Source organism: Pseudoalteromonas sp. APC 3358, from assembly GCF_030408075.1.
GTDB classification, from domain to species: domain Bacteria; phylum Pseudomonadota; class Gammaproteobacteria; order Enterobacterales; family Alteromonadaceae; genus Pseudoalteromonas; species Pseudoalteromonas arctica.
The window spans coordinates 461,371-519,041 of sequence record NZ_JASDCE010000002.1; the positions used below are offsets into that span (position 1 = coordinate 461,371).

General features: G+C 39.5%; 60 protein-coding genes (2 of these 60 only partly in view). 50 read left to right on the forward strand and 10 right to left on the reverse strand.

Annotated elements, in window-relative coordinates; genetic code table 11:
- From QL995_RS04670 to fliD, 3 genes are all read left to right on the forward strand, one after another.
- Window positions 1-657, forward strand: partial view of a flagellin gene (locus tag QL995_RS04670; protein WP_356947982.1) — the end only. 813 nt of this gene lie to the left of the window's left edge; the window shows 657 of its 1,470 coding nt (coding positions 814-1,470); its start codon lies beyond the left edge, outside the window; it ends in the stop codon at window positions 655-657.
- Window positions 658-813: 156 nt separating this feature from the next.
- Window positions 814-1,239 carry a flagellar protein FlaG gene (locus QL995_RS04675; protein WP_182695483.1) on the forward strand — a complete coding sequence of 142 codons (426 nt, stop codon included), beginning with the start codon at window positions 814-816 and terminating at the stop codon, window positions 1,237-1,239.
- A gap of 60 nt (window positions 1,240-1,299) precedes the next feature.
- Window positions 1,300-2,733, forward strand: coding sequence for a flagellar filament capping protein FliD (gene fliD, locus QL995_RS04680; RefSeq protein WP_290293292.1), 1,434 nt, complete (start codon window positions 1,300-1,302; stop codon window positions 2,731-2,733).
- Between the two features lie 144 nt (window positions 2,734-2,877).
- On the opposite strand, the gene QL995_RS04685 is transcribed toward fliD, so the two are convergent.
- Entirely contained in the window at window positions 2,878-3,189 is a 312-nt protein-coding gene (locus tag QL995_RS04685; RefSeq protein WP_290293294.1) for a hypothetical protein, read from the reverse strand.
- Window positions 3,190-3,197: 8 nt separating this feature from the next.
- Window positions 3,198-3,599: a flagellar export chaperone FliS gene (gene fliS, locus QL995_RS04690; RefSeq protein WP_024608173.1), complete on the reverse strand. Its 402-nt coding sequence runs from the start codon at window positions 3,597-3,599 to the stop codon at window positions 3,198-3,200.
- 432 nt (window positions 3,600-4,031) lie between these two features.
- Here fliS and QL995_RS04695 point away from each other — a divergent pair, with 432 nt between their 5' ends.
- Complete coding sequence (locus tag QL995_RS04695; RefSeq protein WP_007581875.1) at window positions 4,032-5,468, forward strand: sigma-54-dependent Fis family transcriptional regulator; 1,437 nt, start codon at window positions 4,032-4,034, stop codon at window positions 5,466-5,468.
- Between the two features lie 333 nt (window positions 5,469-5,801).
- Here QL995_RS04695 and QL995_RS04700 read toward each other — a convergent pair whose 3' ends face one another.
- On the reverse strand, window positions 5,802-6,398 hold the full coding sequence (locus QL995_RS04700) for a DNA-3-methyladenine glycosylase I (RefSeq protein WP_290293304.1): 597 nt from the start codon (window positions 6,396-6,398) through the stop codon (window positions 5,802-5,804).
- 132 nt (window positions 6,399-6,530) lie between these two features.
- Between QL995_RS04700 and QL995_RS04705 the strand changes: the two genes are divergently transcribed.
- From QL995_RS04705 to QL995_RS04855, 31 genes are all read left to right on the forward strand, one after another.
- Window positions 6,531-7,643, forward strand: coding sequence for an ATP-binding protein (locus QL995_RS04705; protein ID WP_290293306.1), 1,113 nt, complete (start codon window positions 6,531-6,533; stop codon window positions 7,641-7,643).
- Window positions 7,640-9,106 carry a sigma-54 dependent transcriptional regulator gene (locus tag QL995_RS04710; RefSeq protein ID WP_290293308.1) on the forward strand — a complete coding sequence of 489 codons (1,467 nt, stop codon included), beginning with the start codon at window positions 7,640-7,642 and terminating at the stop codon, window positions 9,104-9,106. Before QL995_RS04705 ends, QL995_RS04710 begins: the two co-directional genes overlap by 4 nt.
- A 156-nt stretch (window positions 9,107-9,262) precedes the next feature.
- Window positions 9,263-9,595: a flagellar hook-basal body complex protein FliE gene (fliE, locus tag QL995_RS04715; protein ID WP_007581879.1), complete on the forward strand. Its 333-nt coding sequence runs from the start codon at window positions 9,263-9,265 to the stop codon at window positions 9,593-9,595.
- 20 nt (window positions 9,596-9,615) lie between these two features.
- A complete protein-coding gene (fliF, locus tag QL995_RS04720; RefSeq protein ID WP_290293311.1) occupies window positions 9,616-11,331 on the forward strand; it encodes a flagellar basal-body MS-ring/collar protein FliF in 1,716 nt (571 codons plus the stop codon).
- Window positions 11,324-12,364: a flagellar motor switch protein FliG gene (gene fliG / locus QL995_RS04725; protein WP_007581881.1), complete on the forward strand. Its 1,041-nt coding sequence runs from the start codon at window positions 11,324-11,326 to the stop codon at window positions 12,362-12,364. Before fliF ends, fliG begins: the two co-directional genes overlap by 8 nt.
- A 3-nt stretch (window positions 12,365-12,367) precedes the next feature.
- On the forward strand, window positions 12,368-13,174 hold the full coding sequence (gene fliH / locus QL995_RS04730; RefSeq protein ID WP_024589950.1) for a flagellar assembly protein FliH: 807 nt from the start codon (window positions 12,368-12,370) through the stop codon (window positions 13,172-13,174).
- Between the two features lie 18 nt (window positions 13,175-13,192).
- Complete coding sequence (gene fliI / locus QL995_RS04735) at window positions 13,193-14,527, forward strand: flagellar protein export ATPase FliI (RefSeq protein WP_002959338.1); 1,335 nt, start codon at window positions 13,193-13,195, stop codon at window positions 14,525-14,527.
- Window positions 14,527-14,973 (forward strand): flagellar export protein FliJ, encoded by a 447-nt coding sequence (gene fliJ / locus QL995_RS04740; protein ID WP_290293317.1) that lies wholly within the window; start codon window positions 14,527-14,529, stop codon window positions 14,971-14,973. The genes fliI and fliJ overlap by 1 nt, the downstream gene beginning before the upstream one ends.
- 89 nt (window positions 14,974-15,062) lie before the next feature.
- Window positions 15,063-17,159: a flagellar hook-length control protein FliK gene (locus tag QL995_RS04745; protein ID WP_290293321.1), complete on the forward strand. Its 2,097-nt coding sequence runs from the start codon at window positions 15,063-15,065 to the stop codon at window positions 17,157-17,159.
- A 57-nt stretch (window positions 17,160-17,216) separates the two neighbouring features.
- Window positions 17,217-17,747: a flagellar basal body-associated protein FliL gene (gene fliL / locus QL995_RS04750; RefSeq protein WP_007585800.1), complete on the forward strand. Its 531-nt coding sequence runs from the start codon at window positions 17,217-17,219 to the stop codon at window positions 17,745-17,747.
- A gap of 9 nt (window positions 17,748-17,756) precedes the next feature.
- Window positions 17,757-18,848: a flagellar motor switch protein FliM gene (gene fliM / locus QL995_RS04755; RefSeq protein WP_024608166.1), complete on the forward strand. Its 1,092-nt coding sequence runs from the start codon at window positions 17,757-17,759 to the stop codon at window positions 18,846-18,848.
- Between the two features lie 20 nt (window positions 18,849-18,868).
- Window positions 18,869-19,267, forward strand: coding sequence for a flagellar motor switch protein FliN (fliN, locus tag QL995_RS04760; protein WP_007585803.1), 399 nt, complete (start codon window positions 18,869-18,871; stop codon window positions 19,265-19,267).
- Window positions 19,264-19,647, forward strand: a complete 384-nt coding sequence (gene fliO / locus QL995_RS04765; RefSeq protein ID WP_007377952.1) for a flagellar biosynthetic protein FliO — start codon at window positions 19,264-19,266, stop codon at window positions 19,645-19,647. The genes fliN and fliO overlap by 4 nt, the downstream gene beginning before the upstream one ends.
- Before the next feature lie 4 nt (window positions 19,648-19,651).
- On the forward strand, window positions 19,652-20,392 hold the full coding sequence (gene fliP / locus QL995_RS04770; protein ID WP_007585804.1) for a flagellar type III secretion system pore protein FliP: 741 nt from the start codon (window positions 19,652-19,654) through the stop codon (window positions 20,390-20,392).
- 40 nt (window positions 20,393-20,432) lie between these two features.
- Window positions 20,433-20,702, forward strand: coding sequence for a flagellar biosynthesis protein FliQ (fliQ, locus tag QL995_RS04775; RefSeq protein WP_002959325.1), 270 nt, complete (start codon window positions 20,433-20,435; stop codon window positions 20,700-20,702).
- Window positions 20,703-20,704: 2 nt separating this feature from the next.
- On the forward strand, window positions 20,705-21,484 hold the full coding sequence (fliR, locus tag QL995_RS04780; protein ID WP_007585805.1) for a flagellar biosynthetic protein FliR: 780 nt from the start codon (window positions 20,705-20,707) through the stop codon (window positions 21,482-21,484).
- Window positions 21,485-21,493: 9 nt separating this feature from the next.
- The gene (flhB, locus tag QL995_RS04785) at window positions 21,494-22,624 is read left to right on the forward strand and encodes a flagellar biosynthesis protein FlhB (RefSeq protein WP_007585806.1); all 1,131 of its coding nucleotides are present in this window, start codon (window positions 21,494-21,496) and stop codon (window positions 22,622-22,624) included.
- Window positions 22,625-22,696: 72 nt separating this feature from the next.
- Window positions 22,697-24,808: a flagellar biosynthesis protein FlhA gene (gene flhA / locus QL995_RS04790; protein ID WP_010553901.1), complete on the forward strand. Its 2,112-nt coding sequence runs from the start codon at window positions 22,697-22,699 to the stop codon at window positions 24,806-24,808.
- 21 nt (window positions 24,809-24,829) lie between these two features.
- Window positions 24,830-26,311: a flagellar biosynthesis protein FlhF gene (flhF, locus tag QL995_RS04795; protein WP_007585808.1), complete on the forward strand. Its 1,482-nt coding sequence runs from the start codon at window positions 24,830-24,832 to the stop codon at window positions 26,309-26,311.
- Window positions 26,304-27,164 carry a MinD/ParA family protein gene (locus tag QL995_RS04800; RefSeq protein WP_007585809.1) on the forward strand — a complete coding sequence of 287 codons (861 nt, stop codon included), beginning with the start codon at window positions 26,304-26,306 and terminating at the stop codon, window positions 27,162-27,164. The genes flhF and QL995_RS04800 overlap by 8 nt, the downstream gene beginning before the upstream one ends.
- Window positions 27,165-27,190: 26 nt before the next feature.
- Window positions 27,191-27,901: an RNA polymerase sigma factor FliA gene (locus QL995_RS04805; RefSeq protein WP_007585810.1), complete on the forward strand. Its 711-nt coding sequence runs from the start codon at window positions 27,191-27,193 to the stop codon at window positions 27,899-27,901.
- Window positions 27,902-27,941: 40 nt separating this feature from the next.
- A complete protein-coding gene (gene cheY, locus QL995_RS04810; protein ID WP_008132609.1) occupies window positions 27,942-28,325 on the forward strand; it encodes a chemotaxis response regulator CheY in 384 nt (127 codons plus the stop codon).
- 17 nt (window positions 28,326-28,342) lie between these two features.
- On the forward strand, window positions 28,343-29,116 hold the full coding sequence (locus tag QL995_RS04815; RefSeq protein ID WP_290293338.1) for a protein phosphatase CheZ: 774 nt from the start codon (window positions 28,343-28,345) through the stop codon (window positions 29,114-29,116).
- Between the two features lie 15 nt (window positions 29,117-29,131).
- Window positions 29,132-31,339, forward strand: coding sequence for a chemotaxis protein CheA (locus tag QL995_RS04820; RefSeq protein WP_165721591.1), 2,208 nt, complete (start codon window positions 29,132-29,134; stop codon window positions 31,337-31,339).
- A 58-nt stretch (window positions 31,340-31,397) separates the two neighbouring features.
- Window positions 31,398-32,564, forward strand: coding sequence for a chemotaxis response regulator protein-glutamate methylesterase (locus QL995_RS04825; RefSeq protein ID WP_290293341.1), 1,167 nt, complete (start codon window positions 31,398-31,400; stop codon window positions 32,562-32,564).
- Complete coding sequence (locus QL995_RS04830; RefSeq protein WP_007585825.1) at window positions 32,557-33,321, forward strand: flagellar motor protein; 765 nt, start codon at window positions 32,557-32,559, stop codon at window positions 33,319-33,321. Before QL995_RS04825 ends, QL995_RS04830 begins: the two co-directional genes overlap by 8 nt.
- 1 nt (window position 33,322) lies before the next feature.
- Window positions 33,323-34,282, forward strand: a complete 960-nt coding sequence (locus QL995_RS04835) for a flagellar motor protein MotB (protein WP_007585826.1) — start codon at window positions 33,323-33,325, stop codon at window positions 34,280-34,282.
- A 12-nt stretch (window positions 34,283-34,294) separates the two neighbouring features.
- Window positions 34,295-35,065, forward strand: a complete 771-nt coding sequence (locus QL995_RS04840; RefSeq protein ID WP_007585827.1) for a ParA family protein — start codon at window positions 34,295-34,297, stop codon at window positions 35,063-35,065.
- 3 nt (window positions 35,066-35,068) lie between these two features.
- Window positions 35,069-35,863 (forward strand): chemotaxis protein CheW, encoded by a 795-nt coding sequence (locus QL995_RS04845; RefSeq protein ID WP_290293348.1) that lies wholly within the window; start codon window positions 35,069-35,071, stop codon window positions 35,861-35,863.
- Window positions 35,864-35,887: 24 nt separating this feature from the next.
- The gene (locus QL995_RS04850; protein ID WP_002959294.1) at window positions 35,888-36,385 is read left to right on the forward strand and encodes a chemotaxis protein CheW; all 498 of its coding nucleotides are present in this window, start codon (window positions 35,888-35,890) and stop codon (window positions 36,383-36,385) included.
- 17 nt (window positions 36,386-36,402) lie between these two features.
- On the forward strand, window positions 36,403-36,804 hold the full coding sequence (locus tag QL995_RS04855) for a DUF2802 domain-containing protein (protein WP_007585829.1): 402 nt from the start codon (window positions 36,403-36,405) through the stop codon (window positions 36,802-36,804).
- 31 nt (window positions 36,805-36,835) lie between these two features.
- Here QL995_RS04855 and QL995_RS04860 read toward each other — a convergent pair whose 3' ends face one another.
- Both QL995_RS04860 and QL995_RS04865 read right to left on the reverse strand, forming a co-directional pair.
- Window positions 36,836-37,144 (reverse strand): EscU/YscU/HrcU family type III secretion system export apparatus switch protein, encoded by a 309-nt coding sequence (locus QL995_RS04860; protein ID WP_024589934.1) that lies wholly within the window; start codon window positions 37,142-37,144, stop codon window positions 36,836-36,838.
- 2 nt (window positions 37,145-37,146) lie between these two features.
- Window positions 37,147-39,600 (reverse strand): flagellar hook-length control protein FliK, encoded by a 2,454-nt coding sequence (locus tag QL995_RS04865; RefSeq protein WP_290293354.1) that lies wholly within the window; start codon window positions 39,598-39,600, stop codon window positions 37,147-37,149.
- Window positions 39,601-39,713: 113 nt separating this feature from the next.
- Between QL995_RS04865 and ccmA the strand changes: the two genes are divergently transcribed.
- Genes ccmA through QL995_RS04915 form a run of 10 tightly spaced genes read left to right on the forward strand, consistent with a single transcriptional unit; the run spans window position 39,714 to window position 47,431 of the window.
- A complete protein-coding gene (gene ccmA, locus QL995_RS04870; protein ID WP_096058052.1) occupies window positions 39,714-40,334 on the forward strand; it encodes a cytochrome c biogenesis heme-transporting ATPase CcmA in 621 nt (206 codons plus the stop codon).
- A complete protein-coding gene (gene ccmB / locus QL995_RS04875; RefSeq protein ID WP_002959286.1) occupies window positions 40,334-41,020 on the forward strand; it encodes a heme exporter protein CcmB in 687 nt (228 codons plus the stop codon). The genes ccmA and ccmB overlap by 1 nt, the downstream gene beginning before the upstream one ends.
- Window positions 41,020-41,757, forward strand: coding sequence for a heme ABC transporter permease (locus tag QL995_RS04880; protein WP_007585844.1), 738 nt, complete (start codon window positions 41,020-41,022; stop codon window positions 41,755-41,757). Before ccmB ends, QL995_RS04880 begins: the two co-directional genes overlap by 1 nt.
- A gap of 2 nt (window positions 41,758-41,759) precedes the next feature.
- The gene (gene ccmD / locus QL995_RS04885) at window positions 41,760-41,963 is read left to right on the forward strand and encodes a heme exporter protein CcmD (protein ID WP_007585846.1); all 204 of its coding nucleotides are present in this window, start codon (window positions 41,760-41,762) and stop codon (window positions 41,961-41,963) included.
- Window positions 41,960-42,439, forward strand: a complete 480-nt coding sequence (gene ccmE / locus QL995_RS04890) for a cytochrome c maturation protein CcmE (protein WP_007585848.1) — start codon at window positions 41,960-41,962, stop codon at window positions 42,437-42,439. Before ccmD ends, ccmE begins: the two co-directional genes overlap by 4 nt.
- Window positions 42,440-42,441: 2 nt before the next feature.
- Window positions 42,442-44,412 (forward strand): heme lyase CcmF/NrfE family subunit, encoded by a 1,971-nt coding sequence (locus QL995_RS04895; RefSeq protein WP_024589932.1) that lies wholly within the window; start codon window positions 42,442-42,444, stop codon window positions 44,410-44,412.
- Entirely contained in the window at window positions 44,409-44,978 is a 570-nt protein-coding gene (locus tag QL995_RS04900) for a redoxin family protein (protein ID WP_024589931.1), read from the forward strand. Before QL995_RS04895 ends, QL995_RS04900 begins: the two co-directional genes overlap by 4 nt.
- Window positions 44,978-45,439: a cytochrome c-type biogenesis protein gene (locus QL995_RS04905; RefSeq protein WP_007585854.1), complete on the forward strand. Its 462-nt coding sequence runs from the start codon at window positions 44,978-44,980 to the stop codon at window positions 45,437-45,439. Before QL995_RS04900 ends, QL995_RS04905 begins: the two co-directional genes overlap by 1 nt.
- Entirely contained in the window at window positions 45,440-46,690 is a 1,251-nt protein-coding gene (gene ccmI, locus QL995_RS04910) for a c-type cytochrome biogenesis protein CcmI (protein WP_024606197.1), read from the forward strand.
- A 9-nt stretch (window positions 46,691-46,699) separates the two neighbouring features.
- The gene (locus QL995_RS04915; RefSeq protein ID WP_007585858.1) at window positions 46,700-47,431 is read left to right on the forward strand and encodes a VacJ family lipoprotein; all 732 of its coding nucleotides are present in this window, start codon (window positions 46,700-46,702) and stop codon (window positions 47,429-47,431) included.
- A gap of 234 nt (window positions 47,432-47,665) precedes the next feature.
- Here QL995_RS04915 and QL995_RS04920 read toward each other — a convergent pair whose 3' ends face one another.
- Window positions 47,666-48,892, reverse strand: a complete 1,227-nt coding sequence (locus tag QL995_RS04920; RefSeq protein WP_101163320.1) for an HDOD domain-containing protein — start codon at window positions 48,890-48,892, stop codon at window positions 47,666-47,668.
- 332 nt (window positions 48,893-49,224) lie between these two features.
- Here QL995_RS04920 and putP point away from each other — a divergent pair, with 332 nt between their 5' ends.
- Window positions 49,225-50,703, forward strand: coding sequence for a sodium/proline symporter PutP (putP, locus tag QL995_RS04925; protein ID WP_101217622.1), 1,479 nt, complete (start codon window positions 49,225-49,227; stop codon window positions 50,701-50,703).
- A 275-nt stretch (window positions 50,704-50,978) separates the two neighbouring features.
- Here the strand turns inward: putP and QL995_RS04930 are convergent, their stop codons facing one another.
- Window positions 50,979-51,296, reverse strand: coding sequence for a YebG family protein (locus QL995_RS04930; RefSeq protein WP_007584105.1), 318 nt, complete (start codon window positions 51,294-51,296; stop codon window positions 50,979-50,981).
- 313 nt (window positions 51,297-51,609) lie between these two features.
- Here QL995_RS04930 and QL995_RS04935 point away from each other — a divergent pair, with 313 nt between their 5' ends.
- Window positions 51,610-51,906: a helix-hairpin-helix domain-containing protein gene (locus tag QL995_RS04935; RefSeq protein WP_024589927.1), complete on the forward strand. Its 297-nt coding sequence runs from the start codon at window positions 51,610-51,612 to the stop codon at window positions 51,904-51,906.
- Window positions 51,907-51,930: 24 nt separating this feature from the next.
- On the opposite strand, the gene QL995_RS04940 is transcribed toward QL995_RS04935, so the two are convergent.
- On the reverse strand, window positions 51,931-52,233 hold the full coding sequence (locus QL995_RS04940; protein ID WP_010553884.1) for a DUF6170 family protein: 303 nt from the start codon (window positions 52,231-52,233) through the stop codon (window positions 51,931-51,933).
- Window position 52,234: 1 nt separating this feature from the next.
- The gene (dsbB, locus tag QL995_RS04945) at window positions 52,235-52,753 is read right to left on the reverse strand and encodes a disulfide bond formation protein DsbB (RefSeq protein ID WP_007584117.1); all 519 of its coding nucleotides are present in this window, start codon (window positions 52,751-52,753) and stop codon (window positions 52,235-52,237) included.
- 544 nt (window positions 52,754-53,297) lie between these two features.
- Between dsbB and fadR the strand changes: the two genes are divergently transcribed.
- The 3 genes from fadR to QL995_RS04960 all read left to right on the forward strand — a co-directional run bounded on the left by fadR (window position 53,298) and on the right by QL995_RS04960 (window position 56,435).
- Window positions 53,298-54,011, forward strand: coding sequence for a fatty acid metabolism transcriptional regulator FadR (gene fadR / locus QL995_RS04950; RefSeq protein WP_004335692.1), 714 nt, complete (start codon window positions 53,298-53,300; stop codon window positions 54,009-54,011).
- 361 nt (window positions 54,012-54,372) lie between these two features.
- Window positions 54,373-54,978: a peroxiredoxin C gene (locus QL995_RS04955; RefSeq protein ID WP_007378637.1), complete on the forward strand. Its 606-nt coding sequence runs from the start codon at window positions 54,373-54,375 to the stop codon at window positions 54,976-54,978.
- 134 nt (window positions 54,979-55,112) lie between these two features.
- Window positions 55,113-56,435, forward strand: a complete 1,323-nt coding sequence (locus QL995_RS04960) for an IS4 family transposase (RefSeq protein ID WP_290293458.1) — start codon at window positions 55,113-55,115, stop codon at window positions 56,433-56,435.
- Window positions 56,436-56,474: 39 nt separating this feature from the next.
- Here QL995_RS04960 and QL995_RS04965 read toward each other — a convergent pair whose 3' ends face one another.
- Window positions 56,475-57,671: the final stretch of a TonB-dependent receptor gene (locus QL995_RS04965; RefSeq protein ID WP_290293372.1), read on the reverse strand. 1,395 nt of this gene lie beyond the right edge of the window; 1,197 of the gene's 2,592 nt are visible here — the last part of the coding sequence; its start codon lies beyond the right edge, outside the window; the stop codon is at window positions 56,475-56,477.

Consider the following 57,671-nt stretch of genomic DNA (forward strand, 5'->3'; position numbering starts at 1 on the left):
ATTTCGGATGCAAATGATTTAACTGATTTAGCTTCAGCTATAAATGAAGAAAACACTAATACTGGAGTTACAGCTGAGGTAAAAGATGGTGCGTTAATTTTAACGGATGAAACTGGTGCTGATATTAACATATCTGATTTTACTTCAACAACGTCAGACTTAAATGTTAAAGGTATTGCACAAGATGGTACTACTCAAACAGCAGCTATCACTTTAGACGGCGCGGCGACGGCTGGCGATAGTACGACTGTTGCGGGAAGTATAAAGCTTTCTTCAAATAGTAGTTTCAGTGTAGTTACAGGATTAGATGCTGATTTAGGGGGAGATGATGTTTCTAAACTTATTAAAGTATCAGATTTAGATATTACGTCTCAAGACGGTTCACAAAGTGCTTTAGATGTTATTGATGGTGCATTAGCCCAAATAGATAGTCAGCGTGCAGATTTGGGTGCTGTTCAAAATCGTTTTGACTTTACGATTAGTAATTTATCTAATATCTCTGAAAACGTATCTGCATCACGTAGCCGTATTCAAGATACAGATTTTGCGACTGAAACAGCGCAAATGACGAAAAACCAAATTTTGCAACAAGCAGGTACATCAATCTTATCGCAAGCGAACCAGTTACCACAAACAGCACTTAGCTTATTAGGTTAATAAGTTAAAAGTTATAGCTTAATGGTTAGCTAACTAATACATAAAGTCAGTATTAGTATTTTAAAAAAGGAGGTGGCTTTAGCTACCTCCTTTTGTGGTTTAAGAATATAAACTAAGCTATTGTTGGTTTAATTAAGTGAAAAATAGGAATCTGTTATGAATACAATTACTTCAAACGCAGAAATTACAACATTACCGACCCCCGTTGCTGGTGATGATAAGCAAGCGGGGCAAGCTGCTCGTTCTTTGACTGAGCGAGCGGTTGATGATGTAAAGCAGACGGAAGCACAAAATCAACAAAATTTACAGCAAAACCAATACAAAAATAACAATCAAGATGAAAAAGATCAGCCCTTAGAGCGCGAACAGCTAGAACAAATGGCGCAACAATTGCAGGATTTTATGGGTGAAATGAACCGCAGCTTACAATTTAAAGTTGATGAAGATTCAGGCCGCGATGTAATTAAGGTGCTTGATAAAAACAGTGGCGAAGTTATTAAGCAATACCCTTCTGAGGAAGTCTTAAGCCTAGTTTCTAAACTGTCTGAATCTGCCGGTATTTTGATTGATCAAACGGTTTAGTCGGTAGTTGTAATTACTAATACTAAGTTAGTTTATTTTTGAGTATTTGAGAGGTGAAGTATGTCTATTACATTTAATGGTTTAGGTTCTGGGTTAGCAGTATCAGATATTGTTGATGCACTCGTTAATGCAGAACAAGCACCTGCTGAAGCTCGTTTAAATACTACAGAAAGTAAGTTAACTACGGATATTTCTGCTGTTGGCGCACTCAAGTCAGCGCTTGAAAAAGTACAAACTTCAATGGAAGCATTGGGCGATACTGATAACTACCAAAAGCGAACTGCGTCTGGCAATGATGATTTTATATCTATTAGCTCAGATAAAGACGCTCAGCCAGGCAGTTACAATGTAAAAGTAGACGCATTAGCACAGGCTCATAAGTTATCTTCCCCTGCATTTGCAGCAGACGAAGCAATTGGTGCTGGCGTAATTACAATTGGCTCTGGCGCAAATAGCTTTTCTACTGTTTTATCGGCTACAAACACGTTAGAAGATTTACGAGACCAAATTAATAACGGCCCTTTTACTGGCAGTGATAGTAATGACTCTGTTGTGGCAACGATAGTAACCAGTGATACCGGTCAGCATTTAGTGCTCACTAGTAAAGAAACCGGCGAAGACAACGCAATTACAATTACCGTACAAGACGATGATGGTAATAATACTGATACAGGCGGGTTATCTCGATTAGCTTATGATGTATCAGACGCAGACCCTGCTAATCACACAACTAATTTAACACAAGTTAATGCTGCCCAAAATGCACAAATAACGATTGATGGCACGTTGACGGTATCAAGCAACACTAATGAATTTAGTAACGTGATTGATGGCGTGGATATAACAGCTAAAAAACCGCACGATACCGACGACGACATAAGCGACATATCAATTACCGAAAACAACACTAATATTAAAACAGGTTTAAATGGGTTTATTGCTAGTTACAATGAATTGTTAGAGCTCAGTAATAATTTAGGTGCCTCAAGTGAAGCTGGCGCTGGAGTTATGGCTGGGGATTCACTACTTCGAGGCGTTATGTCAAAGCTTCGTAGTGAAATAACTGAATCAATTGATTTAGGCGATGGTAATTCGTTATCACTTTCGCAATTAGGTGTCGAAACAGATCGCTACGGTGTTTTAACGCTAAATACAGAAACACTCGATGAGCAAATAGATGCAGATGTAAATTTAGTGCAGCAGTTTTTTGTAGGTGATGACGATGATGGTTTTGCTCAGTCGTTTGACGAACTAATGAGCTTTTATACAGATTCCAATGGTATTATTCAAAACAGAATTGACAGTAAAACAAATCAACTAGATGATTTAGATGATGATCGCTTGGACCTTGCCAGTAAAATGGAGTCGCTATCATCTCGACTATATGCTCAATATAATGCGATGGATTTATTAGTAGCGAGCCTTAATAACACCAGTAGTTATGTTCAAGCTCAGTTAGAGAACATGCCAGGCGTAGTTAGGCAATCAAATTAAGAGCTGAGTTAAAGGTATTACGAATCAATAAAAAACCGCTAAGTTTAAATTTAGCGGTTTTTTGTGTGTATTGCTCTTTAATTCAAATAGTAAGCTATAGCCATGTATTTAGTTAGAATAAAGGTAGTTTATTAAAACCATTTACTAGATGGCTTTATAAGCTTTTATCGCCTTACCAGACTTTTTATGTTTAATAATAGCTTTTGATGATTCGTTTTTTGCATTATTCGCTTTAACTAAAATGGTATTTATACGAAGCTGAATTAATTCTAATTGCTCTGCACTTGGGCCGTCGCTGCTTTCGCACCATTGCTTTAGTTCAACATTTAAAGTGTCTAAAAGAGGCTGAGCTTCGTCTGCATTATCATCATTTACTAACACTTCAATTTCACTAAGCAACGTTTGTATGAGCTCAGAGTAGTTCGTTAGTGGCTCTGAAGATGTTGGCGAGTCCATAATTTAAATTAAACCGCAGGGTTTCGTTGATCTAGTGGAATGTTATCCCAGCCTTCTTTAATTTCTTTAACAATACTTGATACTTCAATAATTGCTTCAATATCGTTGTTTATGTTCGCTTGCGTTAAACGGCGTTGGCAGTAATCGTAAAGTGCCAATAAATTGTTAGAGATACTAGGGTCTTGTTCTACTTCTAAATTAAGTGCGTCTTGCAGTGCACCAAATAATAAAACACAGGCTGAAATGTTTTCACCTTTTTTTTGTATTTCTTTGCGCTCAATAAACCCTTTTGTTGCTGCTAAGCGACCGATAATATTACTGAATATAAGGTTTATTTGTTCGTAAGGGGCCATTTCGGCAATACTACTGGCACGAACTTGACCGTATTTTTTTACTGAGACATGAGCCATGGGAAAATCCTAAAATTTAAAACGATAAAATTATGTGAAAGCTAATACAAAAAATTAATTAAGCTTTTATACTTTTATAAGAACAAAGCAATATTAATGCCAAGCATTTTCACTTATTTATATATCGGCATTTGTAACTTCAACTTAAATTTATAATTGAGTTTATTTACTAACAATAGCATTTTTATAGCCGAGTAAATTAATTATTAGAGCTAAGTTGTATTTAGGTAATCGTTAAGTAATCGCTGAGTAATAACTAAGTTAAAACTGCAACTCATACTTAATGATTAACTATTAAGTATGATTGACTTAACTAGCCCGTCTGTTTTTTGGCGTTTATGTCAAAAAACTGCCGCTATCACTTGCATCCATGCTGAACTGGCTTACAATTTAACTAATTATACAAATTAGTGAAAGTACGGCTCGCTAAATATGATCTTGATTTTAGATAATAATAACAACCGCGCAATAGGATTAAATGCTTCGCTTGGCTTTATTGGTGAAGCTGCTCAACTATTAAGCGAAGACTGCTTTGAACAAGAATGCAAAAAATATCAGCAGCAAGAATGCATGATTATTTTAGGAGCGTTGCAATCACTTGACCACGAAAGCTTAATTAAACGCTATCCAACCCTACCGTTTTTACTAATTGGCGAAACGCTAAAACCACTATTAAGTATAGCTAATGTAGTGGGGCTTATCTGTGAGCCATTTAATCACGAAGTGACAACTCAGTTACTCCACGATTGCCAGCAGTATCAGCGTATGTTGCCTAATGAGCATAAGCATACTAAACCGCATAAGATTTTTGATGGACTTGTTGGTGAAACAGAGGCCGTAAAAGATGTTCGCTTTTTAATTGAACAAGTGGCAAAAACCGACGCTAATGTTTTAATTTTAGGCGAATCAGGTACTGGTAAAGAAGTTGTTGCCCGTAATGTACACCTGCTTTCAAAGCGTATTAATGGACCGTTTGTACCAGTTAACTGTGGTGCTATTCCTGCAGAGCTGCTCGAAAGTGAACTATTTGGCCATGAAAAGGGCGCGTTTACTGGTGCTATATCGGCGCGTAAAGGGCGCTTTGAACTTGCTCAAGGTGGAACGCTATTTTTAGATGAAATAGGCGATATGCCACTGCAAATGCAAGTTAAGTTGCTGCGAGTATTGCAAGAACGCAGCTACGAGCGTGTTGGTGGCACCAAGGCTATTCAGGCTGATGTACGCGTTATTGCGGCCACGCATCGTAACTTAGAAACAATGATTGAAGAGGGGAGTTTTAGGGAAGATTTATATTACCGCTTAAATGTATTTCCTATCGAAAACCCATCGCTGAGTGAACGTGCTGATGATATTCCGCTGCTTTTAAAAGAGTTAATGCGCCGTGTTAACGACCAAACAGGTTCTACCGCTAAGTTTACTGAGCGCGCAGTTGAGAGTTTAAAAGAACATGCTTGGCCTGGTAATATTCGTGAGCTTGCTAATTTAGTGGAACGTATGGTTATTATGTTTCCTGAAAAAGTGGTTGATATTCCCGACTTACCTAATAAATATCGTTACATTGAAGTTGAAGCATACGAGCCAGAATACCCTGAAGAGTTAATGGAAAAAGACGCCTTTAACGACATATTTAGCACAGGCTTTAGTGATTACGAAAGTGAGCCAGACGCTGAGTTTAGCCAAACGGGTAGTGGGCTATTGCCAGATGATGGTATTGAACTTAAAGATTATTTAGCCGAGCTCGAAATAAGCTTAATAACCCAAGCGTTAGAGCGCTATGATTACGTTGTAGCGCGCGCTGCAGAAATACTAGGTGTTCGCAGAACAACACTCGTTGAGAAAATGAAAAAGTATAATCTTTCACGAGATTAAGGTTTAAAAGCAGTTGTCAGTGTTAAGTTATAAATTGGCCAAACACAGTAGATAAATAACCCCTCGTTTTGTAGGTGCGGTTTTATACCGCACTTTACTTAAAAATATTAGCAAGAGCGCGAAGTAAATTCGCACCTACACGGTTTTTACTTTTGTTGTAGACGCTAGACTTGCTCGCGTGAAAAACAAGACTTTTAATCATTTAAATAAAACGTTATTTCACAAAGAGAAAAACGAAGGTAAATGAGAAGCCATTGTCAACTTACGCGTCACTTCTCTAAAGCGCAGCGTCTCTTAACCTCTTTGTGAACAAATCACTTTTATGGTTTTTAATCACTTACCGCTTAAAGCCTTAATAATTTCTTCTTTTCTAAAACAATCATTACTGTGATCGTTAACCATACCGCAGGCCTGCATGTGAGCATAAACTGTTGTAGGCCCTAAAAACTTAAAGCCGCGTTTTTTTAAATCTTTAGCAAATGCGGTTGATGCCTCTGTAATTGCAGGATAATCCTCAACGTTATTCAAATTACTTATAATCGGCTTATTATCCACAAACTGCCATTGGTAGTTACTAAAGCTACCAAATTCTTTTTGTATTTCTATAAAGCACTTTGCGTTGTTAACAGTTGCCGCAATTTTTAAGCGATTGCGCACAATCCCTTCATTAAGCATTAGTCTCTCAACGTCATCTTGTGTGAATTTTGCCACTTTATTTACATCAAAATTAGCAAATGCTTTTTTATAACCGCTGCGTTTTTTTAAAATTGTGTACCAGCTTAAGCCTGCTTGCGCTGATTCAAGAGTGATAAATTCAAACAGCTTTGTATCATCATAAAGGGGGACGCCCCATTCTTCATCATGGTAAATAACGTAGTCGGGTTTAGTAGTGTCGAGCCACGGGCAACGGCACTTTATTTGCTCACTCATTATTATTCCTTTTTGCGTGCGTCATTTTTATGTCGCTCAAATTATTGATGTAACTTAATGATAAGTATGTAAATAAATTTTGGTATAAATCGTGCATTTAGACATATATCTACATCAATTCGAGATTTGATTATGGCCCTTGCTAGCGTGCTAAAACCACAGTTTTTTTCTGCAAATCAGTATAACCCATGTTTACTTCAAGAGGAGTACATTGGTGAATTAAGCGATCTGCGCAAGCAAGCAAGTTGGCTTTCGCATTTGGTTGATACCATGCCAGCAGGAGTGGTTGTACTTGATGGCAAAGGGTTGATTGCAAAAGCGAATCAAATAGCGATTGATATGCTTGGCGAGCCACTTGAAGGCGAACGCTGGTTTAATGTTATTCAGCGCTCTTTTAGGCCGCATCAAGATGATGGCCACGAAGTGTCTTTAAAAGACGGGCGTCTAATAAAGCTTGATATTACCGCTTTAGCACCAGAGCCTGGGCAACTTATTTTAATGACGGATTTGACCGAAACTCGCCGTTTACAAAAACGTGTTGCACATATGCAGCGATTAAGCGCGCTGGGTAAAATGGTTGCGTCACTGGCGCATCAAGTCCGTACACCGCTCTCAGCCGCTATGCTTTACGCCGCTAATTTAGGATCAAAGCGCTTACCCGAAGCATCTCGCGATAACTTTCAAACAAAGTTAATGTCGCGTTTAAAAGATTTAGAAACTCAAGTAAACGACATGCTGTTATTTGCTAAAAGTGGCGATCAGCAAGTTGTTGAGCAAGTTTCAATGCAGCAGCTTTTAACAGAAGTTAAAGCGGGCGCTGATGCGATGGTCGCACTTAATGAAAGTGAGCTGGATGTAAGCTTACCAGAGCCAGATATACAAATAGTCGGTAATAAAACGGCATTGGCCAGTGCTATTCAAAATCTTGTGCACAATAGTATTCAAGTTATTGGCAGCGGTGCAAAAGTAAAAATTAGCGCACAAAGAGATTTAAAAGATTTAGATATGGTTCGTATTAGTGTGAGCGACAATGGCCCAGGTGTTGATTTAAGCCAAAGCGATAAAATTTTTGAACCATTTTTTACTACAAAAAGTCAGGGCACAGGTTTAGGGCTTGCGGTAGTAAGTTCGGTGGCTAGTGCGCACCAAGGCCGTGTTGATGTGACTAATAATACGCGGGGTGGTGCCTGCTTTAGCTTGTTACTGCCTATTAAGGCAACATCTAAACTAGAGGGTTCATTATGAGTAACACTATTTTAGTTGTCGAAGATGACGCTGGGCTTCGTGAAGCCTTAATAGACACCCTTGAAATGTCGGGTATTGAATGTGTTGCAGCCAACAGTGCTGAGCAAGCAATGTTACTGCTTAAAAAAGATCAATTTTCGCTTGTTGTAAGCGACGTGCAAATGGGCGCAATGAGTGGACTTGATTTACTACGCAGTATTAAATTAAACCACCCTGATTTACCTGTATTGATGATGACGGCGTACGCCACAATTGACGATGCGGTAGAGGCGATGCGCCTAGGTGCAATTGACTACATGGCTAAACCATTTGCACCTGAAGTGCTGTTAAATATGGTGAGCCGTTATTTGCCTGAAAAAGCAAAAGAAACCGACGGACCTATTGTTGCCGACCCAACTAGTATTCAATTATTGGAGCTTGCGAGTAAAGTAGCACGCTCTGATGCAAGTGTAATGGTACTTGGCCCAAGTGGTTCAGGTAAGGAAGTACTTGCGCGTTATATTCATGATAAGTCGAGCCGATGTAATGAGCCATTTGTGGCGATTAACTGCGCGGCTATTCCTGAAAATATGCTCGAAGCCACGTTATTTGGTTATGAAAAGGGAGCTTTTACGGGGGCGATTCAAGCATGTCCGGGTAAGTTTGAGCAAGCACAAGGCGGCACTATTTTACTTGATGAAATTACTGAGATGGACTTAGGGCTACAAGCTAAGCTGTTACGCGTACTGCAAGAGCGTGAAGTTGAGCGTTTAGGGGGTCGTAAAACAATCCAGCTCGATGTACGTATTTTGGCAACCAGTAATCGTGATTTAAAAGAAGCCGTGTCTGAAAATCAGTTTAGAGAAGATTTATATTACAGGCTTAATGTTTTTCCACTAATGTGGCGACCATTGTGCCAACGCCCAGGCGATATTATTGTATTGGCTAAGCATTTAATTGAACGCCATATAAGTAAAAGCAAAGAGCCCATGGCATATTTAGATAAAGCTGCTGAGCAAAAGTTACTGGCTCATGCGTGGCCTGGTAATGTGCGCGAGCTTGATAACGTTATACAGCGTGCACTTATACTGCGCACGGGTAATACAATAAACGAGCATGCTATTTTTATCGAAAATTTAGTATCTAATAACTTTGTTATGGAGCCTTCATTGGCACCGGCGCAAACTGTATCGCCAGCAGAAGTGACTCACGCAGATAAAGGCGTTGATAAAAGCACGCTAAGCTCTGCATATTATGATGAAAAATCGCATGCCGAGGATGAGCCTAAGCAAGGTTTACTAGCGGCAGATACCGGTAGCTATAAAGATGAGCTTAAAGACAAAGAGCATCGTATTATTTTAGAAACCCTTGCGCGTTGCCAAGGCAAGCGTAAAGACGTTGCCGAAACGTTGGGCATAAGCCCACGAACTTTACGTTATAAACTAGCGCAAATGCGCGATTTAGGTATTTCACTTCCTGCATAACCTCCTATAAACCCTAAGTTTGCGCTGCGAACTTAGGGTTGTCAAAACTCTGACTAACACAAATTGAAGTTAACCTATTGTATTTTAATGATTAATTATTTGGCATGCTTTGTGCTTTATTACTTGTAAGAGTTCACTGCGTGTCAGAGATAAATTATGAAAATTCAAAACAGTGCTGTATTTCAAGAAATGCAATCAATGGCTTTAGAAGCCGGTCGTAATAATCAAATAAATAAATTGCCGACTCAAGTTCAACCTACTTCTACTTCCCAGTTTGGCGACATGCTAAGTGATGCACTAAATTCAGTGCATGGATTACAACAAGATGCCGCTCAAAAAGTAACAGCAGTTGAGATGGGGGATCGAAGTGTATCGCTTGCTGAAGCGATGATTGCTTCTCAAAAATCGTCAGTTGCTTTTGAGGCTACAGTACAGGTTCGTAATAAACTTGTTGAAGCTTATAAAGAAATCATGAACATGCCTGTTTAATTAGGTAGTGGAGAATTATTGTGGCGCAATCTAACCAATCTACAGACCTAGCACTTGCTGGTGGCGGTATTGACCAAAGTGGTGGTGATGATCAACAAGAACAAAAGTCAGGCTACTTAAGTGCTTTAAATGGTGTTGATGTATTGCGCCAAGTAACATTGGTTATAGCATTGGCTATTTGTTTAGCTATCGCGATTTTTATTATTATTTGGGCTCGTCAGCCAGATATGCGCCCATTAGGCAAAATGCAAACAGAAGAGCTTATTCAAACATTAGACTTTTTAGATGCGCAAAAAATTGAATATCAACTTGATGGCAATGTTGTATCGGTCGATGAAAGCGAATACCAAAACATTAAATTGCTAATGACCCGCGAGGGGTTAGAGCAAGGCCCTGCATCTGGCTCTGACATAATTATGCAAGATATGGGCTTTGGTGTAAGCCAACGCTTGGAGCGTGAACGCTTAAAGCATGGTCGTGAGCAACAATTAGCACGCACCATTGAAGAGCTAAATAATATTACTCGTGCTAAAGTATTGTTAGCCATCCCTAAAGAAAACGTATTTGCCCGCAGAGAGAAAAAACCATCTGCTACTGTTGTATTAACACTTAAGCGTGGCCGCTCACTTGACCGTGAAGAAGTAGACTCTGTTGTTGATATGATTGCTTCAGCAGTACAAGGCTTAGAGCCTGCACGTGTTACGGTTACTGACCAAAATGGTCGATTATTAAATTCAGGTTCGCAAAGCTCATTAGCAGCACGCTCTCGTAAAGAATACGATTTAGAACGCAAGCGCGAACAAGAGTATCTTGAAAAAATAGACAGTATTTTAATACCGGTTGTTGGGCTTGCAAACTATACAGCTCAAGTTGATTTGAGCATGGACTTTAGCTCAGTTGAGGAAACTCAAAAGCGTTATAACCCAGACCTACCAGCGGTTAGAAGCGAAACCACATTTGAAGAAAATAACATTGGCGGCCTAGCTGTTGGTATTCCAGGTGCGCTTACAAATCAGCCACCGTTAAACTCGAACATTCCTGAGGTTGCGGGGCAAGGTGGTGCAGGCTCAGCTACATCACCAACACGCAGCCACAAAGAAGCCACGCGTAATTATGAACTCGATACAACCATTTCGCACAAGCGCCAGCAAAGTGGTGTAATACGTAGAATAAGCGTATCAGTTGCTGTTGACTACATCGCTAAAGTGGGAGAAAACGGTGAAACAACCATGACTCCACGCTCGGTAGAGGCATTGTCAAATATTCGTCGCTTACTACAAGGTGGTGTAGGTTTTGATATGCAACGTGGTGATGCACTTGAAGTCGTGACAGTGCCGTTTGTACGTGAAGAAACAAATTTAGCAATAGAAGTGCCACTGTGGGAACAAGACTGGTTTATGAAAATAGCCCGCCTTGTATTAGGCGCCTTAGTTATCATTGTATTGATAATGGCAGTAGTAAAACCAATGCTTAAACGCTTAATTTACCCAGACGATACACTAGAAGAATACGACGAAGATGCATTAAGTTCAGGCGTAGATATTGGCGACAACACGCTTGATATGCTAAATAAAGACTTTGATTCTGCTTCGGTTGGTTTCTCAAGTGATGGTACACTGCAGTTACCGGATTTACATGGCGACGAAGATTTACTTAAAGCAATTCGTGCCCTTGTAGCTAACGAACCAGAACTATCATCACAAGTAGTCAAAGCGTGGTTAACAGAAGATGACTGATCAAGAACAAAAACAACTCCCACCAGCCTTTGATGTTGATAAGCTAGATGGGGTAGATAAAGCCGCTATATTACTTTTGAGTTTATCAGAAGAAGATGCCGCGCAAATCCTTAAACACTTAGAACCTAAACAGGTGCAAAAAGTGGGTATGGCGATGGCTGGGTTACAGGACTTATCACAAGCTAAGATTAGCGCTGTACACAACTTGTTTATAGAACAAATTCAAAGCTTTAGTACCATTGGTTTTCAGTCAGAAGACTTTATTAAAAAAGCGCTTACAGCAGCACTTGGTGAAGACAAAGCCGCTAGCCTTATTGACCAAATTGTTATGGGCTCAGGCGCTAAAGGTTTGGATTCATTAAAATGGATGGACTCTAAGCAGGTAGCAAACATTATTCGTAATGAGCATCCACAAATTCAAACCATTGTATTATCGTACTTAGAGCCAGAGCAGTCTGCTGAGATTATTGCTCAGTTCCCTGAAAAAGTGCGCTTAGATTTAACCATGCGTATTGCAAACCTTGAAGAAGTTCAGCCAGCAGCACTGCAAGAGCTAAACGAAATCATGGAAAAACAATTTGCCGGCCAAGCAGGTGCACAAGCCGCTAAAATGGGTGGCTTAAAAGCTGCTGCAGATATTATGAACTACCTAGATACCAACGTAGAAGGGCAGTTAATGGACTCTATTCGTGAACATGACGAAGAGATGTCGCAGCAAATTCAAGACTTAATGTTTGTGTTTGAAAACTTAATGGATGTTGAAGACCGCGGTATTCAAGCAATCCTACGAGAAGTACAACAAGACGTATTAATGAAAGCAATTAAGGGCACCGACGATGCGCTTAAAGACAAAATACTGGGCAATATGTCTAAACGTGCAGCCGAAATGCTTGCTGATGATTTAGAAGCTATGGCACCGGTACGTATAAGCGAAGTAGAGGCGGCGCAAAAAGAGATTTTATCAACAGCGCGTCGTTTATCTGACTCAGGTGAAATTCAGCTGGGCGGCGGCGGTGGCGAGGAGTTCCTGTAAACCATGAGCAAACTCAAAGGACGCACACTTCGGGCTGATGAAGCCGATGAATTATTAAAAAACTGGGCTATTCCAGATGTAGCACCAGATGAGAGCAGCTTTGGCAATCGCTCTACGGCTTACGGCACACCGCTTAGTGAGTTGTACAAAAAAGAATTAGCCGAAGAAATGCCTATTGATGAGCCACAAGAACCAGAACTCCCTGCGCTTACCATGGTTGAGCTTGAACGCATTAGACAAGACGCGTACGAAGAAGGCCTTAAACAAGGTCATGAGCAAGGCTACATAGACGGCTTTGAAAAAGGCGTTGGCGAAGGTAAAGAAGCAGGCTACAAAGAAGGCTTAGAGCAAGGTAAAACACAAGGCCTTGAAGATGTAAAACCATTAATTGAAGAGCAGTTAACAAGTTTAAAAGCCATTTTAGAGGGGCTAACTGCACCGCTAGATAAAGTGGACGAACAAGCTGAAAAGCAATTAGTACAACTTGCTAGCATGTTGGCGGAAGCTGTTATTTATCAAGAAGTAAAAACATCGCCTGATGTGATTTTACATACGTTAAAGCAAAGTATTGATTCACTTAATGCGGAGCAAGAAAAAGTACGAATCCATTTAAACCCCGAAGACTTAGAACTCATAAAAGAGAGCTACGGCGAACAAACCATTATTGATAATAACTGGCAATTAATGGCAGAGCCCACTCTTGAGCGCGGTGGCTGTGAAGTTAAAACAGCGCAATCGTCACTCGACATGACCCTTAAAACACGTGTCAAAGAAACGTTGGATAGTTTTTTGCATAATAGTGGTATCTAACTATTTTATTGGCGTGTTATGTCAACTCAACGTGCACCTTTAAGCGAACGCTTATCTCAATATCAACAACATATTAAAACCCCGGCGCCTGCTGTGGCAGGTATTTTAACGCGTGTTGTTGGCCTTACCCTTGAGGCTAGAGGTTTACGTGCACCCGTTGGTAGCCAATGTAAAATAGAAACTATGAACGGCTTTGTAGACGCCGAAATAGTCGGTTTTAACGATCAAACTTTGTACTTAATGCCTAACGACCACATCTCTGGTGTATTACCTGGTGCGCGTGTTATTCCTCAAGTAAATAATTTAGGTTTACCTGTAGGGATGAGTTTATTAGGCCGCGTGGTGGATGGTTTAGGGCGACCGCTAGATGGCTTGGGTAAAATTAATGCTGAGCATCATTTAAAGTTTGCGCAAAATACTATAAACCCGCTTTCAAGAAGACCAATCACTAAGCCTATGGATGTAGGTGTGCGTGCTATTAACTCGGTTATCACAGTAGGGCAAGGCCAGCGTATGGGCTTGTTTGCAGGCTCTGGTGTGGGTAAATCAGTACTTCTCGGTATGATGACCCGAGGTAGCGAAGCTGATGTCATTGTGGTTGGCTTAGTGGGGGAACGTGGTCGCGAAGTAAAAGAATTTATTGAAGAAATACTCGGTGTAGAAGGGCGTAAACGTTCAGTTGTTGTCGCAGCGCCTGCTGATTCATCACCGCTTATGCGTTTAAAAGGCTGTGAGAGTGCAGTCACTATTGCTGAGTATTTTAGAGATCAGGGTTTAAACGTATTATTGTTACTCGATTCGGTAACGCGTTATGCAATGGCGCAACGTGAAATTGCACTTGCTGTAGGCGAGCCGCCTGCTACAAAGGGATATCCGCCTTCGGTGTTTGCTAAACTACCTGCGCTGGTGGAGCGTGCTGGTAATGGCGGTGAAGGGCAAGGTTCAATTACTGCCTTTTTTACGGTATTAAGTGAAGGGGATGATATGCAAGACCCTATTGCTGATGCAGCGCGAGCTATTTTAGATGGCCACATTGTACTATCGCGTGATTTAGCTGACAGCGGGCACTATCCCGCTATAGATATAGAAAAGTCGATTTCGCGTGTTATGCCTCAAGTTGTTTCTGAGCCGCATATGCAACAAGCCCGAGTGCTTAAACAAGTGTATTCAATGTATCAACAAAACAAAGATATGATTACGTTAGGCGCTTATCAAAAAGGGACCGATCAAATGCTCGACCAAGCTATAAATATGATGCCAAGAGTGAATGCATTTTTACAACAAGGTATGCGAGATGTCATTAGTTACGATGATGGTCTGCAAGGACTTGCTCAGTTATTAGGACAAGCATAATGGCTAAAAACAAACTCGATTTATTGCTCAAAATTGAAAATGATAAAGAAGAAAATTTGCGCATGAGTTACTTACAAGCCAATCAAAACTTGCAATCGAATCAACAAAAGCTCCAAGGTTTAAACAATTTTAGACTTGAATACTCTCAGCAGTTACACCTAAAAGGTAAGTCGGGTTTATCTAGTGCAGGGTTTGGTCAGTACCATGCTTTTATAGCTAAAATTGAAGAGGCAATTCGCCAACAAGCAAGTACCGTAAATACCGCTAAGCAAGTTGTTACTCAACGTAAAACTCTATGGCTTAAGCAGCAAATTAAAGCTAAAGCAGTTGCCAAACTAATCGAAAATCAAAAACTCAAAGCAAATGCGTTAATGGCAAAAAATGAGCAAAAAATGTTAGATGAGTTTTCAACTAATCAGTTTTTTCAACGTCGTAAAGCTTTGTAATTCAGGCACGTTAATTGCTTTATTACTTAGTGGAATTCAACTTTTGGCGGTATGCGGTGGCATATTGCCGTAATGGTATTAGGTGATTTATGGCGATGAATAACATTTCGTTTTTAGTTTCTTCTGAAAAAGATTCACTGTTAGCTTTTAAAGACAATAGCTTAGCTAATGGCGAAGAAAATTTAGGCGATGAATTTTTAAGTCAGCTAAACGAAGCGCATAACTCTATGGTGCCATTGCTTAAAGGCAATAAAAATCCCGATGCCGAAAATTCGATTGCCATACCTAAGCATAAACAGCCAGAAGAAAATGAAAATCTGAGCATAAAGCTAGATGAAATAACAACAGACGAAGTTACTTTTGTGTCTGTTGAGATGCTTGATCAAATTAATTCAGCACAAGCAATGAGCACTTCGGTCAATAAGCCGTTCGATGCAACTAACAGTTCAGAATCAGAAAATGCAGAGCTAGAAGCTACACAAGCAGAGAATACCGAAATAGAAAACACAGAAATAGAGAATACAGAAATAGAGAATACAGAATTACAAAGCACACCAATAATTGCATCCACTAATACAAGTGATGAAGTATCGGCTAAAGAAGCGAATACAGCCAGTGTAGTGCAAAATCCAATTGCCACTAATATAGACTCTAAAACGGCTAAATTAACTGATTCAAAAAGCGATAACTTTAGCTCACCATCTTTGAATTCGTTACCATTAAATGAAGGCAAGCATCGTAAAAGTGGTGTTGCTGAAGCTATTGAAGGGCCATTAAATTCTATAAATAAAAAGCCCGATGACAGCATTGGCCCTATATTAGAAAAACCTGAAGTTGCATCAATGAGTTTTAAAGAGCAGCTAGGACAAAATAAGTCTGCTGATAAAAATAATATAGTTTTGCCAACACTCACCGACAAAGCGGGCGTTACTCAGTCTTCTTCAGCCGCAACTGAAGCTGATAATAATGCAGCAATAGATACGTTAATGACTAAAGATGCGAGCTTAATTAAAGCTAATGATGTTATTGCTAGTTTAACGCCTGAGCAGCGCTCACAACTTAACGCGCAAGTTAAGGTATTAGAAAATACTGATTCAACCAGTAACGCAACTAGTAGCACTTCAAATCTCAAGAAAATGCTTGCGCAATTTATTACTGATAACGAAAAAGCACAAAGCACGGCAACAAAACACTCTTTTAGCGCAGAAATAAATTCACTTAATACAACTGAAAAACAAAGCTTATTAACGCAATTAAACGCTTATATTAAAGCAGAGCAGCCTAAAGGCGAGCAATTGGAAGTGCTTAAGCAAACAGTTAATGAATTAAAAGCTTCAATTGAAATAGGACTTGCCGATACCGCTAAGACCGACTCAAAAACGCTTGTAGCGTCAGAGACTCCTAATACAGTATATAATCCACAAAAGTTAAGCTTAAAGACATCGACAAACGAAGGGGCTGATTTAAATAAAGCCGTAACAACCTCAACTAAGGGTGATGATTTATTAAAATCACTTGAAGAATTACAAAAAGATGGCCTTAAAAAAATAACTGCAGAACAAACTCCTGTACGCGTGGCACAAGTATTTACGCAAATTACAGCTGCTTTAAATACTCAGCAAACGAGCATATTAAGCCAATACGACTCATTAAGTTACGAGCAGAGCTTACTTGATACCCAAATAATACAAACTCAACAATTACAAAGTACATCGCAAGTTAAGCAAGTAAGTATTGATCCTGGTGTAATGCAGGCAATTAATATTGTTAAAAGTGATGCAGCTAAATTACTGCAAGAGCGCGTTAGCTCAATGCTGAGCATTAATAACAAAGAAGCAGAAATTCGCCTAGATCCTCCCGAAATGGGCAGTATGCAAATACGTATTCGTAGCGATGCAGAACAAGCACATATAAACTTTGTAGTACAAAACCAGCAAGCCAAAGAAGCACTTGAACAATCAATGCCGCGCTTACGTGAAATGTTAGCGCAACAAGGGTTAGAGCTTGGTGAAAGCACTATTTCTTATGGGCAATCAGGTGGTGAAACTGCCGAGCAAAGTGAGAGTGGACCCCAAGGTAATATGGCTAATAATAAGTCAGTTAATGATGAAAACGACGAGCAAGCAAATAACACTGCACAAAGTTCTCGACAACAAACTTCATCATCAATAGATTACTATGCCTAAGTGCTGCTATTATAATAACTAAAACAAGCAAGTACCTTTGCGATTAAAGGAATCATGATGGCTGAAGAAACAAGTTTAGAAATTGAAGAAACCGGTAAAAGTAAAAAGAAACTAATAATAATCATAGTAGCTGTACTACTTATTGTAGGCGGTGCTGCAGGTTACTTTTTTATGTCGGGTTCGGATGCGCCAGTTGAAACCTTAGATGAAGAGACTGCGATGTCAGCAGATGCACCTTCTGCTGCAGTTGGTGATTCAGCTGAAATAGGCAGTGCTTTATATGTGTCAATGCCACGCCCATTTGTATTTAACGTACCCGGTTCAAGTCGCGACAGAATTGTGCAAATTAAAGTACAGTTACTAGTACGTGGCGAAGTAAATGAAGAAACAGCCAAAAAACACATTCCACTAATAGAAGGGACGCTACTAAGCGTGTTTTCTACTACAACTGCTGATGAGTTAAGTACGAGCTCTGGTAAAGAAACACTTCGTTTTTCTGCACTTGAAAAGGTACAAAAAGCCTTAATGGATGTTGAAGGCAGCAAAGTAATTGAGCGGGTATTGTTTACCGGCTTTGTGATGCAATAAGGGGTTAGCGTGAGCGATTTATTATCCCAAGACGAAATTGATGCGCTATTACACGGTGTTGATGACGTTGAAGAGGAAGATATACACGACGGTGAAGATGGCGGGGGAAGTACGCTTCAGTACGATTTTTCTTCGCAAGATCGGATCGTGCGTGGTCGTATGCCGACGCTGGAAATTGTTAATGAACGCTTTGCTCGTCATATGCGAATTAGCCTATTTAACATGATGCGCCGCACTGCAGAGGTGTCTATTAACGGCGTGCAAATGATTAAGTTTGGCGAGTATATTCATACTCTATTTGTTCCAACCAGCTTAAATATGGTCCGTTTTAGACCTTTAAAAGGCACTGGCCTGATTACCATGGAAGCACGACTTGTGTTTATTTTGGTAGATAACTTTTTTGGTGGTGACGGGCGTTATCATGCAAAAATCGAAGGCCGAGAATTTACGCCAACAGAGCGCCGAATTGTACAAATGCTCCTTAAAATAATCTTTGAAGATTATAAAGAAGCTTGGGCACCGGTTATGGATGTATCGTTTGAATATCTCGATTCTGAAGTAAACCCAGCTATGGCTAATATTGTAAGCCCAACTGAGGTTGTGGTTATTAGTTCTTTTCATATTGAGCTCGATGGTGGCGGTGGCGATTTTCATATTGCACTTCCGTATTCAATGCTTGAGCCAATTCGAGAGCTGTTAGATGCGGGTGTTCAGTCTGATACTGAAGATACTGATTTACGTTGGAGCAAAGCGCTTCGCGATGAAATAATGGATGTAGAGGTTGAAATATCAACTCAGTTACTTGAAGTTGATTTAACCTTAAAACAAATTATGGAACTCAAAGCCGGTGATATTATTCCGGTTGAAATGCCTGAGCATATAACCGTATTTGTTGAAGAACTACCTACATTTAGAGCCAAAATGGGTCGCTCTCGCGATAATGTTGCGCTTCAAATTAGTGAAAAAATTAAACGACCTGATTCAGTTAAATCTGAGCTGCATGTATTTACCAAAGGCGGCAAGAAAATTGACTCAGATGCAGAATTAGCAGAACTAGAAGATGATTTACACCTCTCTGACGGTGTAGACTTAGACTGGTAATTGATTAAAAGGTTAAAAGTATGAGCGATGATCAAGACACAATGGATGAATGGGCAGCAGCATTAGCAGAAGCCGAAGCTCCAGATGATAGTAGCGAAGCACATGTTGCAGAGCTTGATGAGTTAAGTGATTCAAAACACGAAATGAGTGGCGATGAAAAACGAAAACTCGACACTATTTTAGATATCCCCGTTACTATTTCAATGGAAGTAGGACGCTCTAAAATTAATATTCGTAACTTATTGCAACTTAACCAAGGCTCTGTTGTTGAGCTTGACCGTGTTGCGGGCGAGCCGCTAGACGTGTTAGTTAATGGTACTTTGATAGCCCATGGTGAAGTAGTTGTAGTAAACGACAAGTTTGGTATTCGCTTAACTGACGTGATAAGCCAAGTAGAGCGGATCAAAAAACTACGATGAGCTTATTAGTTGCTTTAACGAGTTCCGTTTTTTCAAAAGCAGATGTGGCAACACCCACTGGAGATATACTCTCTATGGTGCTGTCGCTTGTAATGGTGCTAGTACTAATTATTGTGCTGGCATTTTTTGTTAAAAAGCTTAATCCAAATTTAGCAAACAGCGATGAATTTAAAGTAGTCAGAAGTCTACCTTTGGGTTCTCGCGAGCGTTTAATGGTTGTTGAGATAGATAATGCTCAGCATTTACTTGGTGTAACTCCTCACAGTATTAATTACTTACACAAGTTAGAAACCCCATTAAGTGAAAAAGAACTACCTGAACTCGCTAAACGATTTGGTAAACTTTTAAACCCGCAATCAAACCAAAATAAAAAGAATTAAACCTATGACAAAGTGGCTGCTTATTATTTTTGCCATGGTGTTTGTACCAAGTGTAAGCGCAGAAGGAATTGATGCGCTTACTATTACAACAAACGCTGATGGCACACAGGATTACTCAGTAACGTTACAAGTTTTAGCAATTATGACGGCGCTGAGTTTTATACCGGCTGCCATAATTATGATGACCTCCTTTACACGAATAATTGTTGTACTCGCCATTTTGCGCCAAGCAATTGGCTTACAGCAAACACCGTCAAACCAAGTATTATTAGGGATGTCGCTTTTTCTAAGTATTTTTATAATGTCGCCTATTTATCAGCAGGTAAACGAGCGAGCTATAGAACCTTACTTAAATGAGCAGGTTACTTCAGTACAGGCATTAGAGCTTGCTAAAGAGCCAATGAAAGCCTTTATGCTTTCTCAAGTGCGTTTAAAAGATTTAGAAACGTTTGCTAAAATTGCCGGTTATGATCAGCTAGATTCGCCACAAGACACACCGTTAATAGTGCTTATACCCGCCTTTGTAACCAGCGAATTGCAAACCGCATTTATAATAGGGTTTATGTTTTTTATCCCATTTTTAATTGTTGATTTAGTGGTCGCCTCGGTATTAATGGCGATGGGTATGATGATGCTTTCACCCATGATTGTGTCCTTACCGTTTAAAATTATGTTATTTGTACTTGTAGACGGCTGGAGCTTAGTGATGGGGACTCTAGCCAAAAGCTTTGGTTTAGGGACTTAGTATGCAAAGCATTAACATGACCCAACAATAGGAGTACAACATGGAACCGGAAATTTTTGTTGATATCCTAAGTGACGCTCTTTTTTTAGTTATTAAGCTGGTGTCTGCAATTGTAGTCCCAGGCTTAATTATTGGTTTAGTTGTAGCTGTGTTTCAGGCCGCAACGTCTATCAATGAACAAACATTGAGCTTTTTACCTCGTTTATTAATTACCATTAGTGCGCTTATTGTGGGTGGGCATTGGCTTACTCAAGAACTAATGGACTTTTTTACTCGCCTAGTATTACTTATTCCTGAAATTGCAGGTTAAACGTGGAATACCCCTTTGCTGTCGTTATTCAATGGTTGAGCGATTTTTTGTTGCCGCTGGTACGCATTAGCTCAATGATTATGATTATGGCTGGTTTGGGGGCTAAAAATGTTCCTACACGTATAAAAATGGGTTTATCGGTTGTTGTAACTTTTGTTGTAGTTCCTGTTTTGCCCCCAGCTACATTCACTAATTTATTTTCATTTGAGATGATTTTAGTCGTTATTCAACAAATGCTGATTGGTGTTGCTATTGGTTTTGCATCTATACTTTTATTAAATACTTTTGTGTTAGCAGGGCAAATACTCGCGATGCAAACCGGTTTAGGTTTTGCTTCGGTTATTGACCCTTCTAATGGTGCGAGTGTGCCTGCTGTGGGCCAGTTTTTTCTTATTTTGGCCACCCTATTATTTTTTGCTTTTAACGGTCATTTAATGATGATTCAAATGGTGGTGCATAGCTTTCAAGTGCTACCCATTGATGGTACATGGTGGTCTGTAGATCATTACTGGGACATAGTGACTTGGGGCGGCTGGATGTTTACTACAGCACTGGTACTCTCACTTGCACCGCTTACCGCGATGCTCGTTATTAATATGTCGTTTGGTATTATGACGCGTGCAGCACCGCAATTAAATATTTTCTCTATTGGTTTTCCGTTTACCTTGGTAGCGGGACTTATTATTATTTGGGCGACACTAGGTAACTTTGTTACTCAGTTTGAGTTTCAATGGTTAAAAATGGTTGAGCTAATGTGTACTTTAGTTGGTTGCTCACCTTAGGAGAAAGTCATGTCTGAAGACTCAGGACAAGAAAAAACAGAAGAACCCACATCCAAAAAACTTGAAGAATCTAAAAAGAAAGGCCAAATAGCGCGCTCAAAAGAGCTAGGTACCATGTTTGTACTTATTTTTTCGGCTATATCGCTTTTGATGTATGGGCCAGAAATTGGCAAAGGTTTATACAATGTAATGGGCCGAACCCTTAGCTTAAATCGCAACGAAGCCTTTGATACCACTAAAATGTTTGCCGTATGGGGAGAGGTTGCAGACGCGTTAATGTTTCCTATGGCTATGTTTGTATTAATTATCGTTTTGGCTGCATTTATTGGTAATACGTTACTAGGTGGTTTTAACTTTAGCTGGGAAGCTGCTGCACCTAAAGCAAGTAAAATGTCGCCAATGAAAGGCTTTAAACGTATGTTTGGCCCGCAAGCGGCTATTGAGCTTGTAAAGTCACTTTTAAAATTTGGTTTGGTTGCAAGTTTTGCTATATTTTTAATTAATACCTATTTTGATGAAATACTGCATTTAAGTTTAGAAAGCGCACCGGGTAATATTATTCATGCCTTAGAGATTTTAGGCTGGATGTTTTTAGGTCTTTCGTGCACTTTAATTATTATTGCCGCTATTGATGCGCCATTTCAAAGTTATAACCATAACAAACAACTTAAAATGACCATGCAAGAGATTAAAGATGAGTATAAAAACTCTGAAGGTGATCCACAAATAAAAGCACGTATTAGGCAAACCCAAAGGCAAATGTCGCAAAATCGTATGATGCAAGATGTCCCTGACGCTGATGTTATTGTTACCAACCCAACTCACTACTCTGTAGCATTGAAATACGATACAGAGCGCGCAGGAGCGCCAATAGTGCTTGCTAAGGGTATTGATGAAATGGCGATGCAAATTAGAAAAGTAGCAATAGGGAATGAAGTACCTATTTTAGAATCCCCTATGTTGACCCGAGCGCTTTATCATACGGCTGAAGTAGGAGAACAAATACCCGATCAGCTATTTACTGCAGTAGCGCAAGTTTTAGCGTATGTATTTCAGCTTAAGCGCTTTAATAAAGGGCGGGGTAAACGTCCAACTAAGCTCAATAACAAGCTCCCAATCCCCGATGCCTACAAGTATTAAACCGTTAACTTAGTAACTTGGAATAGTTATTGCAAATTCTACGTAGTGTCAATTTTTTGAAATTGTAGAATTATGAGTTTTAAAGCGGTATTACAACAACTTAACAGAGACAAAAAAGACTATGCCAAAGGGGTAGGTACTCCTTTGCTTGTGCTTGCAGCCTTGGGAATGGTGATCTTACCGTTACCGCCATTTTTACTCGATATTCTTTTCTCGTTTAATATTGCCCTCGCATTAGTGGTTTTACTCGTGACTGTTTACACGATGAAGCCGGTTGAGTTTGGTATATTCCCCTCTGTATTACTAATCGCTACGATTATGCGCTTAGCGCTTAACGTTGCCAGCACTCGAGTTGTATTACTTGAAGGTCATAATGGTGGTGATTCTGCCGGTAAAGTAATTGAAGCGTTTGGCTCAGTTGTTATTGGTGGTAACTACGCAGTTGGTTTGGTCGTATTTTTAATCCTTATTATTATTAACTTTGTGGTAATTACTAAAGGTGCTGGGCGTATATCTGAGGTATCTGCACGTTTCACCCTTGATGCAATGCCGGGTAAACAAATGGCAATTGACGCCGATTTAAACGCTGGTTTTATCAGTGCTGAGCAAGCGCGTGACCGCCGCGAGGAAGTAACTCGCGAAGCTGATTTTTACGGCTCAATGGATGGTGCGAGTAAATTTGTAAAAGGCGATGCCATTGCAGGTATTGTTATATTAATCATCAATATTGTTGGTGGTTTATTTGTCGGTATGATTCAACATAATTTGAGTTTTGGCAACGCAATGGAAGTATATACATTACTTACCATTGGTGATGGCTTAGTTGCTCAACTCCCTTCTTTACTGCTTTCAATTGGTACCGCGATTGTTGTAACACGTCAAAATGAGTCGCTCAATATGGGTGACCAATTTAAGAAACAACTAGGTAACGAAAAATCACTCTTTATTGCTTCAGGTATTTTGATCATCATGGGGTTAGTGCCTGGTATGCCGCATTTTGCTTTTTTAAGCTTAGGTGCGTTACTGGGTTATTTAGCTTACTACACACAGCAAACTAAGTTAAAAGCCGCTGCAGCAGAAGCCGAAGAAGCCGCCAGTGGCGGAAGCGCTGCAACAGGTATTGCCAATAAACAAGAGCAAAAAGAACTTGGCTGGGATGACGTTCAACAAGTTGATGTAATTGGCTTAGAAGTAGGTTACAGATTAATTCCATTGGTAGATCAATCTCAAGGTGGTGAGTTACTTAATCGTATTAAAGGTGTACGTAAAAAGCTTTCTCAAGAACTTGGTTTTTTAGTACCACCTGTTCATATTCGCGATAACTTAGAGCTTGATCCAAATGCTTACAGAATAACGCTAATGGGTGTTTCAACCGGTGAAAGCGAACTTAAACATGGCGACGAGCTAGCAATTAACCCAGGGCAAGTATTTGGCCCAATTAAAGGGGTTGAAACTAAAGATCCTGCGTTTGGCCTTGATGCAGTATGGATCAAGCCTGATCAAAAAGATGAAGCGCAATCACTAGGTTATACCGTTGTAGATTCAGCCACGGTAGTCGCCACTCATATTAGCCAGTTATTAACTAACAGTGCGGCGTTGCTACTAGGGCATGAAGAAGTTCAAAACCTGCTTGATATGCTTGCTAAAAGCCATCCTCGCTTAGTAGAAGGACTAGTACCTGATGTGTTGCCATTAACTGCAATTGTAAAAGTACTGCAAAATTTATTGAATGAAGGTGTAGCTATTCGCGATATGCGCTCAATTGTTCAAACCCTTGTTGAGTATGGTCCGCGTAGCCAAGACCCTGATGTATTAACGGCTGCAGTGCGTATTTCTCTGCGTAGGTTAATTGTTCAAGATGCGGTTGGTATGTCATCAGAAATCCCTGTCATAACCTTGGCACCTGAGTTGGAACAGATGTTGCATCAGTCATTACAAAATGCAGGCGATGAAGGTGCCGGTATTGAGCCTGGACTTGCAGAGCGACTTCAAGTGTCATTGACACAAGCGCATCAAAATCAAGAAATGGCCGGTGAACCTTCTATATTGCTAACGTCAGGAATGTTACGCACTGTGTTATCTCGTTTTGTTAAGTACACCATTCCAGGATTGAGAGTGATGTCTTATCAAGAGGTACCAGACGAAAGACAGATCAAGATTGTTAGCTCTGTAGGCCAACAATAAGATTTTAACAGGGGTTGAATCATGAAAATTAAACGTTTTTTTGCTAAAGATATGCGCACAGCACTTAAAGAAGTTAAAGATGAGTTAGGTGTTGATGCGGTTATTATGTCAAATAAGAAGCTGGCTAACGGTGTAGAAATTGTAGCGGCAGTTGATTATGACAAAGCAGCCCCTAAAGTAGCAGCGCAACCACAACGTACTGCAGAGCCGCGTGCTCAAGCACCACAGCAAAGTATGCATAATTTTGTAAAACCAGAGCCTCAGCGTGCCAAACCAGAGCCGCAGGCAAAAGTGGCTGACAGCCTACAAGCTTTATTAGAGCGCCAATCACCGCGTCCTCGCTCCCCTGAACTTGCATCAATGTTTTCACAATCAGGTATTGATACTACCGATAACTATCAAGAACCAGTTATGGAACAGCGTACTAAAAATATGTTTGCTCCTGAAAATGCAGCGCCAGTTCGTCCACAAACTCAAGCGGATAGCTTAGGTTTTGATGATTTAGACAGCGACTTTGATGATTTAGATAGTCCAGTAACGGCTCGCCAACAAACACCCAATAATGAAAGCGAAGAAATGACAACAATGCGTGAAGAAATGAACGCAATTCGTCAATTACTTGAGCATCAAGTATCAGGCTTAATGCAGCAAGATATGGCGCGTCGCGATCCAACACGCGCTTGCATGGTTGACCGCTTAGTCGGTATGGGTATTGATAAAGAAGTAGCGCAACAAATGGCATGTTTTGTACCTGATGATGTATCTCGTAAGCAAGGCTGGAAAGCGTTGTTAACGATGGTCGAAGATCAAATGCAAACAACCAATAATGAAATACTTCGCCAAGGTGGTGTATATGCGTTAGTGGGTCCAACAGGTGTTGGTAAAACAACAACAGTTGCTAAGCTTGCAGCTTTAGGCGCACAAAAATATGGCGCTGATAAAGTGGCCTTAATAACCACTGATACATACAGAATTGGTGCTTATGAACAGCTTGCTACTTACGGCCGTATTATTGGTTGTGGTGTAAAGCAAGTTAAAGATGCTAATGAATTAGCTGAAGTTTTATATCATTTACGAAATAAACGTCTAGTATTAATTGATACAGCAGGTATGAGTCAGCGAGATTTACGTTTAACTGAGCAGTTAAACACGTTAATGCGTAACCAACGTGTGGATATTCGCAGTTACTTAGTACTAAGCGCGACGGCACAAATTAATGTATTACAAGAAACAGTACGTCACTTTAAAAAAGTACAGTTAAGTGGTTGTATTTTCACTAAGTTAGATGAATCATTAAGTTTGGGTGAGATTATTAGTATTGCGATTCAAAATCGCCTTCCAATAGGGTATCTTACTAACGGTCAACGAGTGCCAGAAGATATTCGTGTTGCAAATGCTGAAAAACTAGTGAAAAAGGCTGAGCAGTTATATTTAAAAAGAACAAAAGCACAACATTCAAGGCACCAAGCAGTGGCGCCAAGTACAGTAGGGATGTATGATTAACACAGTATTAGATCAAGCAAGCGGCCTGCGCAAAATGAGTCAAAACAATAACAACGGCGTAAAAGTTATCGCTGTAACCGGTGGTAAAGGTGGGGTGGGGAAAACAAATGTTTCTCTAAATACCGCTATTGCACTAGGGCAACAAGGTAATAGAGTATTAGTGCTGGATGCTGACTTAGGTTTAGCAAACTGTGATGTGATGCTTGGTTTACGTGTAGAGCGCAATTTATCACACGTTTTGTCAGGTGAATGTGAGCTTGACGAGATTTTAGTTGAAGGGCCTGCTGGTATTAAAATTGTACCCGCTACATCGGGCTCGCAAAGTATGGTTGAATTATCGCCATCTGAGCATGCCGGGCTAATTCGTGCATTTAGCGAATTGAATACCGAATTTGATATTTTAATTGTAGATACAGCCGCTGGTATTTCAGACATGGTGCTAAGCTTCTCACGAGCAGCACAAGATGTAATGGTTGTAGTGTGCGATGAACCAACATCAATAACCGATGCTTACGCACTTATTAAAGTATTAAGCCGCGAGCACGGTGTTTATAAGTTCAAAATTGTTGCCAATATGGTCCGCAGTATGCGTGAAGGCACTGAATTGTTTGCAAAACTATCTAAAGTTACCGATCGCTTTTTAGATGTTTCAATGGAGCTAGTAGCAACGGTTCCTTATGACGAAAATATGCGCAAAGCAACACGTCGCCAAAAGGTGATTGTTGAGCTCTTTCCAAGTTCGCCAGCCGCTCTCGCGTTTAAAGCGCTGGCGACAAAAGCAGTTAAATGGCCAATACCAAATCAACCATCTGGGCATTTAGAGTTTTTCATTGAGAAACTAGTAAACGGCTAATTATGACAACATTGGTGAATAGAGCTATGGGATATCAATCAACACAAAACTTAAATGTGATTGTTGAGAAACATGCATCACTTGTTAAAAAAGTGGCATGTCATCTAATTGCTCGATTACCACCTAGCGTTCAGCTTGATGATTTAATTCAATCAGGAATGATAGGTTTAATAGAAGCTTCAAAAAACTTTGATGCAACAAAAGGCGCAAGCTTTGAAACCTTCGCCGGTATTCGTATTCGCGGGGCTATGCTTGATGAAATGCGTCGTGGTGATTGGGCTCCTCGTTCAGTACACCGTAAAAGCCGACAAGTTGCAGAAGCAATTACTGGGCTCGAAAGCAGTCTGAATCGCGAACCAACAGATACAGAAGTTGCTGAAAAACTTGAAATTTCACTCAATGAGTACCATCATATTTTAAATGATGTTAATACCAGTAAAGTATTAGGCATAGAAGACCTTGGTGTAGATGAGGATGTTATTACTCCCGTAGGCCAAGATTTAGCGCTAGACAAACCTTTTAATAATGTTAAAAATGATCGGTTTAATGAGTCTTTGCTAAATGCAATAAAGTCATTACCAGAGCGTGATGCAATGGTACTTTCTTTATACTATAACGATGAAATGAATTTAAAAGAAATAGGACATATACTCGATGTAAGCGAATCGCGTGTAAGTCAGATACATGGTCAGGCGATGATTAAGCTAAAAGCTAAAATCAATGACTGGATAAACTAGTAGTAAGTAAACTAAGGTTAATACCTCACTGGGGGATGTTTTGGATAAAAACATGAAAATTCTTGTAGTTGATGATTTTTCAACGATGAGACGAATTATAAAAAACCTATTACGTGACTTAGGTTTCACTAATGTTCAAGAAGCTGATGACGGGTCTACAGCTTTGCCTATGTTACAAAATCAAGTATTTGATTTTGTGGTTACAGATTGGAATATGCCGGGAATGCAAGGTATTGACCTTTTAAGAGCAATTCGTGCAGATGATAAGTTGAAACATATCCCTGTATTGATGGTAACGGCAGAAGCTAAAAAAGAACAAATAATTGCTGCAGCGCAAGCTGGCGTTAATGGTTATATTGTTAAGCCATTTACGGCTGGAACATTAAAAACTAAATTAGAAAAAGTATTTGAACGCTTAGGCTAATGATGGGGGAGAGGCTTATGTCAGCACCAGCTGCGCCTCAAATAACGTTAGAACAAGCTCGTCAACTCGTCATTTATTTAGAAAACGATGAGCAAGATAAAGCTAATCAGTTGATTTTAGAGACAGCTTCGCAAGAGCAGTCTAAATTATTTGCTGAAGTTGGGAAGTTGACTCGTCAACTGCACGAAGCACTTAAAAGCTTTGAGCTTGATACTCGCTTAACTAACATAACGACAGATGCGATTCCAGATGCTAAAAAGCGGCTTAATTATGTTATAGAAATGACAGAAAATGCGGCTAATAAAACAATGGATGCTGTTGAGGCTAGTTTACCTATAGCTCAGCAACTTGCAGATGAAATATCTCATATCAAACCGACATGGGATCGTTTAATGAGCCGGGAGATTGAGCTTGGTGAGTTTAAACAACTTTGCCATAGTATCGATAAGTTTATGAATAACTCTCATCATAAAACGGATGAGCTTCAAAGCTTAATGACAAATGTACTAATGGCTCAAGACTATCAAGACTTAACAGGTCAAGTTATTCGCCGTGTTATAGAACTTGTTAGAGAAGTAGAAGAAAGCTTACTTCATCTTTTAACAGCGTTTGCTGAACAAGATGACAGTGACAACACAGCGAATAAACTAGAACAACAAAAAACAAAAGAACCAGTTGCCACACAAACTTTAGCAGGTCCTGAAGGCCCTATTATTGATAAAGAATCGCGTAATGATGTTGTGTCTGATCAAGATGAAGTCGATGATCTTTTATCAAGTTTGGGCTTCTAAGAGGAGAGTAACTGCATGTTTGAAGTCGATGAAGATATTTTACAAGACTTTCTTGTAGAGGCAGGAGAAATCCTAGAGCTTTTATCTGAACAGTTAGTTGAACTGGAAAATAATCCAGAAGATACCGAGTTACTAAATGCCATATTTAGAGGCTTTCACACTGTAAAAGGTGGTGCAGGCTTTTTAGCTATGACAGAACTTGTTGATGCTTGCCACGGCGCTGAAAACGTATTTGATTTACTACGTCAAGGCGTGCGAACGGTCAATTCAGAGTTAATGGATGTTATTTTACAAGCGCTCGACACCATTAATGAAATGTTCGCGACTATCCAAAATAGGGATAAGCCAGAACCAGCAGATCCTGAGTTACTTCAAACCCTCCACATTTTGGGCCTACCTCCAACAGAAGCCGAGCTTAACGGAGTCGCTTCAGAAACTGACGTTGAACAACCTCTTGATGAAGTAGTTGATACGCCAATAGCTGATGAGGAAGATCCATTTGCATTTGATGAAATGTTTAGCGGAACTCCTTCGGTTAGTGATGCTGAAATAAACGAAATCACTGAAGATGAATTTGAAAACTTACTTGATGAACTACACGGTAAAGGACAAGGTCCTGCAGTTGAAAAGCCAGTAGCAAGCAGTAGTGATTTTAATGGTGATATTACTGATGATGAATTTGACAGCTTATTAGACGAGTTACATGGAGTTGGCAGTTTTGGTGAGGTTGCGAGTAAAGCACCTGAGCAAAGTAGTGTAGTTAAAGCACCTGTAGAACCAGCTAAACCAGCGTCAAATACTGCTAATTCATCAGATGATGAAATTAGTGATGATGAATTTGAAGCGCTTCTTGATGAACTTCATGGTAAAGGCACTGCACCTAAATCAATAGAAAGCACTCCAGCTGTGAAACAGCCCAATATCCCAGCTAAACCAGCTGCAAAAGCGAGTGTGCCTGTAAAAAAACCAGAACCTGTAAAAGCACCCGCTTCTAAACCGGTAGAAAAACCGGTTGCTAAAGCAGCGCCAGCAACGCCTAAAAAATCAGCGCCACCAGCAGCAGAGACGACAGTTCGCGTAGATACAAAACGACTTGACCAAATTATGAATATGGTTGGTGAGTTAGTACTTGTGCGAAATCGTTTGGTTAGTTTAGCGACCAATTCAGACAGTGAAGCAATGGGTAAAGCAATCTCTAACTTAGATGTAGTGACTGCTGATATTCAAGGCGCGGTTATGCAAACGCGAATGCAACCAATTAAAAAGGTATTTGGTCGTTTCCCTCGCGTAGTACGCGATTTAGCACGCAGCTTAAACAAAGACATTGACTTACAACTTGTAGGTGAAGAAACCGATTTAGATAAAAACTTAGTGGAAGCACTAGCCGATCCGCTTGTGCATTTAGTTCGAAACTCAGTTGACCACGGTATTGAAATGCCAGCTGTTCGTGAGGCTGCCGGTAAGCCTAGAACAGGTAATGTTACTTTATCAGCGTCTCAGGAAGGCGACCATATTTTGTTGACCATTAAAGATGATGGCGCTGGTATGGATGCTGAGAAACTGAAAAAAATAGCAATTAGTAAAGGCGTGCTCGATCACGATCAAGCGAGTCGACTTTCTGACACTGAAGCATACAACCTAATTTTTGCACCTGGCTTTTCTACAAAAGAAGAGATATCTGATATTTCAGGTCGTGGTGTTGGGATGGATGTGGTGAAAACTAAAATCACCCAATTAAACGGCTCTGTAAGTATTCAATCTGAGTTAGGTGTAGGTACTATTTTAGAGATAAAAGTACCACTTACCTTAGCCATATTACCGACCTTGATGGTAATTGTTGGCGCACAAACATTTGCGTTACCACTTGCTGGTGTTAGTGAAATATTCAACTTAGATTTAACGAAAACAAATGTGGTTGATGGGCAATTAACAATTATTGTCCGTAAGAAGGCAATACCGTTATTCTACCTCGAGCACTGGTTAGTTAAAGGCTCAGATCGCTCACAGCGAAAAGCAAAAGGCCATGTAGTTATTGTGCAAATTGGTACGCAGCAAATTGGTTTTGTTGTTGACTCATTAATTGGCCAAGAAGAAGTTGTAATTAAGCCGCTTGATGCGTTACTTCAAGGAACACCAGGTATGGCAGGTGCTACAATTACTTCAGATGGTGGCATTGCACTGATTTTAGACGTTCCAAACATGTTAAAACATTACGCAGGCTAATAATAAAGTAGGTATATATTTAATATATACCTACGCATAAATTTAATAAGAGAGCTAAATGGCCGTTAAAGTTTTAGTTGTTGATGATTCAAGCTTTTTTCGCCGCAGGGTAAGCGAAATTCTTGAGCAAGATAGCGACATACAAGTTATAGGCTTTGCTGTGAATGGCAGAGAAGCTGTTGAAAAAGCAGCTCAGCTACGTCCAGATATGATCACTATGGATGTCGAAATGCCTGTGCTTGATGGTATTAGCGCAGTTAAAGAGATAATGGCGAGTAATCCAACCCCGATCTTAATGTTTTCATCACTAACACGTGATGGCGCAACAGCAACGTTTGATGCGCTAGATGCTGGAGCAATGGATTTTTTACCGAAAAAATTTGAAGACATCGCTCGCAATAATGAAGACGCTATAAAGCTTTTACAAAATAAAGTGAAAGATATAGGGCGAAGACGTTTACCGCGAACGTTTAAAGCTGCAACACCACCTAAGCCAGTAATATCAACTAAACCGATAACAAGCTCACTTTCGCAAAGAACAAACACACTAACGCCTTCGATAAAACAACCCGATAGAAGCTTTCAAAGAGCAGCACCTACAATACCGTCAGGTTCAAATGTTGCCTCAATGCGAGCAAGTGGAAAGCAATACCAGCTTGTGGCTATTGGCACTTCTACAGGTGGCCCTGTTGCACTACAAACTATATTAACTCAATTGCCTGCTAATTTTCCTCATCCTATTTTGCTTATTCAGCATATGCCTGCGGCTTTTACACCTGCATTTGCGGCACGTTTAAATGGCCTGTGCCAAATAAAAGTGAAAGAAGCGCAACAAGGTGACCGCTTACAACCAGGAACGGCTTATCTAGCGCCTGGCGGACAGCAGATGATGGTAGAAGGGCGTGGTGCAAATAGAACACTGCGCGTGTTTGAAGATCATAGCGAGAGAATAAGTTATAAACCGAGTGTAGATGTAACGTTTGCCAGTGCAGCAAAAACGTATCAAGGCGATGTGCTTGCTATCGTTTTAACAGGCATGGGCGCTGATGGACGTGACGGTGCAAGAATGTTAAAGCAAACGGGGGCAACTATTTGGGCACAGGATGAGAAAAGCTGTGTTGTTTATGGAATGCCTCAAGCCATTGCTAATGCGGGGCTTTCGAGTGAAAGCTTAGCATTGAGCGATGTTGCAGCACGTATAAAGAGAGAGGTAGGTTGTGGATAAACTCTCAATATTTGGACTATTTGTAGCACTGGGTGCAATAGGTCTAGGTTACTCTTTAGAAGGCGGCGTTGTTTCTGCTTTATTTAATGGTCCTGCCCTTATTATTGTATTAGGCGGCACGCTTGGTGCTGTTATGTTGCAAACATCAGCAAGTACCTTTAAAAAAATGCTAAATATGAGCTCTTGGGTTTTTGTTGCGCCACAATATGATATTGAAGATGCAATAGAACAAGTTAAGCGATGGTCTCATAAGGCACGTCAAGAAGGTTACTTAGCGCTTGAAAATGAAGCGCTAGCTCACCCAGATGCATATGCAGCAAAAGGTTTAAGCTTGCTTGTAGATGGCTGCTCAGAGCAAAAACTACGTGACACGCTTGAAATTGATTTACTGCTAGAACGCGATCGCTTGCTTGAAGCCGCACGTGTTTATGAAGCGATGGGGGGCTACAGTCCTACCATTGGTATTTTAGGTGCTGTGCTTGGTTTAATACAGGCAATGTCGTTTATTACCGATCCACAAATGCTTGGTGCAGGCGTTGCAACGGCATTTATCGCGACTATTTATGGTGTTGGTTTAGCTAATTTATTGTTTTTACCAATGGCAAATAAGTTAAAACAGCGTGTAGAGCAAAAAATGCTTTACCATGAAATGCTTGCCGAAGGCGTGATTGCAATAAGCGTTGGCGAAAGCCCAGTAAATATAGAATTAAAGCTTGAAGCCTACCGTGTAGAGCGTCCTAATTTAGTGGACGAATAACATGCTACGCCGACGACTGCGTCACTCTGCTCCTAAAAGTCAACATACAGAGCGTTGGCTTGTATCGTATGCCGATTACATGACCATTATGTTTGCTTTTTTTGTGGTGCTATATGCGATAGCGATCAACAAAGAAGAACAATTTCAAATATTGTCAGACTCCCTTGAACACGTTTTTGATAAATCTGCCCGCCAGCACTCCCAGCAAGGTGAGGGCGTCAATGGTAATGGAATATTGACTGATAGAGTGACGCCTGAACAAGAAGTTCTTTATGGTGAAAGTATTTTAAAAGAAGAACAAGGACCAGAGTTACTCGACGGTCAAAGTGATACAAGTAACATACAACAAAAATATTTAGGAAAACCACTCGATAGCTTACTTGCTAAGCTGCAGTCAGCGCTTATTGATGAAATTCGTGATGGAGAAGCCAGTTTAGAGCTTAATCAAGATTGGCTGATTATAGAGCTAAGCTCAGGTATGTTATTTTCAAGTGGTAGCTCAGTTGCACACTCTAGGGCAAAGCAAGTCGTCAAAATTGTTAAAGATATTATTGCTCCAGTAGATAACTATATTAGGGTGCGTGGCTATACTGATGATGAAAGTATTCGCAATGAAATATTTCGCTCAAATTGGGAACTCTCGGTTGCTAGAGCAACATCTATTTTAGTAGAGCTGGAAGCATTAGGTATTAATTCTGCCAGAATGGCGATAGAAGGTTATGGTCAATATTCACCTTTTGTAAGTAACGATACAGAACAAGGGCGAGCAGAAAATCGTAAAGTTGTTATTGCACTTTCTAAGTATGGTTTACCACCAATACAAGACATTAAAGGTGATGAACAAGCCGTCAAGCCAGTAGCGGAAGAGCCTGAAATTGAGCTTCCTTCAGATGACGATACAATAAAAATAATTCGTTTGCCTCATGGTGGTATTCGCATAACAACGCGCAATGAACAGTAATTAGGATGTAATGTGAAGATTTGGACTGTCGCAAATCAAAAAGGTGGTGTTGGTAAAACAACAACAGCAGTGAGCCTTGCTGGTATTTTAGCTTTGCAGGGTAAGCGTGTGTTGCTTATTGATACAGATCCTCATGCATCACTCACTTATTACTTTGGCATTGACTCAGAAGATTTGGAAGTCAGCGTATATGATATTTTTGCGCGTGGCACGAGCATGCAAAGTGAAGAGATACTTCAAGCTTTATGCCCATCAACACTTGAAAACCTAGATATTTTACCCGCAACAATGGCGATAGCCACGCTTGATAGAAGCATGGGTAATAAAACAGGTATGGGATTAATACTAAAAAAAGCGCTTGCAAAAATCAGTGAACATTACGATTATGCCATTTTAGATTGCCCCCCAGTTTTAGGGGTGTTAATGGTTAATGCGCTTGCAGCAAGTGAGCGAATTTTAGTGCCAGTGCAAACGGAATTTTTAGCACTGAAAGGGCTTGATAGAATGATGCGCACTATGGAATTAATGCAAACCTCTCAAGCGAAAGATTATCAATATACTATAATCCCTACTATGTATGATAAACGTACTAAAGCATCGTTAGAAGCATATAAAACACTTCAAAGTACGTATGGTGATAAAGTCTGGCCAGGTGTGATACCGGTAGATACTAAATTTAGAGATGCAAGCTTTGCGCAAAAAGTGCCTGTAGAGTATTGTCCTCGTTCGCGTGGTGTATACGCATATAAAGCACTGCTAGAATATTTAATTGAACAAGGTTAATGAATGAGTAAGCAATTATTTGCTAATGAAAAAGTAATGAAACAATACCTAGGGGCTTTGTTATGTGAAGACGAGCCTGTAGATAACCTTGAGCCAGTCGCAAAATTACTTGAGCAAATGCCACACGACTCGCAGCAAGAACATATTCATTTAAAACCAAAAGAACAGATAAAAGCGGCAGAAAAAATATTTGATCAAGACTTACTTAATCCTGAAATTAAGCCAATAGTTGAACCGATATTTGAAGCCGCAAAAGTTAATAAAGTCATTGACGATGAAGTAATAGAGCCGATAAGTACGACTACAGAAGAACCAGAACCACAGATTATAACCACTAGCCAATCTGACTATTTTGATGGTGAATTTCAGGCATTATTTTTTGAAGTTGCTGGTTTAACATTGGCTGTGCCATTAAAAGCATTAGGCGGTATACATCAATTAGGTGAAGTAAATCATTTATTTGGTAAGCCAAAGTGGTTTAAAGGCGTTATGCTCAACAGAGAAGAAAAGCTTAATGTTGTTGATACTGCTCGTTGGGTAATGCCAGAAAAGTATGATGATAAATTAGAGGCGTCTTTAGATTATCAGTATTTAATTACCTTAGGTGATAGCCAGTGGGGCTTATTAGCTGAAAAGTTGATAAATAACATTACATTGAGTAAAGAAGATGTAAAATGGCGTACAAATAAAAGTAAGCGCCCATGGCTTGCTGGTGTTATAAAAGAAAAAATGTGTGCTTTAATAGATGTAGATAATTTAAATATATTATTAGAGAAAGGCTTAGATAGCCGTCAGTAGTAATGACCATTACGGGGTAATAGCATGAATCAAGATAAATTACTGTCAGCAAATAAAAACGCAGATAATAATGATGAAATTTTACAGTGGGTTACGTTTAAGCTAGAGGAAGAAACCTACGGCGTAAATGTAATGCAAGTACAAGAAATACTTCGTTATACAGAGATAGCCCCTGTACCAGGTGCACCTTCTTACGTTATTGGTATTATTAACTTACGCGGTAACGTTGTAACTGTTATTGATACTCGTGCACGTTTTGGTTTGTTAGCTGCTGATGCAACCGATAATTCTCGTATATTAATTATTGAAGCTGAAGAGCAAGTTATCGGCATTTTAGCCGACAGCGTATCTGAAGTCGTTTATTTACGCAGCTCTGAGATCGATAGTGCACCAAATGTTGGTACTGAAGAAAGTGCTAAGTTTATTCAAGGCGTTTGTAATCGTGATAATGAGCTACTGATTTTAGTCGATTTAAACAAGTTACTCAGCGATGATGAATGGGATGAGTTAAGCGATATATAAGCTTTACCAAATAAATTATGCTGTTACTTAGTATAGCTATATCAGCGTTAGCGGTAGGACTTATATCGCTGGCGCTAATAATTGCATTAAAAAACAAACAAGTGAATGAAATTAATGCTGTATTACAGCAGCTTAAAGATAGCTCAGAGCAAACTCATATTTTGCGAAGTGAAATTTCAGAGCTTAGAACAGGGCTTTTAAGTATTGGTAAGCGAGTGCTTGAGGTTGAGCAACAAAATCAAGATTTAATACAACAACAAGCTGCGCAGAAATACGATGACCCTGATGCTAAAATTTACTCCCGTGCAGTAAAAATGGTTGAGTTAGGTGCGGACCTCGATGAGGTGATACGCGAATGCGAATTACCGCGAGCAGAAGCCGAATTACTATTTTCACTACATAAACAAAAAGGCGCTTAGCGCCTTTTTAGTTATAAGCGTGTAAATAATCTCACGCTTTAATATTTAACTTACCTTGAAAGTCTTGCCAGCCTGGCGGAAATTGACCTCTTAATACATACGAAAACGCAATAAGCTCTGCAATTACATAATAAAGCTCTTTAGGGATTTCTTCCCCTAAGCTTAAATGCGACAACGTTTTAGCAAGCGCTGCATCTTCGTGGATCATAATTCCTTTTAATTTTGCCGCTGCAATTATTTCGTCAGCTAACTCACCAAACCCTTTTACGCTTACAGTGGGGGTGTTGCCAGCTTCGTATAAAAGCCCAATGGCTGACTTATTAATAGGTGTATCACTCATTACTAAACCTTAATATTAATAATTGCATGAGATTTATAAAATGCCTGATTATTTGCATCGCCTCGCTTTAAGTTGAGCTCTCCAACCTGTAAACCATGCTTAGCTAGTTTGGATCTTAAATTATCTAAGTGAGGGTGAGCAATTGCGCTTACTTCTTGGCTTGAGGCTAATAGCTGGCAATCGAGTGCTTTATCCATTAACTCAGCGGTAATCTGTAACTGCCCAATCTGTGCATAATCAAAGTTTAACCTGACAAACCATACATTTTTATCTTCTAATTTATCTGCGCTTGGCTTTTTATACTGCCCCAATGTTATTTCTGTTTGGGCGGCCTCAGGCGGCAATTTCATTGGTAATAAAAATTGTGCAAGCGGGTTTGTGTCTGGTTGTTGATTTGGTGTTGAAACACTTACTTGGGTAAGTGTGTTTTTAACTTGTACGATTTCGCTAGCCAATGCTTGAACTTGAGCTTGCTGCAGTTGCTCAAGTATTTTTGCTCCCGCGTTTCCTGTTTTAAAAGTAGGTATGAGTACTTGTAAAAGTGCATCTAAGCCAGTTTGGTTATTAAAGTTTATCGGTGTTACTGATTGGCTAATTATAGGGGCTGCTAAAATACTCACTGCAACTTGTTCAAGTCCTTTAGTGAAGCTACTTTGTAGTATATCACCCGTTAATTGAGATGGTTGTAAGGTGGCTAATACTTCACGCCGTATGGTCGCAGGGTTAATATTATTACTTGAGACCATGCGATTAAATGCTTGGTTAATTAAGCGAGTTAAATCGGGCGTTTCTTTTGTTGCTCTATTTGTAATGTCAGTAATTTGACTACTTAAAAGCTGTTTGTTACCAGCTACTCTATCCGTAGGGATTGTGGTATCAGGAAGCTTTAATAGTGTGCTTAATAGCTTTGCTTCTATTGGTTGTAGCATTTGACTACGAGAGGCAATATTAGATAACGGCTCTGCTAATGGGAGCATGTTTTTAATCGAGGCTGAGTTTGCACTGTTTTGATTGTTGCCGTTTATTACTGGTTGCACTGAAGAGGTTATTTGCCCTTTAGTAACAATTTCACTTGTAGGCTTAATTAACGTATCAACTTTACTGTTAGTACTAATATTCAGAGCACTCAATTGACTCGCGTTTAAATTACTTGGCTTAGCGCTCGCCACTCCATTTTGAGTAATATTATTTGGCGTTGGCGTGTTAGCTGTTGTTATATTTGTAGATGATTGCCAAACACTAACACTTCCTTTTATTTGCTGAGTTAATTGTACAAGTGGCGGAAGTCTTGAAAAGTGCTCTGGTAAAGTATTGCTCGTATTACTATTTAACGCAGTACTTACATTTTGGGTAATGTTAACTCTATTTAACGGTGATACTGTTAATTGCATAACTAAGCTCGGCCTTTGTATCGCAGATGATCCAGACGGCGGCATTAACTCAGATTTATTTGCTGCTGCAAAGGGCTTACTTTCAAAGTATTTAACTGCATCATTAATTCGCGTTTTTAAATCACTAAAGCTATTTTGTAGCCACGACTTTATTGGGCTATCAGGTGTAAGCAGTGGGCTTGCTTTAATAGTGGACGCAGAAAAATGTATTTCAGGGACACTGCTTTTTTGAGCTAAAAGTAACTCGTTAAACGGTTTAGAAAATGAGTTATTAAGCGTTACTTTTATATTATTAGTATCGGTTTTAATAAGTAATTTATCAGCCTGATTTATTAAATTTACCTTAATGGGGGTGTTGGGTAGCTCACTAACTTGTTGATTAGTAATAGGCGTTGTAAACGAACCTGACTTTTGAGGATGAGTCAAAATAGCTAGTTTAGGTGTTGCTTGAAGTTGCGCACTAGGTAATAAGGCCACGAGTAATTTAGTAAGTTTAGTTTGGCTAAGTGGTTGCGTATGAATTGTATCTGCAAAGCGATTAATAACATTAAGCTGTGCGCCTTTGTTAGTCGTACTAACAACTACTTTTGAAGGCTGCTCAGTTAAAAGTAACTGCGCTACGTCTTTATTTATGGCAATACTGGCGTTAAGTTTATCAATTACTAATTTTGGGGTAGGGGACATAACCACCTGTAAATCCATTGGTTTGCTTTGTACCTCAGTGCCCGTGCTTACATAATTTAATAAACGCTGTAATTGTACTGGTTGATTTAAAGTAAGGGTTGTAGTGTTTGGCGTGATGTTGAGCTGTTTGCCATCGGGACTAAGTTGTATGTTAGCACTGGCTATCTTTTGTAAATTTTGAGGTGCGCTTGTAGTGCCAAGTCTTAATGTTTGCCAATGTTTATCAATAAATACATCAAGCGTAATCGAGTCTTTCGAAAATTGAATGTTTTTAGCCGCAAGTACCTCATTAGGTAATTGCGATAACTCATTGGTTTGAGGGTTTGTCGATTGATTGATAACCAATGAATTAGATAATGTTATTTGCGTTGGCGTATTCATTATTTTAAATCAAGTTTTCTCTATTTTAAGTGAATCGATTTTAAAGCAATATTCGTATTACCCTATCATTATGGTAGACTAACGCCTAATTTTTGGCAGAGAGAATCGTCATCTTGTTACACATTAAGTCCGTCACCTGCATCAAGCAAGATCGTTGTTTGTTTGCGGATCTTAATTTTAGCCTTAATAGCGGTCAAATCATGCAATTAGCGGGTCCTAATGGGGCTGGTAAAACATCGCTATTGCGTATTATCGCAGGCTTTTCTGTGCCTGATGAAGGAGCTGTTTTATTTCAAGAACAGCCTATATCTAAGTATTACGAAGAGTATGCCAGAGAACTACTCTTTATAGGCCACAAAACAGGTGTAAATACTCAGCTTAGTGCAGTTGAAAATGTTCGTCATTGGTTACAAATTAATGGCTACATAAACCAGCCTGACTTGTATCCCATTTTAGCGCAACTTGGCCTTGTTGGACTTGAAGATGTACCGGTTAGAATGTTATCTGCTGGACAACAAAGACGTGTAGCTTTGGTCAGGCTTTGGTTAAGTGATGCTAAATTATGGGTACTTGATGAGCCATTTACCGCGCTTGATAAAAGCGGTGTTGCCTTTTTACAGCAGCGATTTACCGAGCACTTACTAAACGGTGGAGCTATTTTGTTAACGACTCACCAAGACTTAACGACCCATTTTAGTAACTTGCAAACGGTTACACTGGAGTATCGTCACTAATGACTCGTCAACATTCTTATTGGTTGCTATTTAGTGCGGTATTTACCAAAGATGTAAAACTTGCGTTTCGCCAGCGCGCTGAAATTGTAAATCCTATTTTGTTCTTCTTAATTGTAATTTCATTATTTCCGTTAGCAATCGGGCCTGAGCCTGGTTTACTAGCGAGAATGGCACCGGGAATTATTTGGGTTGCCGCATTACTCTCTACCATGTTGGGCTTGGATAAGCTGTTTAGAGATGATTTTAATGATGGCTCATTGGAGCAGTTAATTGCATCGTCTTACCCGTTATCGTTAACCGTACTTGCTAAAGTGGCTGCTCACTGGGTGGTAACAGGTTTACCGCTTGTATTAATGACGCCGCTATTTGCATTGTTGTTAAACCTAGAAAGTACGGCGTTAACAGCGACTGTTTTAACATTATTATTAGGCACTCCACTATTGAGCTTTATTGGCGCAATAGGCGCAGGGCTTACTGTGGGATTACAAAAAGGGGGTATTTTGATGAGTTTACTCGTACTGCCTTTGTATATTCCTGTTTTGATTTTTGCAACGTCGGCTATCGATACCAGCACCATGTCGCTGGATTATAGTGGGCAGCTTGCCATTCTTGGTGCAATGTTACTTATTGCTATTATTAGCGCACCAATTGCCATATCGTCAGCTTTAAAAGTGAGTGTAAGTTAATGTGGAAGTGGTTACATCCCTATGCTAAAGCAGAGCGTGCATACCAGTTATGCAATACGTTACTGCCTTATTTTGCCGTAGTTACTGTAGTTAGTATGATTGTTGGATGGGTATGGGGGCTTGGTTTTGCACCTGCCGATTACCAACAAAAAGACAGCTACCGTATCATCTTTATTCATGTTCCTTCTGCCATTTTGTCTATGGGGGCTTACTCATCAATGGCTATTGCAGCTGTTGTTGCACTTGTATGGCAACTACGAAATGCCGAACTTGCCGTTATTGCTATAGCGCCTGTTGGTGCTTGTATTACAGCTATAGCGCTTATTACTGGCGCTGCATGGGGTAAACCTATGTGGGGTGCTTGGTGGGTATGGGATGCGCGTTTAACGTCTGAACTTATTTTATTATTTTTATATCTTGGCGTGCTTTCGCTTTATCATGCATTTGAAGATAAGAAGTCAGCAGGGCGTGCAGCTTCTATTTTAGCAATTGTTGGCGTAATTAATTTACCTATTATTCATTACTCAGTTGAGTGGTGGAATACGCTACACCAAGGCGCAAGCATTACAAAACTAGACACAAAAGCAATAGACCCAAGTATGTTTTGGCCACTTATGGTTAATATTTTAGCCTTTGCTGCTTTTGTAGGAACAGTGACTTTAATTCGTCTTAAAAATGAAATTTTACAACGCGAAAAGCACCGACCGTGGGTGCGTTTGTTGTTAAATAAGGGGTAATTATGCAGTTTGACTCTTTTTCTGATTTTATTGCAATGGGAGGCTATGGGTTTTATATCTGGCTTTCTTTTGGTACATGCGCTCTTATTTTACTCGGTATTTTAGTGAACTCTTTAAGAGATACCAAACGTATTATGGCTTCAGTTGAGCAACAAATAATACGTGAAGCGCGAATTAAAAAAGCTAAACAGGAACAAGCCTCATGAATCCAAGACGTAAAAAGCGCCTATTGGTAATTATTGCCGTACTGTTTGGTATTGGTGGATCAATTGGTTTAGTGCTTTATGCACTTCAAGAAAATATTAATCTTTTTTATACGCCAAGCGAACTTATTGATGGCAAAGGGCCTAATAAAGAAAAACCATTCATTGGCCAAAAGCTACGTATTGGTGGCATGGTTGTACCAGGCACGGTTGAGCGTAATGAACAGAGCTTACAAGTAAGCTTTAAGCTAATTGATACAGGTCCATTAGTGACCGTGCGTTATCAAGGCATATTGCCAGACTTGTTTCGTGAGGGGCAAGGCATTGTAGCGCAGGGCGTATTAATCGAACCTAATGTTATTGAAGCATTTGAAGTGCTTGCAAAGCATGACGAAGAATATATGCCAGCAGAAGTTGCTGAGGCAGTTAAAGGTATTAAGCACGAAAAACCAAAATACAACTTAGATAGTGGTAATTAGCTATGATCCCAGAAATTGGTTATTTTTCTTTAACGCTTGCCATGGTGCTAAGCGTTTTACTGTGTATTTTTCCTCTTTGGGGCGCGCATACCGGTAATCTTCGATTAATGCGTGCAGCTCCCTCTTTAGCAATTGGGCAATTCGCTTTTGTTTTAATCTCTTTTGCAGCACTTATTTACGCCAGTGTAACGGATGATTTTACCGTATCGTATGTGGCATATCATTCAAGTAGTACGCTACCTTGGTATTACAAAATCACCTCTACATGGGGCGGCCATGAAGGCGCTATTTTACTGTGGTTAGTAATGCAAGCAGGTTGGACTGCCGTTGTCGCTGCGCGTTCTAAATCATTACCTTGGGTACTACGTGCTCGCGTATTGGGCGTACTTGGTTTTTTAGGTGTGGGTTTTATGATGTACACCTTACTACTTTCAAGTCCGTTTGAGCGCCTACTTCCTTATTTCCCTGTTGAAGGGCGTGATTTAAATCCGTTACTTCAAGATCCGGGCATGATTATTCACCCGCCATTACTGTACATGGGTTATGTAGGGCTATCAGTTGCTTTCTCTTTTGCTATTGCTGCGTTGTTAACCGGTAAGCTTGATAACACATGGGCTAAGTGGTCACGTCCGTGGACAATGACTGCATGGGGCTTTTTAACTCTAGGAATCACAATTGGTAGCTGGTGGGCATATTCAGAGCTTGGCTGGGGCGGCTGGTGGTTCTGGGATCCAGTCGAAAACGCATCATTAATGCCATGGCTTGTTGCAACAGCATTACTACACTCATTAAGCGTAACCGAAAAACGTGGTGTATTTAAATCGTGGACCGTACTACTTGCTATCGCAGCATTTTCATTAAGCTTGTTAGGCACCTTTATTGTACGTTCGGGTATTATTGTATCGGTGCATGCTTTTGCAACAGACCCTGATAGAGGCTTATTTATACTCGCCTTTTTAGGCATCGTTGTAGGTGGTGGCTTAGCGTTATATGCACTGCGTGTATCGCAAGTACATAGTGAAGGCCGATACAAGTTTGTATCACGCGAAGTGGCGTTATGGCTCAATAATATATTTTTAGTAGTTGCTACATTAATCGTATTACTGGGTACGTTATTACCTATGGTTCATAAAGAAATGGGCTTGGGTAGTATTTCTATTGGCGAACCATTTTTTAATAAGATGTTTGCAATAATTTTAGTACCATTTGCTATTTTGATGGGGATAGGGCCATTTTTACGCTGGAAGCAAAATAAATGGGCTTTCTTACAAAACAAAATATTAATGGGCGTATTAGCCAGTGTAGTGATTACCTGTGCTTGGTTGTTTTCAAGTTACGATTTAGTAAAACCACTTACGCTACTAGCTACAACACTTGCGGTTTGGATTGCAATATCAACTGGCATCGACATTTACACTAAATCTGCTGTACACGGCACCTTAAAAGAAGGTTTAAAACGCTTAGGTGTAAGTTACTGGGCTATGGTGCTTGGGCATATTGGTATTTCGTTTGTTATTGCGGGTGTAACGCTTACATCTGCGTATTCAGTTGAGCGTGACGTATCGATGAAGCAAGGCGATACAGTTCAGCTTAACGAGTATGAATACCGTTTTGATGGTGTTAAAACTATTCGCGGGCCGAACTACAGTGGTCATGCTGGTGTTGTATCGGTGCTTAAAAACAATGAGCTAGTAACACGCTTACACGCCGAAAAACGTAAGTATGATATTGGTATGCAGTTTATGACCGAGGCGGCCATAGATGCAGGCTTTACACGTGATTTATACTTAGCGTTAGGTGAGCAGTTGAGCCAAGGTGCATGGTCACTTCGCATTTATCATAAACCGTTTGTTCGTTGGATGTGGATTGGTGGTGTGCTTATTTCCCTAGCTGGATTTATGATTTTATTTGATAAACGCTACCGCACATCAGCTAAAACAGCGCGTAGAGCTGCATCGGAGAATGTTTTATGAACCGTAAAATTTTAGCTATTGCGCCGCTTTTAGTATTTGCTTTTGTATGTGTATTTTTATACCAAGGCCTTTTTGCTAATCCTCGTGAAATTCAAACCGGTCGGTTAGGTCAAGAAATGCCAGCATTTAATCTACCTGATTTAATGCAAGACAATAAGCCGTGGACCAACGAGTCTTTAAAAGGCGAAGTTTACTTACTAAATGTATGGGGTACTTGGTGCCCAACATGTTTAGTTGAACTTGGTTATTTAACTAAGTTACGTGAGCAAGGCGTTAAAATTATTGGGCTTTATTACGTACAAGGTTACGACGCCGACTTTGATGGCCCGTTTGATATGCAATCACTTCGCAGTGAAGTGAGCGATATGCTGCAACGTGCGGGTGACCCATATCAATTTAATATCTTGGATTTACATCGTACTTTGTCGTTGGATTTAGGTGTTTCGGGTGCGCCTGAAACATTTTTAGTCGATAAAAACGGCACTATTTTGTTGCATCACACGGGCGATATAAACCCGCGAGTATGGCGAGCTAAATTTGCGCCAATTATGCAGGAGCTTAAATAATGAAATGGTTACTACTTACGCTTAGCCTTTTTGTAAGCATCAGTGCGTTTGCAGAGCAAGATCGCTATCAATTTGATAACAACAAACAAGCGATATTGTTTGAAGAGCTAACTAAAGAGCTGCGCTGTCCTAAGTGTCAAAATCAAAACATTGCGGACTCTGACGCTGTTGTTGCTAAAGACTTGCGCGATAAAGTGCTCGTATTGGTTAAAGAAGGTAAGAGCAAAGACGAAGTGATTGATTACATGATTGACCGCTTTGGCTATTTTGTTCATTACGACCCACCAGTTACACCAGCGACTTTAGTACTTTGGGTATTACCTGTATTAATTGTCATAGTCGGCTTTGGTTTTATTGTTATTCGCCAGCGAAAAGCATCAGTAAAACAAACGTGGAGCAGTGACGACGAAATGTTGTTAGCTAAGCTAATTGAACAAAATAAACGTCAGGAGCAAAGTTAAATGATTTTAATGTGGGCGTGTTTTGCTTTACTCACACTGGTTGCTCTTGGGTTTGTGATGTTGCCTTTTTTAAAAAAAGAGCGCGTTCAAACAATTACTCATAACGCCAATGCTGAGCTAATTAGCATTTATGAGCAGCGTTTAGTTGATTTACAAACCGATTTAGATAATCAGCGTATTGATACCGTAAATCATGCAGAATCAATTATTGAATTAAAACGCCGTTTATTGAATGAGTTATCACCAGAAAAATCACTAAACAGCAAAGGTAATAATCGTATTTTTGCTTTAACTGGTGGCGCATTTGTTCTTGCTCTAACAGGTGTTTTTTATGGTTTAACGGGTAGTCAGCAGCAAATTTCGGCTTGGCATGATGCAATGGATAATTTAGCTGATTACGGCGAGCGTGCTGTAATGCAAAAAGGTGAGCCGCTTAGCCAAAATGAGCTGCAGGCTTTTGCATTGGCACTTCGTACAAAGCTTAGCCGCTCAGGTGATGATGAAGTTGCTTGGATGCTACTTGGACGAGTTGCTATGTCGCTTAATGAATTTGACATGGCGCAGCAGTCATTTGATAAAGCACTACGTATGAATCCTGATAATATGCAGGTACTTATTAGTTATAGCCAAGTTTTATTATTAGAAGGCAGCGAAGCTAATATGACCCGTGCGGCAGGTATGCTCTCAAAAGTACTAAAAGTTGAGCCTACCAATTTAGATGCAATTTCGTTATTAGCACTCATTGCTTATGAACGTAAAGATTGGCCTCAAGCCAAAGCTGCATTTGAAGTTTTACTTGCGAGTATGGAAAAAAATGATTCTCGTTATAGTATGATCTCTGAGCGTATCGCTGATATAGAGAAGCAAATGCAAACGGATGGCTCTGTTATGCCAGTTACTACAACGGGTGCTATTGCAGTTACAGTCGACATTGCAAAAGAGCTTATAGATAAACAGCCAAAAGACGGTATCTTGTTTATATTTGCAAAAGCAGCAAGTGGTTCGCCAATGCCATTAGCTGCTGTTAAACTCGCTAAATATTCATTTCCAATTACAGTTGAGTTGAGTGATAGTAGTGCAATGGTTGCAGGACTTAACTTATCTAGTGCAGAAAATATTATTATTTCGGCGCGTATTTCTATAGATGACTCGGTTATGCCAAGTTCTGGTGAGCTAGAAGGTCATTCAGAGTCGTTAAAGCGTGAAAGTGTAAGTGACTACCAACTTCAAATTGATACATTAATACCTTAAGGACGTTAGATGTTAAAACACAGTTTTACTTTTTTATGTTTATTGATACTAGCCGGGTGTGCTCAAGTACCACAAAGCAAAGTAGATGACAGAGATCCGCTGCAAAGTATTAATCGTCCGTTATACGACTTTAATATGGATGTACTGGATGCTTATTTATTGCGCCCAGTTGCTGTAGGTTATGTTGAAGTAACGCCTGTACCGGTAAGAAACGGTATTGTTAATTTTACAGGTAATATTACAGCACCTGTCGATATGATTAATGCGGGTTTGCAAGGTAAGCCGGGTAATGCAAGTGTGAGCTTAGCGCGTTTTTTAGTTAACTCTACGGTTGGTATTTTTGGTATTTTTGATGTTGCCAGCTCACTTGGTCTTGAAATTGTAGATGAAGACTTTGGACAAACGTTAGGTGTATGGGGCGTGGGTGATGGCGCTTATTTAATGCTACCTGGCATGGGTCCTACAACAGCACGTAACCTGACCGGTGATGTAGTCGACAACTTTGTATTGCCTGAAGTTGCGCTAACGACTCCACAAACTATTCTAGTGTTTGTTTTAAAAGCGGTAGAAGCTCGTGCATCATTAATACCTCAAGAAGGGCTATTAAATGATTCACTTGATCCGTACTTATTTGTAAAAGATATCTACTTTCAGCGTCAAATTTATGAGCTGTACGATGGCAACCCACCTATAAAAGAAGAGCCAGCTGATTTTGATGAAGACTTTTTAGAAAGTTTATAATTGAAAAGCCACTCATAAAAACGCCAGCTAAATGCTGGCGTTTTTATTTGCTGTTTATATATTTAACCTGAACTCTGGATAATAAATCTATCTCGAGCAGCTATTTTCAGCGCTAACTACGTTGAATTTACTTGCAATAGGCCAACTATTGACGCGTAAGTTCGCCTTGTTTTCACTGAAAATCTCTGGCTAGAGAAAAATAAATTTAAATATCTGAACCAGAGTTCAGGTAGTTTATTTTTCGTTCACTACTAACTGCATTTGTTCATTAACCCAAGCTAGCGCTTCATGATAGGCATCGGGAACTTTTTCTCCTAGGTTTAGCTCTTTCGTTAGTTCGTTTGCATCTGACCAGTTTGCTTGCTCGTAGTATTTAACTAAGTTTAAATATTTTGCTAGCAAGCCTTCATCGTTTAATAGCGCTGCTTTTATATCATTAGAAAGTGGAAGCTTTTTCATGACGCTTTCCATACTCTCATCTAAAATAGCATCCATTAGCGACATCATACCGGTTAAAAATGCCATGCCGGTATCTTTAAACTGCCCATGGGATATAGCGAGCAATTCAGCAAATCGAGCGCGCGTAAGCGATAGCCTAATTAGCTCTACAGGTTTGTCTGCTGATACTTGTGCTGCAAACAGTAGAGACAATAGCTTTTTAATTTCGTTGGCGCCAAGCACTATAAGAGCTTGCTTAATGGTACTTATTTCTGCGCGTCTTGCAAATGCGGCAGAATTTGAATACCTAAGTAATTTATAAGATAGGTTTACATCACGTTCAAACACATCAGTGATTTTCTTAAGATCCATATCAACACTTGATGTTTCGTAAAGTAATTCAGCTAATGCCATTTCTGAAGGTGGTAGAGCCTTACTTTGTACCATTTCAGGTTTTGAGAAGAAAAATCCTTGGAAATAATCAAACCCAAGCTCTAAAGCTTGTTGGTAAATTTCATAGGTTTCTACTTTTTCGGCAAGTAACTTAATATGTGAGTGCGGTTTTAAATCGTTTAGAACCGTTTTTATTGTATCTATATCGGATGCTAAAAAGTCTATTTTAATAATATCAATAAATGGGTAAAAATGACGCCATACAGGTTGATGAATATAGTCATCAAGAGCAATAGTGTAACCTTTATCTTTTAAATCTTTAACAATAGCTAATAAACGCTTACCAGGCTGGATAGTTTCAAGTATTTCTACAACTATAGTGTCTTTACCTAGTAGTGTAGGGTAACCCTTTGATAGTGTTTCTAGGGTGAAGTTTATATAGGCAGGTTTATTGTCAGTTAAATCTTCTAAACCAAAATTAAACTGGCTACCCTCTATAAGTCGTGTTGTTGCTTCGTCACCATCTATATCGGGAAATACGTTATCAACGCCATCACGAAATAAAAGCTCATAACCGATAAGTTTTTTATCTCTATCTAAAATCGGTTGACGTGCAGCGTAAAAATACATAAACAGTTCCGTAAGAGTGATGTAATTGGGTATTGTAATAATATATGGCAAAAGATTCAAAATAGCATTACGTATATTTGCATGATTAATAAATTATCATTATAAATTAAGGTGTTTCTTCTATTTAATTTATTATATTTTACCAATTCGCTTTAAAATTATTCAACATGAGTATTTTTGTATCAGCTGGAAGCAACAAGTTGGAGATTTTATTGTTAGGCATGATATAGTCAGCGAGAATGGTTTTTATCCTAATAGTGTCTTTATTATAATATTTTAAGAGTCAATATTCGGATCAAGAGCCTGTTATTAATAATTATGCGGAGGCTAATTTGGAAACAGGAATGATTATTTCACTAGCATTATATTTTGTTGTAATGTTAGGTATCGGACTATATGCATATAAGCAATCTACTGGCGATGTATCAGGTTACATGTTAGGTGGACGAAATCTATCACCAAGTGTTGCTGCACTATCTGCAGGTGCATCTGACATGAGTGGCTGGATTTTAATGGGCCTACCTGGTGCGATGTTTGTTACTGGTTTTAGTAGTACATGGATAGCAATTGGTTTGGTGATTGGTGCTTGGTTAAATTACCTGTTAGTTGCACCTAGATTACGTGTGTACACTGAAAAAGCAAATGACTCTATAACAATCCCAGATTACTTCTCAAATCGCTTCAATGATAAGTCAAACTTATTACGTGTTGTATCAGCTGTTGTCATTATAGTCTTCTTTACTCTTTACACGTCATCTGGTGTTGTAGCCGGCGGAAAATTGTTTGAAAGCTCATTTGGTCTAAGTTATGAAGTGGGTTTATACATTACAACGGGTGTCGTTGTTTTATACACTTTGTTTGGTGGTTTTTTAGCGGTTAGCTTAACTGATTTCGTGCAAGGTTGTATTATGTTCATCGCACTGATTCTAGTGCCTACTGTTGCATACTCTTTACTCGAACAACCTCTGGAATCTACTTTACATAGTGTAAATCCAGATATGCTTAACTGGATTGGAGCAGGCTCTGCATTAGGTATTATTTCTGCAATGGCATGGGGTTTAGGTTATTTTGGTCAACCACATATCATCGTTCGTTTTATGTCGGTACGTAGTGTTAAGGATATGCCTAAAGCTCGCCGTATTGGTATGACATGGATGATTGTTGCTGCCCTTGGTGCTGTTGGTACTGGTATATTTGGTGCTGCTTATACTTATGAAAATAATATTGTAGTTGAAGATCCTGAAACGATTTTCCTAATTCTTTCTGAGTTATTGTTCCACCCACTTATTGCTGGCTTTTTACTAGCTGCAATTTTGGCTGCTATCATGAGTACTATCTCATCGCAATTGCTAGTAAGCTCAAGTTCATTGACTGAAGATTTATATAAAACATTTTTACGTAAAGATGCTAGCGACTTTGAATTAGTTACTGTTGGTCGAATTAGCGTTGCATTTGTTGCCCTGTTTGCAATTTATTTAGCGTACGATAGAGATAGCTCTATTTTAGACCTAGTAAGTAATGCATGGGCAGGCTTTGGTGCTGCTTTTGGACCACTTGTATTGTTTAGCCTTTATTGGAAACGTATGAATTTTGCTGGCGCCTTATCTGGTATGTTAGTAGGTGCGTTTACAGTGCTTGTTTGGATTTATGGTCCGTTTACTATTAATGGTGAAAGTTTAAGTAGCTTTATGTATGAAATAGTACCTGGCTTTATTTTAGCGAGTATCGCAATTGTTGTTGTTAGCTTAGTAACAAAAGAGCCAGAGCAAAACATCACTGCTTTATTTGATGAAGTAGAAAAAGAGCTTTAAATAGCAATTACTATTCATTTTAAAATGAGTAGTAAGTAATACCAATCCGCGATAATACTTAATCATTTTGCGGTGCTAAACGTGTTGCTACCGGCGTTAAAAAATTATCATTTAGAACAACTAAATATCAAATTTTTTGCCTAGCTATCAACACGTTTTTCCACCCTCAAAATAGATCACTTAATTAAGCGAATTGGTATAATAAAAAAGGGAGCAACTAAGTTGCTCCCTTTTTTATTTAGTTTGTCCCGTCCGAGGAGAGGACAATCTACGAGTTAACTTGCTTTTTTATCGTTGTTATCTTCAATTGATGCAACGTTATCTGACTTTTTACTTTTTGCTGGCGCTTTGGTAACAACTGGATCTTTGCCGCCCTTTAATATGGTCATAAAGTCATCTTTGCTTTTCGCTATTTCTAAAGCAAGTGATTCAATTTGTTGCTCACTAAGCGGTACGTCTACCTTTTCTAGCATTAGCTCAAGTGATTCTGCTATATCGAGCATCTTGTCATAAGCATCAGCTTCTTTTTTGGTAGTAAACGTCATACGCTCGACTCCGTTTCGTTCTACAACATATTTAACAACAACAGCCATGATTTCTCCTGCAAAATTGCTTGGCACCGTGGTTTGTAAAAACCATTAGATTACTGTTTTTATGTACAGTAATGGTTTGGGCGTAAATTTGCAAGCGCGAAGTATTAATTTTTAGGTGTCTTAAATTTGACAAAAAACGGTAACTTTACTTTAGTTAAGCAATCACTTGTTGTACCAGCTGCATTTTCAGGATTTCGGATCATAGTGATAATGCGTTTAGGTACACTTTAAATGATGAGCTTTTCAGTTCCTTACTTTTTGGTTTTCCTGAGCAACATTCAAAATTAAGAAAAGAAGAATAGGGACAAGTTTGATGAAAACGTTAAAAAATTTATTCATAATAAGCTTATTATGCTTACTACCTGCAACTACCGTATATGCACAATTATCGGAAGTAACTAAGCAAATGCCTCAAGTTGAGACAATTAGTATAAATAATGCTGATGCAGATATGCTTGCTAAGCTACCGGGTATAGGTAAGAAAAAAGCGCAGGCAATTGTGGATTACCGTGAAGAAAACGGCGAATTTAAAAGCGTTAGTGATTTATCGCAAGTTAAAGGAATTGGTAAAAAACTATTAGCCAAATTAGAGGGGAAAATTTCACTTTAATAGCAGTAGATAACAATCAGGGCGCTATGCGCCCTGATTAAATTGTTTTAATGCATCGCTTAAGTGTTTTTTAGCAAAGTTGATTTCAATAGGTGTTGTTAAAAGTGGGTAGCAAAGTCCGCCGAGTATCAAAAACGGGATTAATATCCAACCTTTAAATACCGTGAATATTAAAAATAGTGGACTTAGTAATATTAATTTAATAATACGCAGTAACACTTTATCAGTTGGCGATAACATACTTAAAGAAAGTGCTATTACGTCTTGGCGCTTGCGTACTTTTAGATGTTTAAGCTCATCTAATTGGCTTGAAAAAAATGTAAACATATCAAATCGACTTTTTAATTAATAAACGGCCAATAACTATAATAAATAGTGTTAGTGAGAAAATCCCAAATATAATTTCCATCCAAGCAGGCATGCTCAAACCAACAAACTGCCAATCTATATTTCCACAATCCCCGGTCGCCTGAAAAAAGCTAGGTATCCATTCATGTAACGGCATAAACGATGGGAAGTTTGGTTCAAACTCACAGCTAAATGCAAAAGGGTCTGTGGTGGTTTGCATATCAATATGCTCGCGAGCAATTAAATATCCCCAAACACTCGATACACCCCAAATTACATACGCTAATATACGAACTGCTTTGCTCTGTGGTTTAGTAGAACCTACGATTCCTGCGCCTAATAGACCCAGTACGGCTGTACGTTGATATATGCACATTATGCAAGGCGCCAATCCCATTTGGTATTGAAAGAAAAGGGCGGTCACTTCAAGTAAAAAAACGATAGCTGTAAATAAAAGCCACGGGGTACGTTGGGTGGGTAATTGGGCAAGCCAGTTCATAAAAATTCCGCGTTTAAATAAGACGTTAGATTATGACCTAGGATAATGTATGCGGCAACAAAAAGGAAAAAAAAGCTACCGAAGTCGCTTTTTATAAGATGAAAATATTGACCACTCAATGCAGCCTCAGCAGAGGCTACATGACGCTCTACTTAGTTCCCATTGATACATAAGCTTAGTTATATCGCTTACTTATACTACATTGGTACATTGCCTAATCAATTCTTTAAAGTTGCGGTTAGAACGCTCTGTTGCATAGGTGTTCCTTTTTAATGTACTTATGTGTTTTAAGTTGATTAAGCTAGGTATGGTGTAAATAAAAAATACCAATAATTACAATGTACCTACAATGAATATTGCTCTGTATATTTATACATTGTAGCTATATTAGAAAAACCTAAATTTTATTATTTATTAATCTTTAATTTCTACTCATTTGCTTATTAATATACCTGACTTTACTTGTTAGTTATGCTTCGTCTGGTACAATCAGTCAGTTATTCGTGTAAAACGATGAGTGTTGATTAATTCGAGTGGGAACTGGATGAGAATTTTTAAAGCGAAAAGCCCAGCAGGATTTGCTGAAGAATATATAGTTGAATCTATTTGGAACGGCGATTTCCCTCCAGGTTCAATTCTACCTGCCGAGCGAGAACTTTCAGAGTTAATTGGTGTAACAAGAACGACCTTGAGAGAAGTATTACAGCGTTTAGCACGTGATGGTTGGTTAACAATTCAGCATGGTAAACCAACAAAAGTAAATAACTTTTGGGAGACGTCTGGCTTAAATATTCTTGAAACACTAGCGCGCTTAGATGAAGACAAGATGCCAGAGCTGACAGATCAGCTTTTATCTGCACGTACTAATATTAGTGCTATTTATACACGTGCTGCAATTAAGTTAAATCCTGAACGTGTAATTGAAATTTTATCACAAAGTCATGAGCTAGAAGATACTGCTCAGGCATTTGCTGACTACGATTATAAAGTTCATCACGAATTAGCCGTTGCGGGTAATAACCGTATTTATGTATTAATACTCAACGGTTTTAGAGGTTTTTATTCAAAGATTGGTTGTCATTACTTCTCTGATGCTGGAACTCGTGAACTTGCTCGTCAATTTTATAAAGATTTAACAATCTTGGCAGAAAATAAAGAGCACGATGGTGCTATTTCGATGATGCGTAAATACGGTCATCAAACAGGTGAGATTTGGCAAAAAATCCGAGGCGATATGCCCTCAGATATAATGGATTAAATCTAAACGAGAAGCCTGCATTTGCAGGTTTTTTGTACCTGTAAAATAAATATCACATATATGAATTTTTAAACAACTTAATGTATTAACCCTTCTTCAGTAACGTCAAAAGCTCTACCTAATTACAACGTGATTTACACTTCAAAATAGACCTATTATTCAAGCAGATTAGTGCAAGTTGTAAGTGTTCGTTATTTTCGATTGCTCACATCGTTAAATGCGATTGTTCTTTTGTAGTGAATAACTTTAGAATGCCAATTAATTATATGTGTTCGCTATTGGTTTTTAATTTTTAGCGCCCATATAAGTACCAGCATTGCGAAAGCAATTGAAAACAAACTCAAAATATTTGGAGAATAAAATGGGTGTATTAGTAGGCCGCCAGGCACCAGACTTTACCGCTGCAGCTGTTCTTGGTAACGGTGAAATTGTAGATAGCTATAACCTTCATGAAACAATTAAAGGTAAAAAAGCAGTTATCTTCTTTTACCCACTAGATTTCACGTTTGTATGTCCTTCTGAACTTATTGCATTTGATAAGCGTTTTGAAGAGTTTCAAAAGCGTGGCGTAGAAGTAATTGGTGTTTCTATCGATTCACAATTCTCACATAATGCATGGCGTAACACTGCTGTTGCAGACGGCGGTATTGGTAAAGTTCAATACGCACTAGTTGCAGATGTTAAACACGAAATTTGTAAAGCGTATGACGTTGAGCATCCAGAAGCGGGTGTTGCATTTCGTGGTTCATTCTTAATCGACGAAGAAGGCAATGTACGTCACCAAGTAGTGAACGATTTACCACTAGGTCGTAACATCGACGAAATGCTTCGCATGGTTGACGCGCTAGCGTTCCACACTGAGCACGGTGAAGTATGTCCTGCTGGTTGGACTGAAGGTAAAAAAGGTATGGACGCAAGCCCTGAAGGCGTTGCTAAGTTCTTATCTGAAAACGAAGGCGAGCTATAATTTAGCCCTTAGTTTTAAATAAAAAAACCGCCAATTGGCTAATGCCGATCAGTTAAGAAAATGACCGGTTGACCGATCCAAACGATCATGCAAAATCCGTAGTTAGGAAACTAACTACGGATTTTTTTGTGAATATAGAACAAGCACTGCAAGCAACACTTGAAGAAAGCAGCCGATACCATACCTTTGAAAAATTATCAGAAATTCTTGACCCTGAAATCATTGAACAAGGTTTTCAACAAGCTGGGATTGCAACCGTTCGTAAGCGAAGGTTACCGCTTGAGGCCGTTTTGTGGTCAGTTATTGGCATGGCATTGTTTCGAAAAGAATCGGTTTGGAATATCGCTAATAAGCTAGATATCATGTTACCAGGCAAGAACCCACTCGTTGCTCCAAGTGCGATGGTACAGGCGAGACAAAGGTTAGGGCATGATTCCGTTAAACACGTTTTCAATAAATCTGCTCAATCAATGTATAAGCAACAGTCATTCGAAACATGGAATGGTTTGAACCTATTAGCTGTTGACGGTGTTGTGTGGCGAACAGCCGACACGCCTGATAATCGTAAAGCCTTCTCTTCTGGTAGCAACCAATACGGTGATACAGCCTTTCCTCAAATACGCATGGTCTGTCATATGGAATTGACCAGCCATCAACTGCTCAGTAGCGAGTTTGATAACTATAAAACCAACGAGATGAAATTAGCTGAGCGTTTAATTGAACGTACACCAGATAATTCACTGACTATGTTTGATAAAGGATATTATTCTTTAGGCCTGTTAAATCGTTGGCACCAAACTGGGAAGATGAGGCACTGGCTGATACCAGCAAGGCCCGACTTACAGTATGAAATCATCTCCAGCGCGGGTAAAAATGACCATATCATTGAATTGAAAACAACAAAGCATGCACAAAAAAACTTTCCCGATGTTCCTGAAACGATTAAAGCGAGATTAATCAGTAAAACAATAAAGGGCAAAAGCTACCGTATATTAACCTCGATGACGGATAGATTGCGTTATCCAGGTAATGAAATTGTTGAATTATATTGTCATCGTTGGGAGATAGAGCTTGGGTTTAGAGAAATCAAACAAACCATGCTTGATAGCGCATACCATTTAAGAAGCAAGCGTCCAGATATGGTGCGTCAGGAGCTATGGGGCGTGTTACTCGCCTATAATTTAATACGAAGAATAATGACGATGGCGGCGACAGTTACAGGGATATGGCCTAACCAGCTTAGTTTCTCTAGCAGTTCGATGGCAGTCATTCAGTATTTCTCGTCAGTATCTATAATGAGTCCAGGGAACATTCCAATACACTGGCAGCACTTACTCAATACACTGGTCTTATTTAAGCTTCCAGCTAGACGAGAGGATAGAAGATATCCCCGATGGATTAAGCCAAAACCATCTAAGTATCCCCATAAAAAGAAAAATGCCAGTCAGCTTAACTGACTGGCATTAGCCAATTGGCGGTTTTTTTGTGTCTTTTATTTAGAAAGAAAAGCTTACTTTAGTGTACAAGTAGCGGCCACGAGGATTATGCACAGCTGATGCATAACCGTATAAATCGCCATCGCCATCACCAATTGCAAATGGTGGCTCTTCATCAAATAAGTTATTAACACCTAAAGATATTTTAGCTGATTCAGTAATACGGTACGACGTTTGTAAATCAACAAGCGTTTGCGAGTCAATCATACGTGAAGTATTGCTATCAAAGTCTAAATTGCCATCAAAGTCGATATCAGGCGTATCTTCAAATTCGCCTACATAACTGATATTTATATTGGTGTTAAACTCACCAATTTCCCAGTTGGTTGAGAAAATAAAGCGATGCTCTGGGTAACCATATTCACCCGTGTAATCACGACCATCTTTTTCAAACTTATCCTGATATGCCCACTCTAAATTAAATTTAAGTAAACCTAAGTCATCAAGAGAGTGGTTATAGTTTGCTGAAACATCAACACCAGATACTTCTTGCGATGATAAATTTTTAAATGTGCTGTGTATTTTTTGTATTGTGCCTAAGCTTGCACCGCCTGTAGGGGCTAAACGGACACATACGGTACTATTTTGGTTACCACATTCTGCAGCATAAATAGGACCAAATTCTTCTTCATCGATTTTATTATCTTGAGTAATACTCCATACATCAACACTTAAACCAAACTCAGCTGTAGGTGCCCAGATAACGCCCACGTTCCATGATTCTGACTCTTCTGCTTGTAAATCAGGGTTACCAGAGAACTCAATGTTGTAATCAAGTGCTTGGCAATCTAATCCTGTTTGTTCACAGCGCTGTGTATCAACAAAAAATTGGCTTTTTTGTGATGGACCTAAGCCTATTTGCGCTAACGAAGGCGCTCTAAAGCCTTGCGCCCAAGAACCACGAACCGTTACTTCATCAGTCGGTGCCCAGCGCAGAGCTATTTTTGGATTTGTTGTTGTACCAAAGTCGCTATAATCATCGTAACGACCGGCTAATTGTAGTTCGAGGTTTTCAGCAAGTGGGATTGAGAACTCAACATATGCAGCGTATTGTTCACGATCAGCAGAAGCTGATACTGATTCAGTACCAAATATTAAGCCACGTTGAAATTGATCATCAGGGATATCATTTACATCTTCTTCACGGTACTCAATACCGGCGGCCATCATTACAGCTTCGCCACCAAAACTAAACGC

What these genes read in the sequence shown, in the direction of transcription:
- QL995_RS04710 (WP_290293308.1), top strand. Translation starts at nt 7,640, where the DNA reads ATGAGTAACACTATTTTAGTTGTCGAAGATGACGCTGGGCTTCGTGAA.
- fliJ (WP_290293317.1), top strand. Translation starts at nt 14,527, where the DNA reads ATGGCTAAAAACAAACTCGATTTATTGCTCAAAATTGAAAATGATAAA.
- fliP (WP_007585804.1), top strand. Translation starts at nt 19,652, where the DNA reads ATGACAAAGTGGCTGCTTATTATTTTTGCCATGGTGTTTGTACCAAGT.
- fliO (WP_007377952.1), top strand. Translation starts at nt 19,264, where the DNA reads ATGAGCTTATTAGTTGCTTTAACGAGTTCCGTTTTTTCAAAAGCAGAT.
- ccmE (WP_007585848.1), top strand. Translation starts at nt 41,960, where the DNA reads ATGAATCCAAGACGTAAAAAGCGCCTATTGGTAATTATTGCCGTACTG.
- QL995_RS04865 (WP_290293354.1), bottom strand. Translation starts at nt 39,600, where the DNA reads ATGAATACGCCAACGCAAATAACATTATCTAATTCATTGGTTATCAAT.
- QL995_RS04915 (WP_007585858.1), top strand. Translation starts at nt 46,700, where the DNA reads ATGTTAAAACACAGTTTTACTTTTTTATGTTTATTGATACTAGCCGGG.
- QL995_RS04900 (WP_024589931.1), top strand. Translation starts at nt 44,409, where the DNA reads ATGAACCGTAAAATTTTAGCTATTGCGCCGCTTTTAGTATTTGCTTTT.
- QL995_RS04825 (WP_290293341.1), top strand. Translation starts at nt 31,398, where the DNA reads ATGGCCGTTAAAGTTTTAGTTGTTGATGATTCAAGCTTTTTTCGCCGC.
- fliS (WP_024608173.1), bottom strand. Translation starts at nt 3,599, where the DNA reads ATGGCTCATGTCTCAGTAAAAAAATACGGTCAAGTTCGTGCCAGTAGT.
- QL995_RS04860 (WP_024589934.1), bottom strand. Translation starts at nt 37,144, where the DNA reads ATGAGTGATACACCTATTAATAAGTCAGCCATTGGGCTTTTATACGAA.
- ccmI (WP_024606197.1), top strand. Translation starts at nt 45,440, where the DNA reads ATGATTTTAATGTGGGCGTGTTTTGCTTTACTCACACTGGTTGCTCTT.
- QL995_RS04835 (WP_007585826.1), top strand. Translation starts at nt 33,323, where the DNA reads ATGCTACGCCGACGACTGCGTCACTCTGCTCCTAAAAGTCAACATACA.
- QL995_RS04895 (WP_024589932.1), top strand. Translation starts at nt 42,442, where the DNA reads ATGATCCCAGAAATTGGTTATTTTTCTTTAACGCTTGCCATGGTGCTA.
- flhB (WP_007585806.1), top strand. Translation starts at nt 21,494, where the DNA reads ATGTCTGAAGACTCAGGACAAGAAAAAACAGAAGAACCCACATCCAAA.
- fliG (WP_007581881.1), top strand. Translation starts at nt 11,324, where the DNA reads ATGACTGATCAAGAACAAAAACAACTCCCACCAGCCTTTGATGTTGAT.
- fliQ (WP_002959325.1), top strand. Translation starts at nt 20,433, where the DNA reads ATGGAACCGGAAATTTTTGTTGATATCCTAAGTGACGCTCTTTTTTTA.
- dsbB (WP_007584117.1), bottom strand. Translation starts at nt 52,753, where the DNA reads ATGAACTGGCTTGCCCAATTACCCACCCAACGTACCCCGTGGCTTTTA.
- QL995_RS04955 (WP_007378637.1), top strand. Translation starts at nt 54,373, where the DNA reads ATGGGTGTATTAGTAGGCCGCCAGGCACCAGACTTTACCGCTGCAGCT.
- fliD (WP_290293292.1), top strand. Translation starts at nt 1,300, where the DNA reads ATGTCTATTACATTTAATGGTTTAGGTTCTGGGTTAGCAGTATCAGAT.
- QL995_RS04855 (WP_007585829.1), top strand. Translation starts at nt 36,403, where the DNA reads ATGCTGTTACTTAGTATAGCTATATCAGCGTTAGCGGTAGGACTTATA.
- fliI (WP_002959338.1), top strand. Translation starts at nt 13,193, where the DNA reads ATGTCAACTCAACGTGCACCTTTAAGCGAACGCTTATCTCAATATCAA.
- QL995_RS04800 (WP_007585809.1), top strand. Translation starts at nt 26,304, where the DNA reads ATGATTAACACAGTATTAGATCAAGCAAGCGGCCTGCGCAAAATGAGT.
- QL995_RS04935 (WP_024589927.1), top strand. Translation starts at nt 51,610, where the DNA reads ATGAAAACGTTAAAAAATTTATTCATAATAAGCTTATTATGCTTACTA.
- fliH (WP_024589950.1), top strand. Translation starts at nt 12,368, where the DNA reads ATGAGCAAACTCAAAGGACGCACACTTCGGGCTGATGAAGCCGATGAA.
- fliL (WP_007585800.1), top strand. Translation starts at nt 17,217, where the DNA reads ATGGCTGAAGAAACAAGTTTAGAAATTGAAGAAACCGGTAAAAGTAAA.
- ccmD (WP_007585846.1), top strand. Translation starts at nt 41,760, where the DNA reads ATGCAGTTTGACTCTTTTTCTGATTTTATTGCAATGGGAGGCTATGGG.
- QL995_RS04920 (WP_101163320.1), bottom strand. Translation starts at nt 48,892, where the DNA reads ATGTATTTTTACGCTGCACGTCAACCGATTTTAGATAGAGATAAAAAA.
- QL995_RS04845 (WP_290293348.1), top strand. Translation starts at nt 35,069, where the DNA reads ATGAGTAAGCAATTATTTGCTAATGAAAAAGTAATGAAACAATACCTA.
- QL995_RS04880 (WP_007585844.1), top strand. Translation starts at nt 41,020, where the DNA reads ATGTGGAAGTGGTTACATCCCTATGCTAAAGCAGAGCGTGCATACCAG.
- QL995_RS04905 (WP_007585854.1), top strand. Translation starts at nt 44,978, where the DNA reads ATGAAATGGTTACTACTTACGCTTAGCCTTTTTGTAAGCATCAGTGCG.
- QL995_RS04700 (WP_290293304.1), bottom strand. Translation starts at nt 6,398, where the DNA reads ATGAGTGAGCAAATAAAGTGCCGTTGCCCGTGGCTCGACACTACTAAA.
- QL995_RS04675 (WP_182695483.1), top strand. Translation starts at nt 814, where the DNA reads ATGAATACAATTACTTCAAACGCAGAAATTACAACATTACCGACCCCC.
- QL995_RS04820 (WP_165721591.1), top strand. Translation starts at nt 29,132, where the DNA reads ATGTTTGAAGTCGATGAAGATATTTTACAAGACTTTCTTGTAGAGGCA.
- QL995_RS04930 (WP_007584105.1), bottom strand. Translation starts at nt 51,296, where the DNA reads ATGGCTGTTGTTGTTAAATATGTTGTAGAACGAAACGGAGTCGAGCGT.
- QL995_RS04705 (WP_290293306.1), top strand. Translation starts at nt 6,531, where the DNA reads ATGGCCCTTGCTAGCGTGCTAAAACCACAGTTTTTTTCTGCAAATCAG.
- QL995_RS04815 (WP_290293338.1), top strand. Translation starts at nt 28,343, where the DNA reads ATGTCAGCACCAGCTGCGCCTCAAATAACGTTAGAACAAGCTCGTCAA.
- ccmB (WP_002959286.1), top strand. Translation starts at nt 40,334, where the DNA reads ATGACTCGTCAACATTCTTATTGGTTGCTATTTAGTGCGGTATTTACC.
- QL995_RS04695 (WP_007581875.1), top strand. Translation starts at nt 4,032, where the DNA reads ATGATCTTGATTTTAGATAATAATAACAACCGCGCAATAGGATTAAAT.
- fadR (WP_004335692.1), top strand. Translation starts at nt 53,298, where the DNA reads ATGAGAATTTTTAAAGCGAAAAGCCCAGCAGGATTTGCTGAAGAATAT.
- QL995_RS04940 (WP_010553884.1), bottom strand. Translation starts at nt 52,233, where the DNA reads ATGTTTACATTTTTTTCAAGCCAATTAGATGAGCTTAAACATCTAAAA.
- fliN (WP_007585803.1), top strand. Translation starts at nt 18,869, where the DNA reads ATGAGCGATGATCAAGACACAATGGATGAATGGGCAGCAGCATTAGCA.
- QL995_RS04805 (WP_007585810.1), top strand. Translation starts at nt 27,191, where the DNA reads ATGGGATATCAATCAACACAAAACTTAAATGTGATTGTTGAGAAACAT.
- flhF (WP_007585808.1), top strand. Translation starts at nt 24,830, where the DNA reads ATGAAAATTAAACGTTTTTTTGCTAAAGATATGCGCACAGCACTTAAA.
- flhA (WP_010553901.1), top strand. Translation starts at nt 22,697, where the DNA reads ATGAGTTTTAAAGCGGTATTACAACAACTTAACAGAGACAAAAAAGAC.
- QL995_RS04745 (WP_290293321.1), top strand. Translation starts at nt 15,063, where the DNA reads ATGGCGATGAATAACATTTCGTTTTTAGTTTCTTCTGAAAAAGATTCA.
- QL995_RS04685 (WP_290293294.1), bottom strand. Translation starts at nt 3,189, where the DNA reads ATGGACTCGCCAACATCTTCAGAGCCACTAACGAACTACTCTGAGCTC.
- QL995_RS04850 (WP_002959294.1), top strand. Translation starts at nt 35,888, where the DNA reads ATGAATCAAGATAAATTACTGTCAGCAAATAAAAACGCAGATAATAAT.
- fliE (WP_007581879.1), top strand. Translation starts at nt 9,263, where the DNA reads ATGAAAATTCAAAACAGTGCTGTATTTCAAGAAATGCAATCAATGGCT.